We start from the raw sequence: 57,671 nt of genomic DNA on the forward strand, positions 1-57,671 counted from the left end.
TGCGCACGTTTCCCGATCTTCGGAACGCAGGAGGCCTTCTCTTTTGGAGGAGGCCGGTGGTCTCTCTGCTGCGAACCCTCGGTCGCCGCCTCGCTCCGCGTATTGCGACAACTAAAGCCTCTGCAATGCCGGCCGGAATAGATCTCCCAGCTACGTTGAGATCGCCGCTGATGCCTGGTGTCTCAGTAAAGTGTGGTGCCGGCGCGCCAGGGCGCTGACGCTGTTGCTCAGTGGCCTAGGATCTGCCCGAGGAAGGTGCGCGTGCGTTCCGACTGCGGCGCGCCGAAGAATGCCTTCGGTTCGTTCTGCTCCACGATCTGACCCTGATCCATGAAGATCACCCGATCCGCCACCGCTTGGGCAAAACCCATTTCGTGCGTGACGCACAGCATCGTCATGCCCTCTTCGGCCAGCGTAATCATCGTATCGAGCACTTCTTTGATCATCTCCGGATCGAGAGCCGAAGTCGGTTCATCGAACAGCATTATGCGTGGCTTCATGCACAGAGACCGCGCGATCGCCACGCGCTGCTGCTGACCACCCGAGAGCTGACCCGGATACTTATGCGCCTGATCCGGTATCCTGACCTTCTCGAGGAAATGCATGGCGATCTCTCGGGCTTGCCTTTCTGGCACCTTGCGGACCCAGATCGGGGCGAGGGTGCAGTTCTCGAGGATAGTCAGGTGTGGAAAGAGATTGAAGTGCTGGAACACCATCCCAACCTCGCGGCGGACTTCCTCGATCTTCTTCAGGTCGCTGGTCAATTCGATCCCATCGACGACGATCTTGCCTGACTGATGTTCCTCGAGCCTGTTGATGCAGCGGATCATGGTCGATTTGCCGGAGCCGGACGGCCCGCAAATGACGATCCGCTCTCCACGGAGCACGGTCAGGTCGATGTCTCGCAAGGCATGAAAATCACCGTACCACTTGTTCATGGATGTGATCTCGACAGCCGTTTCGGAAAGGCCGCTTTCGCGCGAAAGGGCGCCTAGGGTCTTGGTCATACGCATTTCTCCTAACGATGGTCCGTCTTCAGCCGGCGCTCGAGATACATCGAGTAGCGCGACATGCCGAAGCAGAAGATAAAGAACACAGCTGCGATGAAGATGAAGAGTTCCCAATAGATCCCTTGCCACTCCGTATTGGCGCGGATGGCCGCGGCAAGAGCGATTGGGTCGAGAAGACCGATGAACATGACAAGCGTCGTGTCCTTGAAGAGACCGATGAAAGTATTGACGATGCCCGGAATTGAGATCTTGAGAGCCTGCGGCAGGATGATGAGACGCTGGGCCTTCCAATAATCCAGGCCCAGAGCTTCCGCGGCCTCGTACTGGCCGCGCGGCAGGCCGGCCAAGCCGCCGCGGATGACCTCGGCCATGTAGGCGCTGGCAAAGAGCGTCACCATGATCACCACGCGCAGAACGAGATCGAAGTTGGTGCCGGGCGGCAGGAAATAGTTCAGGAGCAGCGATGCGGTGAACAGCAGTGTGATCAGCGGCACGCCACGAATGAATTCGATGAACACGACGCTGAGCATCTGGATGAGCGGCAGCCTGGAGCGACGGCCAAGCGCGAGCAAGATGCCGAGCGGCAATGACATTGCGATCCCGGTTACGCCGATGATGATCGACAGTAGAAACCCGCCGATCTCACGCGACGGTACGGCCTCGAGGGCGATCGGAAAGACGCTATTTACGCCTGACGAAAAAGGCTGGGCGGCATAAATCCACCAAACCGCCGCGCCGAGGATGGCAACGGTCAGGGCAAGCCCTCGACTGAAACGCGCTGTCGGCGCGAACAGGCCGGCGGCGACAGCGAAACCGAGGTAGACCGCAATCTGGAACCACGGGCTTCCGCCCCAGATCAGCCAACACGCAATGCCCGGATAGGCTGCGCTGAACCAGAGCGCGCGAGACGGCAGGAAACGGAACAGCACCGGCGCAAGTGCGGCGAACAGCAGCGCGAAGGCGAGAACCGGTCGCCAATAAAGCTGCGCAGGATAGAAGCCGAACAGCAGTTGCGGCCAGCGGTCGCGGATGACGCCCCAGCACGCGCCCGGCGCTCCGTTGAGGAGTTGCCGGCATTCGGCCAGTGAGTTGGCGTTCCAGATGGAATTGCCTAGCCACGGGGCGACGGCCATGGCGAGCCATCCGATCGCGGTCACCGACGCCACGGTGAGAAGGGTGCTCAGCCAGCCATCGAAAAGATTCTTCCTTATCCATTCGAGCGGACCATTTTGGCCTAAAGGCCTTGCCGATGGGAGAACCATCTCCTGGCGCACCCAGGATACGCTGTGCAGGTTCATCTTAGCGCTCCTGCAGCCTGACGCGGCTGTTGTAGACGTTCATGATGCCCGAGATGATCAGGCTGATGCTGACGTAGATCAGCATCATCAAAAGCATCGCCTCTAACTCTCGACCGGTCTGGTTGATGGTGATGCCGCCGAGCGTCGAGCGCAGATCCATGTAGCCGACCGCCAGTCCGAGCGACGTGTTCTTGGTGATGTCGAGGTATTGCGAAATGAGCGGAGGCACGATGATCCGCAGCGCCTGCGGCAGGATCACCAGCCGCATCGTACGACGTGGAGAAAGCCCAAGCGCATGAGCGGCTTCCGTCTGCCCCCGGGAAATAGCAAGAATTCCAGAGCGAACGTTTTCAGCAATGAAGGCGCCGCTATAAACACTGAGCCCTATCCAGAGCGCAATGAAGGAATTGCGCAGCAGCAGGCCACCAGTGAAGTTCAGCCCCCTTAGGGTCGGGTACTCAAGATGAAAACCCAGCGCGTAGAGCAGAGCGATCATCGGCAGCGCGAAAATGCAAAAGCTCTTCCACCAGGTCGCCGGACGTTGCCCACTCACGCCTTGAACCCGTTGAGAGCGTTTGACGAGGCTCCGATGAAGGAGAAGCGAAAGGGCAAGCGTGCCCAGGATTGCCGTGTAGTTGAGCTCAAGCGCGCCGAATGCGCTATTCAGCTGACCTAGGCTGCGGGAAAAATCAGGAACGGGCAGATAGATGCCGCGATTGGTGACAGCGACGCTGCCCCACAGGACCATGGAGGCCGTCGGATTCTCGCCGCGGAATGCGCTGGGTGTCGGCATGGCCTCCGACATGATCGCGGCGACAACAACGATCCAAAGCAGCGCCGGCACGTTGCGGAAGCTCTCCACATAGACGGTCATCAGGCGGGCGACGATCCAGTTGTTGGAAAGCCTGAGCACGCCCGCCAACACGCCAAGGACCGTTGCGGTCACGCCGGCCACTGCGGCAACAATCAGTGTGTTGAGTAACCCGACCAGAGTGGCATGGGCGTGGGTGCTCGTGCTCGAATACGCGATGGCGTGCGGCGAGATGTCATAGCCTGCCGTGTTCCAGAGGAATCCAAACGAGAAGTTCTTTCCAAGCGCAGCCAGATTGTGAATCGTGTTGTCGACCAGCCAGGCAGCCGCAAGGACGAGCAGGATGAACGCGATCACCTGGATCGTTCGGGCTCTATAGCGGGTGTCATTGAAGAGCATGCTCAGGTGAAAGGGCTCGCGGGAAGCCTCGCTTTTCATGGCCATGAGTGGTCTCCCTGAAGGTTCGCTGTGCTACCCTCGGCGTACGGCTAGTCGGTTGGCCTAGGGCTGCCGGAAAACGAAAGGCGCGGGACAAGCCCGCGCCTCGAGGCGTTTTTCAGCGGAAGGGCAGCGGATACATCAGGCCGCCTTGCGTCCATAGCGCGTTCTGTCCGCGGGCCAATCCGATCGGTGTCTTGTCGCCAACGTTCCGGGCGAAGATTTCACCGTAGTTGCCGACGGACGCGATTGCCCTTTTAGCCCAGGCCGGATCCAGCCCCAGCATTTCGCCAAGCTTGTCCTCTTTGCCCAGCAGGCGATTGACTTCCGGGTTGTCCGTGCCCGCGGAAAGCTTCTCCACGTTCTCGGATGTTATGCCGAGCTCCTCAGCCGCCAGAAGCGCATTCAAGGTCCAGCGCGCTACGTCCGCCCATTGATCGTCGCCCTGGCGGACAAGGGGACCCAACGGTTCCTTCGAAATCACTTCCGGAAGAATGATGTGATCCTGTGGGTCCTTGAAGCTCGAGCGGGTTGACGCAAGATCGGACCCGTCGCTCGTTATCACATCACAAGCACCGGCAAGATATTTCTGCTGGACGTCGCCGTTGTTCTCGACGGGAACCGGGTCATACTTCATGTTGTTCTTGCGGAAATATTCCGCAAGGTTCAGCTCGGTGGTGGTCCCGGTCTGAATGCAAACGGTGGCGCCGTTCAGATCCTTGGCGCTCTTCGCACCGAGAGATTTCGGCACCATGAAGGCCTGTCCGTCGTAGTAGTTCACGCCCGCGAAAGTGAACTTCAGGTCCACATCGCGCGAAAACGTCCAGGTCGTCGTGCGGGACAAAATGTCGATCTCGCCGGAGGCGAGCGCCGTGAACCGCGTTTGCCCCGTCGTGGGCACGAAGGTGACCGCATTGGGATCTTTCAGGACCGCAGCCGCCACAGCCTGGCAGTAATCCACGTCCATGCCGTGCCATGCTCCAGACGCGTCCGGAGCGGAGAAGCCGGCCTGGCCGCCGGTCACCCCACAGTTCAGCTTACCGCGCGCTTGAACGTCGGCCATCGTGCCGGCCGAAGCGATACCGGCTGTCAGCGTTGCCGCTGCAAGCGTGGCAAAAGCGATCGTCATTTTCATGTTTCATTCTCCCGGTTTGTGATCCGGCAGCGGTGGCTTTTTTGCCGAATTTTCCGCCACTCGGATCGGTTGAGTTCCCACTTCGTCGTTGTCATCGGCCAAGACCGAGGACGCCTATTGTTCTGGAGTGATCTCGATGATGGCTTCGATTTCGACGGGCGCGTTCATCGGAAGCGCCGCCACACCGACGGCGGAGCGGGCGTGCTTGCCCTTCTCGCCAAAGACCGCGACGAGAAGATCAGACGCGCCGTTGGCGACGAGATGTTGTTCCGTGAAATTGGCGGCCGAGGCCACGAAGACTGTGATCTTGACGATCCTGGCGATCCTCTCGAAGCTGCCGAGAGAGGCCTTTGCCTGGGCGAGGATGTTCAACGCACACTGTTTCGCGGCAAGCGCCCCCGCTCCAGTCTCAAGCTCGCTTCCGAGCCGGCCCGCTGCCAGCAATTTGCCTCCGGCGAGCGGCAACTGGCCCGACGTTAGAAGGAGGCTTCCGGCTTGCGCCACTGGGAGGTAATTCGCTACGGACTTTGCCGCTGCCGGCAATTCGATCCCGAGTTCAACCAGGCGACCTTCAATCGTTTGAGACATCGGCTCGCCCTCAACACTTGGCGATGGCGGTGGTGATACGCAGGATCGCCTCGTCGACGACCGCGCGCGGGCAGCCGAGGTTGACGCGCATGAACCCGTGCCCCTCAATCCCGAACTTCTGGCCCTTGTCGAGCCAGACGCGTGCCTTGGTCAGCATGAATCTGTTCAGGGCTTCAGCATCCATTCCGAGGCCGCGGCAATCCATCCACGCCAGGTAAAGGGAATCGGTCGGAAGGACCTTCAGGCGTGGATCCGCATCGTTGATCGCCTTGGCGAAGTGCGCGTGATTGGCCCGCAGATAGGCCAGCATGTTCTCCAGCCACGGCTCGCCGTGAGCATAGGCGGCTTCGGCGGCAACCATCCCCAAGACGTTGACCAGCTCGAAGACGTTACGCTCGTAGTGTCGGCGCAGCTCTTCCCGCAATCTCGTGTTCGGGACGAAGACATTGGCGCTCTGCAGACCGGGCAGGTTGAATGTCTTGCTCGGCGCCGTGCAGGTGATGCTGTTTTGGGCGAACTCTTCGCCGAGCGAGGCGAACGGGATGTGCTTTTTGGCCGGATCGAGAATGAGATCCTCGTGGATCTCATCGGAAATGACCAGGACTCCGTTGCGGGCGCAGATTTCGCCCATAGTCCGCAATTCACTTTCGGACCAGACGTTTCCGGTCGGATTATGTGGATGGCTCAGGATAAAGATCTTCGTGTTGCCGCGGATGGCAGCCTCGAAAGTCCTCTCGTCGAAGCGATAGCCATCGCCGGTGAATTCGAGCGGCGCATAGGCCAGGTGACGCCCGTTCAACAGGACATCGTTATGAAAATGCGCGTAGACCGGCGGCTGGATCAAAACGGTGTCGCCCGGCGCTGAGAAAGCCTGCACCGCAGTCTTCAGCGTGGTGATGATACCGGAGGTCTGGAGGATCCATTCCTTGGCGACGTCCCAGCCGAAACGTCGCTGCTGCCAGCCGACGACAGCGTCAACGTAGGACGCGGTCGCGCCGCCTGGATAGCCGAAGACGCCATGATCGATTGCCGCATGCAGCGCGTCGATGACCGCTTGAGGCGCCTTGAAGTCGGTGTCGGCCACCCACATCGGCAAGGGATCGGCCGCAGCTTCGTCCGGCGCCAGAAGCTTGCTGGCGCAGGCCCATTTCATGGAGTTGCTGTTCTTGCGGTCGACAACCTCGTCGAAAATCGACGCGGCCCGCGCCTGCTCCGGGCGGAGTTGATGGGCAAGTGCGAGCTTCGTCACAGCGGTTCCTTCCTTGGTCTTGGCCCGGTCCTGCAGGGCTGATTGACGGAAGGTTAACGGCATCGCATTATGAACGGAAATGGTATGATGTCATTTACTCATGAGAGTAGATCATAATGATTGATCGGCAGCACCTTGCGATCCTGAGGGAAGTAAGCCGTCGGGGCAGCGTCACCGCGGCAGCGGAAAAGCTGAACGTCACCCAGTCGGCCTTGAGCCACACAATCGCCAAGTTCGAAGAACGGCACGGCATCAAGATCTGGATGAAGACCGGACGGGGCCTGCGGTTAACGCAGGCGGGCGAGTACCTGCTGACCGTTGCCGAGCGCGTCTTGCCGCAGATGGAGCACGCGCAGCGGGTCCTGATGGACTTCGCGCTGGGGAGGAGGGGCGCGCTTCGCGTTGGCATGGAATGCCATCCCTGCCAGCGGTGGCTGACGAGAATTGCAACTCCTTATTTGACACAATGGCCCGACGTCGACTTCGACGTGCGAACCGCTTTCCGCTTCGACGGTGTTGAAGCGCTTCTTGGTTATGAGATCGATCTGCTGATAACGCCGGATCCGGTGGAAACGCCGGAGCTACTGTTCTCTCCCGTCTTTGATTACGAGCTGGTGCTGATGGTGCACGAGGCGCACCAACTGGCCGGCCGGAAACGCGTGCAGCCGCAGGACCTTCTGGACGAAGAGTTGATTACGGTGCCCGTCACGCTGGAGCGCCTGGACATCTACACCCGCTTCCTTGTCCCGGCGAACTGCAGACCCCGTCAGCATCGCACTGCCGAAACCATCGACCTGATGCTGCAACTTGTATGCGCGGGCAGGGGCGTGACAGTTCTTCCCGATTGGCTCCTGCAGGAGGATGCATCCGGCCTGCCGATATGCGCACTGCGCCTGGGAGATAGGGGCATCCAGAAGAGCATCAACCTGGGTGTGCGGCGCGGAGAGGAGACGACCTCCTATATCGACGGTTTCCTGAAGCTTGCCCGGGAAATGGGACGCTAATCCAGACCGGCGATTGCTCAAATTCGGTTCCGAAATGCAGCCGTAACCTCGGCCTTCCGGCACCTCGACCTTCCGGCGCATGAACAGCCCCGCCGCAGTGCATCAACCTGGCATCGGCAACACGTCGGCATGCTGAAGAGGGGCGTCCTTGATCCAGATCTGAGCGCCCTGCGGCCCTGTTATCGCCTCAAGAGGATTGCCCGCAGGCAAGCGACCCCAACTTTGCGGTTCCAGTTTCTCGCCTCCGACGGCGAGGCTGCCGGACAGCACCAGGAACTCGAGGCCACGGTGATTGTCGATCTTTAGGGCGGAGCCGGGCCGCCAGACCTCGGTTGAGACACGTTCCTCATCGTCGTCGAACAGGAGACGCGCTTCTTTGGCGCCCTCGCGCAGCAATGCGGCTTCGCCCTCGCCGGGCCGGCGGACGATCTGCAGGTCGTCACCCTTCCGGAATTGCCAGAGACGGACGAAGATCGTGCATCCCTCCTTCGATGCAGGCACATGCGAGGTGCCTGGCGGGTTGCGGAAATAGCTTCCCGCCGGATAGTCACCATGCTCGTCCTGGAAGGTTCCCTCAAGGACGAGAATTTCTTCGCCGCCGGCATGGACATGGCGCGGAAAGGCACTCCCGGGAGCGTAGCGAACGATGGAAGTCGCTCGAGCGACTTCGCCGCCAACGCGATAGAGCATGCGGCGCTCGACGCCCGCGGCTGGACTTTGTAGCCAGTCGAGCCTCCGCCCGATCCGGAGGCGACATGTAAAGACCGACGATGTCCTGCACCTTGTCAACAAGAGCGGATCAGAGGAAAGCTTGAATGTCTCGGCACGATCGCCTGCGTGTTCACGAGCACACGGTTGGCAAGTGGCGCCGCCGGTTCGTACGGGATGGTATTGAAGGGCTTACAGATGAAGATCGTGCGGGTCGACCGCGAACTGTCTGTCTCCTATACCCAGGTTGCCCAGGTCGTCGCGCACCGGTCTCATAAAACTCACGGCGTCGCGGCGCCATCTTTTCCATCCGGCGAGGCCTGACTGCGGCTCTGGCCAACCGCCTCCAAAGATGTCCATGCTGCACAAGGCCCTGGACAGCCCGCGGCGCAAGAGAGTCAGCATCTGGATGATGCCTTTAGGTATGAGGTCAAAGAGCTAGCTAAAGAAAGAGTTTCTCGATTCTCTTCTTCTCGATCTTGGCCGTCCCGAATGTTTTGACGAGGAAACTGGCTTCGCAACGCTGATCATCTGAGTGAACGACAGTTGAATAATCGCGTTGTCGAAGACATTCTGCGCAGGCAAAAGCGAGCTTCTCGCGTAAGATTCCCTAGGCAATCGCCAAGGCCGCGACGCCTGGCCACTGTGTGAGGTGAACATCGGCGCAGCGAGCCTTCGGTCCTGACCGAAAGTTTGATAAACCGACAGTTGCACCTGTCGCATACCACGACACCATCCTTCAGGTTTTCCGAATGGAAAGATCGCAGATCTTCTCTCGAAGACCGCTAGCTGCCTGTGTCGGCCATCATCGGCAATGCTGGCGAGAAAAGTCGTCCGGGGACTCGGTGGACGCAGGCTGCCATTGTCGGAAAGGTGACACAATTGCTGCGGAGTAAATTTGCTCGGGCAGGAAACTGATCCCTGGCCTGGCCACCGGTCACTCCGACAAACCGCTGTAAGAGCCAAACCAGCCCTCCCGGGACGCCCGAACACGCGAGGTCGATCTCGATGTAACTGGCACAAAAGCGCTATTGTTTGGCCGGATTCTGACTGTCGATTTGTCAGAAAGCGGACAATGCTTGTGTTCAGACTTCTTGATTAGGATCGGGTGGCATGGAGCAGGATCGGTATCGGATTGGGGTCGACGTCGGCGGGACATTCACCGATTTGTCTCTGACAGACGAAGTCGCGGGTAAGTTGTACCACTTCAAAACACCATCTACGCCTCATGACCCGTCAGAGGCAATTGGGAATGGTCTGGCGCAGATTATCGGCGCGGGCTTTTACCCCCAGGCGATCGTGCATTTCGGTCATGGGACCACGGTCGCAACGAACATGATTATTGAACGCAAAGGCACACTCACCGGTCTCGTTACCACGAAGGGTTTCCGGGATGTGCTCGAAATCGCGCGCCAGCAACGCCCGCATCTGTACGACTATTCCATTCATCGTCCAGCGCCACTCGTCGAGCGATGGTTGCGTATCGAGGTCGCGGGAAGGTACACGGCCGAGGGCGAGGAGCTCATACCCCTGGACGAGGCCGCTGTACGTTTAGCAGGGGCCCAGTTGCGTGCGGCCGGGGTCGCGGCCGTCGCAGTTTGCTTTGTCCACGCATACCGCTACGACTCCCACGAAAAACGCGCTGCGGAAATTCTGCGCGAGGAGCTTCCCGGCGTGCCGATCTCGCTCAGTTCGGACGTCCAGCCCGAATTCCGCGAGTTCGAGCGGTTCTCAACGACGGTGATGAACGCCTACCTGGCGCCCAGAATGGCTGGGTACCTGGACCGTCTCATGCGGCACTCAGAGCGGCTGGGAGTCCGGGCAGTGCCGCACACAGTGCATTCCAATGGAGGCCTGATGTCGATGGAAACGGCCAAGGCCTATCCGGTCCGGACCTGCCTTTCGGGACCAGCCGCCGGCGTGGTGGGAGCAGCACAGGTTGCCGCTGCAGCCGGATTTCCCAATGCGGTCACCTTCGACGTCGGGGGCACGTCGACAGATGTCTCGCTCGTCCTCAACGGGCGCGGCGCCTATACGCCACTGCGGGAGGTTGCTGGCTACCCGGTGCGCTGCCCAATGGTCGATGTGCATGTAATCGGCGCCGGTGGCGGTTCCATCGCCTGGGTCGACGACGCGGGCGCCCTCAAGGCAGGTCCTCACTCCGCCGGCGCGATTCCGGGACCCGTCGGCTATATGCGCGGCGGCACCGAACCAACGATTACCGACGCGAACCTCCATATGGGCCGGCTCAATCCAATAGCGCTCCTTGGCGGCGCGATGCCTGTTGACCGAGCGGCAGCCAGTGGCGCCGTAACCGCAATGGCCGCCAAGATCGGCGTTTCGTCCGACAACGCGGCCGACGGCATCATCCGAATTGCGGTCGCCAACATGGCGCGCGCAATCCGGTCCATCTCGATCGAGCGTGGCTGCGACGTTAAGGACTTCGCTTTGGTGGCATTCGGGGGCGCAGGGCCGCTGCATGCGACGTTCGTTGCCGACGAAGTGGGGATCCCGACCGTTCTGGTCCCGGAGGCGCCTGGAACTATGTGTGCGCGCGGAGTTCTGCTCTCTGACATCTCCCGGAGCTTCGTTAAGTCCCATGTGAGGGTGCTTTCCGATGCAAGCTGGCGCGAGGTCCTCGACCAGGCGCAGGCGATGGCCCTGGAAGCCGAGCAGTGGCTCGTAAGCGAAGGCGTTCCCGAAGCATTGCGTGGATACGTCCGGATGATCGAGGCGCGCTATATCGGCCAGAATTTCGAAGTCCGCGTCGAAGATGACCTAGCGGACAAAGAGGCCTTCATCCGCGCGTTCTACCAAGTCAACGACGAGGTCTATGGCTACCACGTCGAGGACCGCGAGATCGAGATCGTCAATGTGCGGATTGAGGCGATCGGCAGGATAGCGACGCCCTTGCAAAAACCACCCGCCGTCTTGGGTACGCTCGACCAGGCACACCTTGGGACGCGCACGGTGCATATGGGCGAGGAAAATGGCGGCTGGGCGGAAGCCGCCATTTATGACCGTGACCAGTTGCCGGCGGGCGCGACGATCATCGGACCTGCCGTCATCGAAGAACTGACCGCGACGACCGTTCTTCCCGAAAGTTGGACAGCCATGGTCGACCAATGGCGCAACCTTGTGCTCACCCGAAAGGCCGCTTGACCATGTGCCAGATCAACGCCATCGACATGGAAGTCTTCAACAATCGACTGCTGTCGATCACCGATGAGGTGATGAACACGCTGATCCGCTCCTCGTTTTCCACCAACATCAAGGAGCGAAAGGATGCCTCGGTCGCGATCTTCGACCGGGATGGCAGGCTGATATGTCAGGCGCTTTACATCCCAATGCTGCTTTCGGGCGTGATGGGTGGGGTCGAAACCCTGCTGAAGTCCCGCAATATCGAGAGCTTTCGTGAGGGAGACGTATTCATCTGCAACGATGTCTACCTAGCAGGCGGCTCGCACAGCAACGATATCGCGATCATCACACCCGTCTTCATCGATGGCAGGATCGAATATTTCATCGGCAATATCGGCCACCACTCCGACGTCGGCGGAGTCGTGCCCGGTTCAACGGATCACATCCTCACCAGCGTCTTTGCTGAGGGCATTCGCATTCCGCACATGCGCATCGTCCGCGAAGGAGTGCTGGACGAGGATCTGCTCGCGATGATCGCCCACAACACCCGCGATCCGATGGAGCGCATCCTCGATCTGAAGGTGCAAATCGCTGCGAACAGTCAGGGCGCGCGGAGCTTGCGCAGACTCTCGCGGGAGTACGGGCTTTCGCGCGTGCAAAAGAGCATGGCCGATCTGCTCACTTATACCGAGCGGAGAATGCGTCGGAGACTCGAGGAACTGCCGGACGGCGTGTACCGTTCGGAGGTTTATACCGATGACGAGGGCGTACCGGGTCCGCGCAAGAAAATCTGCCTCTCGGTGCGAATCCAAGAAGGCGATGTAAGGCTTGATTTCACCGGCACCGACCGGCAGGCGAGGGGTTCGATCAATATGGGTCGTTACCCGCTGCTGGCCGCCGTCTTCTGCGGCATCAACATGATGGTGGACCCGTCTATCCCAAGCAACTTCGGCATGTTCCGGCCGGTGCGCATTGAAGCGCCGGCAGGCACCATCGTCAATCCCGAGTTTCCAGCGGCCGTCGGTAACCGGGAATATACGGCTCAGCGGGTCGTCCGCGCTATCACGCTCGCCTTCGCCCAGGCGCTACCGCGCGAGCGCGCTGTTGCGCCGTCCGCGGATATCAACACAGGCATGGCGTTTTACGGCAAGCGCCGGTCCGGGGAGCCTTTCGTCTATGTCGAGGCGGTTGCCGGCGGGGTCGGCGCGACGCTCCATAAGGACGGCATGCACGGCACTCAGGTGGGAATCACCAACACGTCGAACACGCCTGCCGAACCCCTCGAGATCGAGTTTCCGCTTATCGTGCGGGAGTACGCTCTCGCTACCGATACGGCCGGGCCGGGCAGGACCCAAGGCGGAGCCGCCATCATCCGGGACATCGGGTCCCTCGTCGACGGCGTGTCGGTCTCGACCAAGGCGGACGGGAAGAAGAGCCCGGCCCCAGGCATCTTCGGCGGTGGCGAGGGCGGCCGCGCCTCGCTCGAATATCACCGCGCCGATGGCGCGGTCGAGGAGATCGAAATGTTCGTGGTCGATCGCATCATGGCCAAGGGGGACGCGGTGCGCCTTATATCTCCCGGTGGCGGCGGTTTCGGCAATCCGGCAGAGCGTGACTGCGTCGAGGTGGCCCGCAGTCTTCGCGACGGCTTCATATCATCAGAATTTACGGCTCAGCATTATCCACAGGTTGCGGCCAAGTCAGACCAATGAGTTCGCGCTTCGACACTGTGGTGATCGGCGGTGGCATTGTTGGAACGGCCGCTGCCTATTATCTCGCAAAGGCTGGTAAACGGGTTGCCCTCGTCGAGAAGGGTCGCATCAACGGTGAGCAGTCCAGCCGCAACTGGGGCGCGGTCCGCACACAAGGGCGCGATCCAAGCGAAATCCCGATGATGCTCGACTGCCTGAAGATCTGGCGCAGCATTGAGACGGAACTCGGCGAAAACATCGACTGGCGCCAGCAAGGCCAAATGCGGGTGATCTACGACGACGCCATGCGCGAGCGTTCCGAGTCGTTCATGCCGATTGCTCGCGAATTTGATCTGACCACCCGGCTATTAAGCTCGAGTGAGGTTGCGGATCTGCTCCCGCACTACAACGCCCAAGACTGTCGAGGCGCGCTGTTCACCGCGACCGACGGCAATGCCGAACCGGAGAAGGTCGCCCCGGCATTTGCCCGGGCAGCCAAGCGTCTCGGCGCCACGGTTATGGAATTCACGGCCGCTCTTTCGATCGACGTGTGGAATGGAGTCGTGGCCGGCGTGGCGTCGGAACAGGGCCGGTTGGGTTGCGAGACCGTCGTTCTCGCATCGGGCGCGTGGACCAGCCGGCTTCTGAAGCCGTTGGGGATCGAGCATCCCAGCCTGTGGGTGCGTGGGTCCGTTGGTCGGACCGGCGTGCTGCCGATCGATATGCGCAAGCTCGTGGTCTGGGGTAAGTGCGCTTACCGGCAGCGTCCCGACGGGCGCGTCAATATCGCCGTGGCAGAAGACGGCTTTCATGACCTGATGCTCGACAGCTTCGTGCATGGATTCAAATTCCTCCCCTTGGCGAGCCGGAACTGGCGGAACCTGAGGTTTAGCCTCGGCAAGCCGATGATGCGCGACCTGATGGGTGAGTTCGCCGATTTCACGACGCACCGGACGCTCGATCCGCAGCCCGACTGGAAGGGGCTCAAGCGGGCCGCGGGGAGGTTTGCTGAAGAATATCCCAGCGCTGGCTTGGTCCACTACGAACGGGCATGGGCCGGTTACATCGACTATATGCCTGACGAACTTCCGGTGATCGATGCCGTCGGCCGACCGAGCGGACTGTTCGTTGCGGCGGGCCTCAGCGGCCATGGGTTCGGCCTCGGACCAATCGTCGGCAAGACTATCGCTGATTTGATCGCAAAGGGCCGAAGCGACTATGACCTTGCGCCGTTCAGTTCGCAGCGTTTCAATCGCAGCTAGCATGGCAGACAAGCCCTCTCACTCGGATCCCAAGCCCGTCCTGATCGATGTCGTTCTGGCGGACGGCTTCTCGATGCTGACGACGACCTTGATTCTCGAAGCATTGCGCTTTGTGAACCTTGCCCATCGTCGCAAGGCATTCGACTGGGTGATCAAAGGTGTCCAATCAGATGCGCCGCGCGCCAGCAACGGCTTCACGCTCGCGACACAATACCATTTCGACAGTGACGCGCCCCCAGCCGAGATCATCTTTCTCAACGCCTCCTATTTCCCAGACGCGGCCGGGTCATTGCGGCTATCGAGCTGGCTTAGAGCGGCGGTGCGGCACGGCGCATGGATCCTCGCAGTTGACACCGCGCCTATTCTCTTGGCCCAGGCCGGCGTGCTTGATGGACGGATTGCGACGGTTCATTGGGAAGAGTTCGACAGCGCGCGGGAACGCTTCCCGAACGTCAACTTCCGCAGCTCCGGTATGGAGCAAAGTGGGCGCATCATTACGTGCAGCGGTGGAATGGCCGTCCTCGATATGATGTTGATCTGGCTGGCGCAGCACCAAGGCGAGGAGATTGCCCGATACGTACGAGAGTGCTTTTTCCTGAAGGATGCACACGCCAGCCTGATCATACGAGACAAGACGCTGTCTATGGCGATTGAAGCCATGCGTCAGGCGATCCCAAACCCACTGTCTCTTGAGAAGATTGCAGCGCGGTGCAACGTATCGCTTCGACAGTTGCACCGCCGCTTCGAAGCCGAGTTTGGCGTCGCTCCGGGCAGGGTTTACACTGCTTTGCGGCTCCAGAAGGGACAATCGCTGCTCGTCAATACGCGCTACCCGATCGCGAAGATTGCCTTCGCCTGTGGATATTCGTCAGCCTCTCATTTTGCTCACACATATCGATCCTTCTTCGGACTGCCACCGAATGAAGAACGCGCGCGTATAGCCGCCGGAAAAGCTCAATCTCAAAACAGGTTGGCGATTTTTTTCCAGCCGAGCTCGAGCCTGTTAGTCAACGTCCTTGGCCCAGGCGAGTCAGTCCCTAGTACTGTTTCCTCAATCGAAGGTCAAAGTAAATGAAGTCTATTGAGCATGTACCTGTTCGTATAATACGCATGCGAGCCGAAGGGGACCCAATCAGTGGCATGAGCCCGTGGGAGAAGCTGTCCCATACCGGTGTCATCGCTGGCGAACCGACGCAGCGACGGTGCCGTTTTTACATCGCCGATCGAAAGATCCCAGGTCAAGTGCGCGTGGGCATCTGGGAAGCGACGGCCTACACCGAAAAAATTGTAAACTATCCCAAAGACGAATTCATGCATGTTATTGAGGGCTCAGTCACAATAATCGAAGAGGACGGTCGCCGCGAGATTTTCGAAAAGGGCGACAGCTTCTTCATGCCCTGCGGCTTCACTGGATTGTGGCAGCAGGACGAGCCGATGAAGAAATATTTCATGGTTTTCGACGCTTATGACAGCGGCGACTAACAATTGGGTCGCCATTATTGAGCACGAGGGCAGGTTGCGTTGATGCACGTTCTTAAGGCCGCGGCACCGCCTCTCACGGTAGCCTCCCGATCACTCGGAAGGTAGCGAGGTGGCGGAGACGTACCGCGACATTCTCGGCATCCACGCTATAGCACCTTGAGAGTGTGGTCGAATGCGGTCATCTTTGCCGATGCCGGAAAGCGTCAGCCGGTCAAAATTGCCGTTGCCAAAATCGTCATTATCGGCGATCTAAGCACGGCCTTGCTGGGACGCGAAGCGAGACATCAAGGCTGACCAGCGCGCATCGTTTGGGCGCGGGTAGTCGAGATGCCTGTTGCCATCAATCCGACGTCTTGCGATCGACCAGCAAAAATCGCTTCAGGGGTCCCGGGCAGCACCATTAAACCCGAAACAGAGCGTTTCATCGTAAGACCGTATGTCCGCCTCTCCCTCCCGGCCCGCCTCCGCAGTCGCAATAGCGTTCTTCAGCTTCGCAACATCGATTCCGACAAATGCTTCTCTATAATCCGCCACCGCTCGTCCTCCTGTGGTGAGGATCCGCTCGGCCCGCCCGAGCAACCCTCGGACGCGCAGTGTAGGGCGAGCCACCTCACCGGCAGAGGCGGACATACGGTCTTACGTTTCATCGATAGTCCGCAAACGTACTCATGGTTTACATTCTGTCCTGGAGAGCCACCCTGTTGCAACACGACCGCCCATTTACGCAATCAACCCTCGGCCAAGTTCTCCTTTGCTATCCAAGTTGCGACGTCAACGAGCGCTTTCTCGAAGCGATCGAAGAGTTCCTCAAGCTCGTCCTCAGAAATGATCATTGGCGGACAGAAAGCGATGGTATCGCCGAGCGCCCGCAGGATTGCGCCATGTCGCTCGGCGGATTTCGCGATCTGCGGACCGATACCATGTCTCGGATCGAAGGACCGTTTGGTCCGTTTGTCGGCCACGATTTCGGCGCCGCCGATCAGCCCGCAATAGCGGGCTTCGCCGATGAGCGGGTGCTCGGCGAGTTTTTTCATGCGTCTCGCGAAGATCGGTGCCACCTGCCTGACGTGGCCTGGAATGTCACGTTCTTGATAAATCTCGATTGCCTTGATCCCCAGTGCGCAACTCAGCGGATGGCCTCCAAAAGTAAAGCCATGGTCGAAGGAGCGAATCTGTTCCGAATGAGAAAAAGCTTGATAGATGTCATCAGGGATAAGAACGGCCCCGAGGGGAGCGTAAGCCGAAGTGAGCTGTTTTGCTACGGATATCGTAGTCGGTCGCATACCAAGCGTCTCGCAGCCCCACCAATTACCTGTCCGGCCGAACCCCGTTATAACCTCATCGTCAATTAGAATTATGTTGTGCTCGTCCAAGATCTCATTGATGGTCTCGTAGTATCCCTTCGGCGGCACGATAACTCCGCCTGCGCCCATTATGGGTTCGGCGACGAAGGCGGCGATCGTGTCGGGCTCCTCTCGCTCAATCAGGTTGCGCAGCGACTGCGCCATCCGTTGTACGAACTCTTCCTCTCTCTCTCCCTCGATCGCAAAGCGATAGTAATGCGGGCACTCCGCGTGAAGCACGCGCCCGATAGGCAGATCCCACCCGGCATGGTTGCCCGGCAGTCCGGTAAGCGATGCAGCCATGACCGTCACTCCGTGATAGGCATTGATGCGGGAGATGATCTTCTTCTTGTGTGGCCGACCCAACGCGTTATTCATGTACCAAGCCAGTTTGACCTGGGTGTCGTTCGCCTCTGAGCCTGAGGATGTATAGAACACTTTCGAGATTGGAATCGGCGCGATCTCCTTGAGCTTTTCGGCGAGCTTAATGGCAGGTTCTGTGCTCTTCGCGCCGAACAGATGATAATATGAAAGTGCCTGGAGTTGTTCTTTCGCCGCTTCAATCATCTCCTCGTCGCCAAAGCCTAAGCCAGCGCACCAAAGACCGGATAAGCCCTCAATGTAGGCACGACCCTGTTTGTCGTAGACGAAGACCCCTTTGCCTCCCTCGATGATAAGCGCGGCCGTCGTTTTCAGTTGATGGGTTGGTGTATAGGGATGTAACAGAGCTTCTATATCGCGAGTCTGCAGATTGGAAAGATGCGGCGACTTCAGCATAACTCTCTCCGCGAATGTGCTTGTAGAAGGAAAGATCTGAAGAGATTTGGGTTGGACTTTGGGAAATGACGGTTCGCGGCCGCTGCGCTACAGCTGCATCACAAGGTAGCCGAAATCGCCATTCCTGACATGCTCGTAGTGACAGCAGCTCGAGATCACAGGACGCAAGCGCAGCTGATCTAGATAGCCGGTCTCAAGATAAATTCGTGGGTGCCACCCTCGATTCTGGATCGAGCTTACTAACTCAACAAGCGGTGCGATAACGCCCTCTGAGTCGCAAATTGCAATCGGCGGCATCTGTAATCTCTCCTCAAGTTCACGCGCGGAGTATTCGGCGTCACCACCATACGGAACATTGGCGACAATACAGTCGGGTTCGTGACCGCGTACATCGTCAACGAAAAAGCTTTCATAAAAGGTGATGTCAGCGCGGTGCCGCTTGGCGTTCTCCATTGCTAGGCACAGTACGTTGGGATCTATGTCACACGCCGTGACTTCAAGATCAGGCCTTTCGCACTTCAAGGAAATTGAAAGCCATCCGCAACCAGTTCCAACCTCCAAAATTCTTCCGTCGTAAGGTGCATCAAGGATCACACGTTCAGCGAGTTCATGGGCATAATCATCTGGAATGTAGCAGCGGCGATCGATGTGGAACTCGCGGCCAAGGAAACGAACACATCCACGGAGATATGCGTTCGGCTCGCCGAATCGCTTTCTAGTAGCTAATCGATAGAGCTTCGCGTGGTCTTCTCCGGCTAACCGGCGTATCTCGTCCACTTCCACATCGGAAATATTGCTCTTTCTTAGTAGTTCCAGCGAGTCCTCGCCTTTTCTGATTTTCATTGTTCGGTACTCACCGCTAATTGGCTCGGCAATTGACGATATCTTGGTGTTGCCAAGCATCCGCCGGTTCAGAAAAACTGGTCTTTTGGCATCTATACCCTGTCGCCTCAGATTGCAGCTGTGCTTTTTGCGAATGAGCTTCGACATTTTAGAATCTGGCTTCGCACTTTGTGGATGTATCAAGGGTGACCCGCATTGCATGGCCTTGAGGAGGTGACTCAAGTGAGATTCTGACCTATGGCCCGGCTGCCGCCCTCACAGATGCTTCTCGAAGCGAAAAAAAAGACGCTGACTCAAAACTGGCTCGTTTCGGCGTTCAAGGCAGGCTTGGTCCTATCGCGCAACGTGCTGGCGGCGGCTTGGGCTTGCGCCCCCGTGAGTCGCGCCTCTGTCGCTGTGTATTGATTCGCGAGCCGGGCCTACGGTCTGTCAACGGCCTTTTGGGCGTTCGCAACCGATCGATGAATGGCGGCGCGACTTTGGGCAGGGGCTGAGTACGTTGCCAATCTGACAAGTGCCAGATTGACTAACCTGAGGAAACCGGAATGAGCGGCACCCAAAAAAAGACGCCTGATTATACCGTAGTGAATCTGCCTGTCAGCCAGCTCCGACCGAGCGAGGAGATCGACATTGGCCGTGCGCTGACGCTTGCCAAAATGATCGCCAAAGAAAGGTGCTGGACCCGGCCGTTTTTCGTCGAACGGAGCCATTCAGTAATTATGGATGGGCACCATCGGCGTTTCTGTGCCATCGAGCTGGGTCTGTCATTTGCGCCATGCCTCTTGCTCTCCTACGACGATCCGAACTTGCATGTGACTTCATGGTATGACCAAACCCCTTTTGCCGTGGATCAGATCATTCAGGCTGGCCTTTCCGGAAAGCTGATGAGCTTCAAGACGACTCGACACAAGTTGGAGGTGATGCTGCCACGCTGTTCCGTCGATCTCCAGGACCTGAAGTGACGAGCCTTTGATGATCCAGGGATATTCGATCGATGAACCGGAGCCGCTACTCAGCGGGTGGGTGATCGATTTGCTCAACAGCCGATCCGAACTCGCAGCTTGGGTCGATGGATTCGGATCACCATTGCACGTCGTGTTTCCGGAACAGGCCAAGAACAATTACTTTGGATGGCTGAAAGAGCTGCGTACTGTCTATGGCGATTGCCGAATCCAGTTCGCGCTGAAGGCATGTAAGTCCGCCTCGCTCCTGCGGGCGTTCGCTTTGGCCGGCGCTGGTGCGGACGTTTCTTCGGCTCAGGAGATGAGTTCGGCGTTCTTGAACTTAGTTCCAGTGGAGCGCATGTCGATGACGGGCCCGGCTAAGTCTGAGTTCGAAATACGTTTGTGCATCCGGCATAGGGTGGCAATTCATGTCGACAGCGTTGAGGAGTTGAAGCGCGTTCTCGCGCTGGGTCAGACTGGAGGAGGTATCGACCGTCTGTTCCTTCGGGTCCGCCCTATAAGCGAACCGGGCTCACGATTTGGAATGACGGACGATCAGCTGCTCGCATGCCTCCCGTTGCTTAAACAGGGCAAAGTAGGGCGTGTCGGTCTGTCTTTTCATATCAACGACTACACAGTTCAGAATCGCGCGGAACAAATGCGATCCTCGGTCGCCTTCCTTAGGCATGTCCGCGCCACTTGCCTGGCGCCCGGCGGCATCGATATTGGCGGTGGGTATCCGATGCGCTATCTTCGAACGTTCGATCCGGTTGCGTACGGTCGTGGCGATCATTGGGCTAGCTCGGCAAAACAGGGGAATTATCCTTACGCCTCAGAGGTTGCCGGTCCCCAACACGCCGTAGCGGTCATCCAAACCGCTCTTGCCGATATCGCAGACCGAAGCTTTCTAGAGCGTAACCGAATTCCGATCCTGTTGCAGCCAGGTCGTGCGCTCCTCGACCAATGTGGGATCAGCATATTTGCTGTGATCGACGTCAAGAACCTTGGAAGCAACCGATTTGCCGTGGTCCTTGACGGTATGTCGTTTTCACTTTCCGAGACTTGGTTTGGCGCTGACTTCGTTCCAGCTCCAGCGATCGTACATCGAGAGAGATGCACGGCGCCTCAAAACGATGCACGTTATTTCCTGGTCGGACGCAGCTGCCTTGAATCCGATATCATCCGCTGGCGCGGCTTGGCAGTTGAGAGTGGTGTTTGCCCAGGAGATCTCGTTGTATTTGCCAATACCGCCGGTTACCAAATGGACTCTAATGAAAGCTCATTCCATCAAATTCCCTTGCCCAAAAAGATAGCCGCTGTCAGGTATCCGTGCGGATGGAAAATCTTATCGGATGAGACTCCTTCGCAGGGAGGAATGCCTAGTGATTGTTAATAGCATTCTTGAAACTATTGGGCGCACGCCCATGCTGCACATTTCTTTACGAAGGGGCGAGGTCGACCTCTACATCAAACTTGAAATGTTTAATCCTACAGGCTCGATGAAGGACCGTATGGCATTGAACATGATCGAGAGCACACATAGCGAGGTCGCTATTGGTATTGTCGAATCCTCTTCAGGGAACACAGCCAGTTCGCTAGCCATGATCTCCGCTGTGCGTAGGCTCGAATTTACTGCCCTAATGGACTCGCATGCAAGCCTCGACAAAATCCTTACTGTTCGTGCTTTTGGCAGCCATGTCCAGATCGTTGGTAATGACGATGGAGCCCTCGCTACAGATGAGCGTGACGAGCAAGCGAGACGGTTTGCTATCCAAAACTGCTACTACTGGACGGAGCAGCACAACAATCCAGCCAACGCAGCTGGCTATGCCGGACTGGCCACTGAATTGCTGGATGATCTGGGCCCGACAATCACTCATTTTGTGTCTGCGATCGGCACCGGCGGGTCACTTTGCGGGACTGCCCGTCAGCTCAGAATGCATGTTCCTGGCGTCCAAGTGATTGGCGTAGAACCTGTGGGAAGCATCATCTTTGGCGGCCAGGGGGGGCACTATCACCAATCGGGGACTGGTACTCCCCAAGGTGCAAATGTCGGTATGGTGATCGATTACGACGTAATAGATTGGGGTCGAAAAGTAGGCGACGACGAAGCTTTCTCGACATGCCACTATTTGGCCCGGCGGCATGGCGTGCTCGTCGGCGGTTCGACCGGCGGGGCAATCTACGAGGCCCTTAGCTTGGCCCGTGAGGCACCGGTTAGTTCGCGCATTGTTGCGTTGGCCTGCGACAGCGGCACAAAATACCTGGACACAATTTTCAACGAGGAGTGGCTGTCAAAGCATAATATTCGAGTAATTGACGTCGAGGCGCAGTTTGCCGATCTCTTCGCGAGCTGATCGGCTCGCAGATGTGCATTCGTTCGTGCGATTCCGGAGCCGAAGCGAGCCACCCCCAGTAAGTGCACGCTGAACCCATCGCCGAATTTCCTTCGGCATCAGGGAAACACGGTCCACTTGCGACACAAGTCACGAAGGAGTCAGCGCCCGAGACCGTTGGTAGTAGACTCAGACAGGCTTCTTGCCGCCCGCTGCGACGATCAGATCCCAAACGGTACGCCCCCCGCAACCGGTAGCGCTATCCCTGTGACATAAGTGGCATGTGGCCCGGCAAGGTATGCGACAGCATCGGCCACCTCTTCCGGGGCTCCCGCCCTTCGAAGAGCTACGCGCAAATACCTACGCGTCGCGACCTCGGAAACGGACAACTGAGCTTCGCGCGCCAAACGTTCGTTCGCCGCTGCATGCATATCTGTCATAATGTAGCCTGGACAGACTGCGTTGCAGCGAATCTTATCTACTCCGAACTCAGCGGCAATAGTTTTGGTCAATCCGATTAGCCCGTGCTTCATAGAGGTATATGCTCCAAAACCGGCTTCTGCGCCCAAGCTGCCGGTGGAACCAATATTGATGATCGACCCGCCCCCAATATTTTTCATCACAGGTATTGCTGCCCGGCTAAAAATCATCGGGCCAAGCAGGTTAACCCTAAAACTCAATTCCCATTCATCGGGAGTGGTCTCGAGAAAATCAGACGCGCCCGATAGTGAACCCGCATTGTTTACGAGGATGTCCAATCTACCAAAGCTGCGTTCCACTAACTCGATGCATCCTGCAATTTCCTCTTGCTTGCTAACATCAACTGGAACGGCAATGGCTTGTCCGCCCTCCAACTCTATCATGGCAACAGTTTCGGCCAGTAGTGGCTTAGTTTCGCAATTCACACCGTCTATTTCTATTGAGCCATCCAAATCCGTCACCACGATGGTGGCTCCCTCCTGAGCGAGACGTAAGGCGATAGCTCGCCCTATCCCGCGCGGGGCCGAGGAACCCGTCACAATTGCGATCCTGCCGGCTAACGGTTTCATATGGTTACTCCCATTGTGGCGCATCTAGCCAACCCGAGTTGGTATCCGAGTTGCCGAGCACTCGTGATCAGTTGGGGGATTGTGCTAGACAAGCATAGCTGACAATCCGCAGAGGACGCCTCAAACAGCCTCCTAATCCGACACACAGGTTCTCCAGCTCTGCGCCGCCTCTGCGACCTACCATGGTCAAAGTTGATTCCGGTCCGCAAGAGAGAACATGTAGCGCGGTCGCTTCTCGGAAGAGCCTGGTCCACAGCCAAGCGCTGTTCTTCACCCACGGCTGGGATACGGTGGCGTTGATGGCGGCCGCGACATCGTGCATTCGTGTCGACCGGCCACATCGATCGGCAAACAGCATAGCCAGTCGCACCCGTCTCGTATATGCCCGAGAAAGGTGGATAGTGGTCTATGCACCGGCAAGGGCGGTGCTTTAAACAACAACGCGACCGACCTTCGCTTCCAGCGATGGCCCGAAGCGCGCAGCTTACCATTCTGACCTCACGTTCCACCGAGTGATGAACAGCGTGACACTATAGCAGAGGCGCGGACTGTGTAGCGCGTCACCTCGCCGGATTCAGTGGCCAAGTAGATGGCTACTCGGCCTGTACCTACGTAAGCAAGTTGCGGACCAAAACCAGCAGCAACGAAAACGGCCAGACTCGCAGGATGTTGGGCGCATCTGCGGTGCAATTTTGCGAGCCGCATGTCAGTGCCGCCTCGCAAGCCGCGAGGAAATCGGTCACGACCGTGAGGCAAACTGTGGAAGGCGGAGGACGAGGTCCGCATGCCGATAGCTGCGCTGCGCTCCGCCAGGAAAACCTACGGGCATTGTCGCGAGCGCGACACGGAACTGCGCAAGGTGTCAAGCCAAGTGAGGACTTGACCCCTCCTATTTCTCATTTCGCCCGACACAAGGCCTCCGGAAAATGCAAACCGCTGAGGCAATCCGCTATGCGCTCACCCGTCGGGGGGCTAGAATGATTCTGACCGACGGTCGCATCGAAATGACTCCAACATCGTAGATCGCGCCGTCAGGCTCCAGACAATTACTCGCAAAACCGCCAATTTGCCGGCAGCGAGGGCGCTGGACGAACCATCGCTCAACACTGGCACTGCCTTCCAAATCGAAATGCTCATGCCCTGGAACTTCAAGCCAGACGCCATCAGCTAACCGCTTACGATCAGATGAGAAACTGCGATGATTCGAGGAGAGCTACTCGGCTCCGCGGGCAGGCATTCGGGACAGCGCGACTCACAGCATTTCCAACCCACCGCTGTTTGCTTCGCATAAAGACGAGGTAACGTATGTTGTTTCGATCTTTCGAGCAGCGGAATGCGACACATCCTGTCGGTACTTGCCGATCCGTGACACGGTCTCTTTCAGTCGATACGTTTTTCCACAGGCTAAACAATTGATTAGCAATGGGAATTCTCTTCTTCAGGTTTGATCAGTCAAGTTGGCACAATTTTTGTGCCTGCATTGCTGACGGGCGGCGGAACCGCTGGCTGGCCACGTAGCGGTTATCTGTGATGCAAACACGTCAACTCAGTGTTCAGACCACATTCAGCAGAAAAGAAGCATGCTCGAGAGGCGGAGAGGGGGCACGATACCATATTGGCCCACGTTTCCCCTGGCCAAGCGTTTATCGGCGCGAATCTGTTCCTACCAGGCAATTGATCACGAGAACCTATGGAATGAGTCTGATGGCATGGAATGAGAAAGAACTGGAAAGACTCCGTGAGCGCTACAGCTCCGGCCATGGCGGCGAAATCACTGATCCGCGGTTCCGCAAAGTGGCGGACCGGATATTCTCGGAGCAAGGTCGCTGTGCCGCACCGTATGCGGGCATCCCGACGTTTCTGGACGCGCCCTATCTCCTCGTGGGCGACGAGAGCACCGGTTTATGTGACCTGCAACTGGCGCTGATCGGCATCCCCACTGACCTGGGAGTGTCGAACCGTCCGGGTTCTCGTTTCGGGCCACGAGCGGTGCGTTCCGTCGAGCGGATCGGTCCCTATAATTACGTGCTCGACTGCGCGCCGACCTACGATCTGAACGTTGCGGATATTGGAGATGTTTCCTTCACCAGCCGCTACCGATTAGAGCAAAGCCACGAAGACATAGAGAGGAGAATCGGCCAAATCGTGGCTGCCGGTGTTGTCCCGCTTTCGGTCGGCGGCGACCACTCCATCACCCATCCCATCCTACGCGCAGTCGGCAAAGAGAGGCCCGTCGGCCTGATCCATATTGATGCGCATTGCGACACGGGTGGCCTGTTCGACCAGACAAAATTTCATCATGCAGGGCCTTTGCGTAACGCCGTACTCGACGGCGTTCTCGATCCCACGCGCACCGTTCAGATCGGCATTCGTGGCTCCTCCGAATATCTGTGGGAGTTCTCCTACGATTCGGGCATGACAGTGATTCATGCGGAAGATATCTCGGAAATTGGGATCGATGCCGTAATAGCGAAGGCGAGGGCAGTTGTCGGTGGTGGTCCAGTCTATCTCTCCTTCGATATCGATAGTCTTGACCCAGCTTTCGCACCTGGCACCGGGACGCCCGAGGTCGGCGGCCTCACCACTCGCGAGGCGCAGGCGATCCTCCAAGGCATGAAGGGTGTCAACCTTGTCGGTGGCGATGTGGTCGAGGTCGCACCACAATACGACGCCACTGCTAACACGGCCCATGCCGGCGCTCAGATGCTGTTCGAAATCTTGAGTTTGATGGTTTTCAGCCCAGCAGTGATGAACAAGCGCTCCGCAATAGGACGGAGAGCATAAAGAATACCACAGTCCCAGGCAGCCAAGGCTCGTTCGATGGGTTTGAAATCGGGCAATACCGCTAGTGTCCGCAGCATTTGGCAACTTCCAACCCCGCAAATGGATTGTCCATGGTCGATCACCGATTTGAAATGACGTCAGGTAAAATGCAGCGCATGCGAACTTTAACCTGCGCCACTTAGCGAGATTCGGCGGGTTACGAGCGAGGCGGTAAGGTTACACAGCCCAAATGATCGATATGAAGTGTAATGTGGACCATTCTGCAGGTGACGCGGAATGGAATCGCCTGGGTGATGGTCCGTCCTCTGGACACTGGTCACCGCGTCGGCTATCGCATGGAGCATAGCCTGACTTTACGTGTGTTATCCCGTAGGACGAGGGACCCTGCGCATGGTGCAAAGTGCACGGCGCGTGGTCATAATCGCCATAAATCGGGTGGTGCGGTGTCCATCATGGGCTTCGTCCAGTGAATCGGCACGCGTGGGTAATCGCCATAGGAGACGAAGCAACATGTCTGGCGGCGCCCCAAAATTGCCTCCCCTAAATTCGCTCAAAGCATTTGATGCGGTCGCACGGCATGGAAGCATGTCAAGAGCTTCAGCAGCGCTGAATATCACTCCGTCCTCTATGGCCCGACATGTGCGTAAACTGGAAGAGTACGTTGGAGTAAACCTGCTGGCTCGAAACGCGAACTCGATCACCCTAACTGGGGAAGGAAAGTATTACTCGGCCGCCGTTCGCCCGGCATTCGACATTCTGGCAGCGGCAACCGATTCTTTGCTGACTCAAGAGGACGATGAACCGCTACGCATCAGTTGCGTGCCGACGCTCGGCAATCCCTGGTTTGCAACACAACTGGCGGCCCTGCAGGAACGTATGCCCGGAATATCGATTCAGTGTGATTTTTCGCCAGTTCCGGTCAATTTCGATCGCGATCACGTCGATTTCGCAATTCGGTATGGGCCAGGGAGCTATCCTGATGCCGATTCTGAATTACTGTTTGTTGATAAGGTGGCGCCAGTTTGCACGCCTTTGGTCGCACGCCTCATTCGTACAGCAGACGATCTAACGAAGGTAGCGCGGATTTCAAGCCAAGAAAGGACAACCGAGGGTCATTCTGTTTGGTATTATTGGGCAAATGTCTGCTACGGTCCAAAGTTCGCACAAGTAGTTGATGCCGCGAAGGGACCTGTTTTGAAGTGCGCACGTTTCATGATCGAGGCCCTAAAGGTTGGAGAAAACGTAGCGATAGTTGATTATACGACCGCGAGGATGGACCTACAGCGCGGGCTGTTGGTGACACCCCTTGGCCAATGGATTGACGCGCCCTACGGATATCACCTCCTGACGCCCAAGCGACGGGCACCACGGGTTGCGACTAAGCGGCTCAAGGCCTTGCTGAAGAACACCGTAGAATCGCTAGCAATCGCCTCAGTACATCGAACTGCAAAAACATCGACCGAGGGTGGGTCGCGACAACGCTCCGTCCACAAACTCAAATGAATGCGGGTTCCCTTTGCAGGTAAATCCCTGTTCACTGGCTCGTAGAGGACGTCGCCGACAAGCAACGACTACATTCGGCGTCGGCTGGGTAATGGCCTCGCAGTCCCGACAGCTCAGTTTCGGCCGCACATGCACGAGGACTTTTAAGTGTGACGGTACATATTCAGCACCTCGCGTTCATCGCAGCTGATCTTGCGCAGCCGCTCAGGACCGCAGGCTGGGCAGTCACAGACCCCGGCGTGGGTCATGACCTCGCGCGGGGGTGATCAGGCAGCGGCTGGCGATTGCCCACGCGCTAGAAGCCTGGTCGGCACCGGCATCGCACCTGGCATCGCCGCAGTCGCATCCTGTTGGGCTTCGCTGACGGCCTCGGCCGCCTCCAGGTCGCCGATGATCGGCTCGAGCAGATCGATCCGGCGATCGAGCTTCTCGCGCAAGGCGACGGGTGCCGAACCAGACGATGTGGACGCACTCGGCGTGATCATGAGGTGTCATTCCAGAAGGGGGTCGGCGCCTGCCCCGCATCGCCAAGCGGCGAGCGTGACCATCGCCCCTCCGCAGCATGGGCAGCGATGCGTCAACGCCAGGCGCTCGGCGGCGACAGCGGCGCTTTCGGCATCTGCTGTTGGCTGGCCAGCAGTCGAGCTTGGCGGCGCGATGACCGCTGGCGAGGAAGCCGTAATGACGGATGCGATGGAAACCGTCGACGCAGCCGGCGCGACCGGCACCGGACAGCATCGTAACGCCACTCAAACCGAGCGGGCGATTGCCACGCTTTATGCGCTTACTGGATCCTTCGATGTAGAGGGGGGGAATGTCCAGATAACTCCACTGCCGACGCCGGTCCTGCACAGCATGGCTTTGATGCCGGAAGAGCAACGCGCCAAGGCGCTGGGATTGGCCGATCGGCCGTTAGGACCGCCGCATAATGGTTGGATCACTTCCACGGACCTCTATGATGCCATCATCGATCACCGGCCTTATGGAGTAGAAGCGCTCGTAACATTCGGAACCAATCTTCTTGTCTCGCATCCCGCGCCCGGACGCGGCAAGCAAGCGTTGCAAGACCTGGACTTCTACGTTCATTGCGATTTGTTCCACAATCCAACCTCGGATTATGCCGATATCCTGCTTCCCGTCTCAACGCCCTGGGAATACGAGGCGCTTCGAATAGGCTTCGAAATATCCTTCGAGGCACAGGAACTTGTTCAGTTGCGGCAACAAATGGTCCCTCGCCAAGGTGACACCAGATCAGACGTCTGGATCATTTTCGAGTTGGCGAAAAGGCTCGGACTGGGCGAGCTCTTCTTTGATGGAGACATCGAAGCTGCCTGGAAATATCAGCTCGCCCCGCTCAATTTGGACCTCGAGACGCTGCGCGCCAACCCGCAAGGGGTGAGGGTCCCGATCGCGCGACGCTATCAAAAATACTGTGAGGAAGGGTTCCCGACTGAAACGGGCCGTGCCGAACTCTATTCAGAGAAATTGTTGCGTCACGGCTATCGCGCGGTTCCTGAATTCGTGCCCTCTCCAGAAAGCGGTGATCAGTCATTTCCCCTGGTGCTGATGGCCGCCAGCAACGGCTACTTCCGCCACAGCCAGGATCGCGGCATGTCGTCCCTGAGACGGAAACGGCCGGAGCCACTGGTGGAAATGCATCCCGATCTGGCCGCAGCTTACGGCATTGATCAGGGAGATCAGGTGCGCGTTTCGACGCGCATTGGATCGATCATTCTGAAGGCGTCTCTGGATGACGGCCTTGCTCCAGATGTCGTGGTCGGCGATTATGGCTGGTGGCAGTCTGCGCCGGATCTCGGGTTGCCTGGATATGGTCTAGAAGCAGACGGTGAAGGTGCGAACTACAACGCGTTGGTGCCGGAGCGTGACCGGGACCCAATCAGCGGTTCGCTGCCAATGCGCTCGCTTGCCTGCAGCATTCAGCTTGTCCGGAGTTCCTCCGAGCGGGCGATGCGCGATTTCCAGGTTGTTGGCCGGCGAGCCGAGGCAAACGAGATCGTTTCGCTCGAGTTCAAACCTGTCGACGGACTGCCCCTGTCCGGGTTCAAACCTGGCCAGCATGTGGCAATCAGGCTCGATGGCAACGAGCGCTGCTATTCCTTGATCGGCGGCAGCAGCGAGAGTCCGCATTCTTACTCTATCGCGGTCAAGCGAATCTTGGACGGCCCAGTTTCTGACTACCTCACATCCGTCGTCAAAGAGGGCGACGTGATCTCTCTGAAGCCTCCGGCTGGCAACTTTATCTTGCCGCTCATCAACGAATTCCCCGTGGTTTTGATCGCGGCAGGCATCGGCATAACGCCTTTTCTGTCGTTCCTGGAAAACCTGACCGGTGCGCCCGGCGAGCCCGAAGTTACCCTCTACTATACCTGCCGCGATGCCCAATCTCGGCCCTTCCACGCACGTCTTTGCCATCATGCGCGCCGCCTGGGCAATCTCCATGTCGTGAATTATCTAAGTCGGCCCGCGGAGCCTGTTGGAGATTTTCGAAGAGGTAGGTTCACCGTCGACGATATACCTGAAAGCTTGCTCCAGCGCAGGCCGCGGTTCTATCTGTGCGCGGGCAATGAGATGATAGATGAGGTCACCAGAGACCTGTTAGCTCGCAAGGTGCCCAAGTTCGATCCGAGCGGTTCCGCGCGCCGACCAGGCCGCTGACCATTGAGTCCGTTGCGTGCGACATCCGATTTTCCCGATCTGGCCGAACATTGCGATGGCAACCGGACTCAGGTGTGCTTTTGGACTTTGCGGAGAAGAAGGGCGAGCAACTGCCCAGCGGCTGCCGCGTCGGTCAATGTGAAAGCTGTGCAGTCAAAGTCTTGCAGGGCCGTGTCCGGCATCTGATCGAGGAACCGGAATTGGAGGAGGGGATGTGTCTGGCATGCCAGGCTGTGCCGCTATCCGACCTCGTTCTTGAGGCCTGATGCCCCGCAGTGCCGGGCGCGGTACCTCGCTGCCTGGGTTCGAGCTGCGGGCATCTTGCGGTCCTGTTTCCTCGCCATTTCTATTGTGCGTCCGGCAGGTTGCTCCTGGCGCCCCGAATGCGTCTTAATTCCCAATCTGATGGAGTGCTACGCCCACCGCCCCGAGCGCTGAGGCATCGTCACCAAAGCTGACCATCAACAACTCTGTCGTAGGGCCCATTTCCGATCCGTCGAGGCGAATTAGCGTGTGGCGTGAGATCGCTTCACGAAGCGGCTGCACGAAGAGTTCGCCCGCTGGAAGGAAGTCGCCGGCCACCGCTATGACCTCTGGGTCAACAATATTACATGCACCCGCGATCGCTCGACCGAGAATGCCGGCCACATCCGCAAGGACATGGCGGCAGCCTATGTCCCCCTCATTTCGCGCGCGCGATGAAATTGTCGATCGTAAAATCCCCGCCATAAGCCGGACGCAAAAGACGCAAGACGCTTCGCCTGGAAGACGCGCTAACGCCCGAATGCCGAAGCCGGATTGCCGACCCGCGAATCCTCGCACTGTCCCTGCGCCAGTATGAACTGGATCAGGTTCAACGGGTCGCTGCGCGCGATAGCAGTATCTCCTTGCCGGGACGAGCTAAGGCGCTTGAAGCGGAAAGTGGGGCGCGGACGGCCCGCATGCCCGAGCTGCTGCCGCAGATGAATAGCCTTCAGGAGGACATTCTTCGCGACGTGCCCGCGGTTCAGACCATTCGCCCGCGCGCCAGTGCCGTCATCGCGCGCAAGCTAAACGTGCGGCTCGTGCGCCGGCGCGATGCGCTTGTCGCATAGCGCACCGAACTCGGTGTTAGTCCAGGTTATGACAGCAGCACTAGCGGTAGCCGGCGAGCTCTCAGGTTTGCAAGCCGTCGGTCGCCTTACGGCCCCAAACAGGACGCTGACCTCCTCGATGTTGAGCGACGCCATGGCAGACTTCCGCTCCTCCAACTCCGGAGTTGGCCTGCCAACCGACTTGAGGGCGGGCGTGTCGAGCGTTCGCTTCTCCCGTTGTGTTTGCCGGTCGTGCGCACTTTTTGGCACGGCTGCAGGGCCTAGCTGGTCTCGGCGACGGGTCCGTGGCGAATTGGGCCGCCACAAGGTCGGCAGATGACTGCCCTCGCGCAGCCCACCCACCCTGGCGACGGGAGATCGAACACGTCCTCGCCGCCGCCTGTCCCGCGAAAAGGCAGACAAACACCCGAGCCACAGAGAAAATAGTTTTTAATGCGGCTATGTCGCATGTCCGACATCGTCGGACATGCGACATAGCCGAAAGGGGGATACCCGTGAAGTTGGCCTTCCCCGCGAAGGAATTGGCGGTCGTTTCCGCAAAATTTCGGCCAACCGACCAGTATTGCCCGATTTGCGGAGCCGCCTCGGCTCGATGTTCGGGCCAACTGCCCGAGGCATTCTGGCGAGGCCTCGGATCACATGCCCAAACTAGATTCTTCGAGCGATTTTGGAAGTTGGCATGGCCCTTGATGCTCTTCACTAGAGCAGCAGCTGCCGGCCAGCATTGTCGATGCGAGCGACATTGCATCGACGCAGCTGAGAAACGGAGAACAAAATGTCAGGCCTATGTCAGATATCGATTTTCGGTTCTTTGCGCTCGAGCCGGGTTTCGTTTCAGCCTTCTCGGTACTGAGTATGCCAGCGCGCTTGCGTACACTCCCGAAGCGTTTCCATCTCGATCTGCGCGACGGCGCTTTTCGCGACGTTGTCCTCTTCACGGTTCGTCACTGGAGCAGCCAGCCGGCGCGGCTGGCGCTCATCATGACAGCCATACTGACCGCAACGTTGGCCGACATGCTGACGCCACTCTATTCGGGTCGACTCGTAGACATCGTTGCTCGCCGTGATGCAATGGAAGCGATGGCCTGGAATGCTGCCCTTGCAGCGTTCTCCACGTTGGTTGCGCTCGGGCTCGTCGCCCTCGCCATGCGTTACTTCGTCTCGATCACCAATGCCGAGCTGACGCTGCAGATGATGAGCGATGTCACCAGCGACGGCTTCCATCGCGTGCAGCGCTTTTCCGCCGATTGGCACGCCAATAGCTTCACTGGCTCGACTGTGCGCAAGATCTCGCGCGGGATGCGGGCACTTGAGCTTCTGAATTACACGATCCTGGACGCGTTGTTCCCGTCGCTCATCATACTGGTCGGTTCGACGGTGCTGCTCGGTTGGCACTGGCCGATGATGGGTCTGATCGTTGCCGGCGGTTCACTTGTCTACCTGGCGGTCACCGGTATCATGTCGCTCCGCTATGTCGCGGCCGCGGCAAGCCTTGCCAATAGGTGGGACACAAAGCTTGGCGGTGCGCTAGCGGACGCAATCAGCTGCAACACAGTGGTGAAGGCTTTCGGTGCCGAAGCTCGGGAAGACCAGCGTCTCGCCAAGATCATCGCCAAGTGGCGGCACCGCACACGGCGAACCTGGGTACGTGCCACCATCAACGGCACAGCCCAAAGCATCATGCTGGTCATTCTTAAAGCTGCTGTAATCGGCTATGCGCTGCGTCTGTGGTCTCGCGGTCGGGTAAGCGCGGGTGACATTGCCTATGTGCTTACTTCCTTGTCCGTTCTCTACGGGTATCTGCGCGATGTTGGCTTTCATCTGCGCAATGTGCAACGATCCGTCAGCGACATGGAGGATCTGGTCGACATCCAGGATCAGCCCCTCGGCGTCGCCGACCATCCTGAAGCCGCAGCGATCGGAACTATGAAAGGCCGACTCGAATTCGAGAAAGTTCATTTCTACTACGACAAGAATGAGCTGCCGCTTTACAGTGAACTTTCAGTGTCTATCAAGGCCGGCGAAAGGGTCGGGTTGGTCGGACGCTCCGGCTCCGGCAAGACCACGTTCGTGAAGCTCATCCAACGGCTTCACGACCTGAACGGTGGTCGGATCCTGATTGATGGGCAAGACATCTCGAAAGTGACGCAGGCCTCGCTCCGCTCCCAGATCGCGATCGTGCAGCAGGAGCCGATCCTTTTTCATAGATCGCTTGCCGAGAACATCGCTTATAGCCGACCCGGCGCCGACCAGGCTGAGATCGAGCAAGCGGCCCGGCTCGCCAATGCGCATCAGTTCATCCTGAATTTGCCGAAGGGCTACAGCACGCTTGTCGGCGAGCGCGGGGTGAAACTTTCCGGCGGCGAGCGCCAGCGCGTTGCAATTGCTCGCGCCTTCTTGGCCAATGCGCCAATTTTGATCCTCGACGAGGCGACATCCAGCCTCGATTCAGAGTCGGAGATCTTGATCCAGGACGCGATGAATCGGCTGACACTCGGACGCACCACGCTCGTCATCGCTCACCGGCTGTCGACCGTGCGCACGCTCGACAGGCTGCTCGTGTTCGATCGTGGTCGGATCGTCGAGGAAGGAGACCACGACGCACTCATGCGTCTCGATGGCGGCGTATATCGCCGCTTGTTCGAAAGGCAGACGCTGGAGCTGAGGAAGAATCTGATCCAAGAGCAACTCCATGCGGACCACACCGGCCGCGCCCGTTGGTCCCGATCGCAATCAGGCTGACGCGCGCATTTGACGGCGGCGATTTACCGAGGAGGAATGTTCATCGCTTCGCGATATTTCGTGACAGTGCGACGCGCAAATATCGATGCCGATTTCCTTTAGCCTAAAGGCAATGTCGTCGTCGGAGAGTAACCCTCATTCGGCGATTCCGCCGATAGCATTGCCTTCATCTGGTGGCGAACGGCTTCAGCGGAATGCGCCGTGCCGCCTTGGGAGGAGCGATCGCGGCGGTGAAGAAATACTTCAGTTCGAATACACCACGCGGCGTAAGCATATACTTGTTCGACGTCACCCGGCTTACGGTCGACGCATGCATGTTGATCGCCTCGGCGACGGCTCTGAGATTGAGTGGCTGCAGGTGGGCAACGCCGCGTCTTGCTGACGGACTATTTTAGCCGCTACTTTGAGGATCGTGTTGGCACGCTGATCGAGGCTACGGATCAGCCAGTTCGCGTTGTTGAAGCATTCATTGAGGAATGCTTTGTGGGTCGCGTTGTTGGCGGTGAGACGTGAGACTTTGACAAAATAGGTTTGGTTGATCAGGGGCTAGACAGCGTTTCCGGATTGAGTTCGATTTGCCACTCGCAGCCGGGCGAGGGCTGGATAAAAACATTGGGTATGATGGCTCCGCCCCCCGGAGTGGAATTGGTTTCCAGTCTCGGATCGAGCGCGCAAATTTCGCGCAATATATCGCGAAGGTCGTCCGCGTCGACCCCACAGCGGCGCTTCAACTCGCCTCCTTTTGCGATCGTACAGGCGATGGGACCGGCCGACATACTTGGCCGACATCCCTTTCAGGCGATCCGCGGCCCGTATATGTATCACGTAGAAGTCACGGAGCAGTTCTTGAAGTTGAAGTTCGCTCCCCCGGGAGACCCGGTAATCTCGACACCGTATTGAATGCTTCCGACATTTATGTCGCCAAAGTAACCCTTAGATTTGAGCCATTCCAGGACACCCTTGATGTCCACCGTCCCGCTGTCGGTCTTCGAAGTGCGCACCAGCGAGATTACCCTTTGGCCATTGGAGCCTTCAAACACGTTCCAATTCGCGCCGCCTACATTGACATTGCGGAAGACCGGGATCGCCGCACCGGAAGGGCCATATTGACTTGAGATCGGCTTAACATTGCCGCTGCCGTCTGGATTTCCGGTGTGGTTTGTCCAGAGCATTATCTCATTTTGATGTGAACTGTCCCAGATGTCGTACGCGGTGTCCCAGGCGCCGCCAGAAGGAACATCCTGATTGAAGCTCCCAGTCAGAGTATTAATTGAACTGAGCGGTTTCCCGACATTGAAAGCCTGGTGGGGATAGCTCTTGATACCTCCAGTATTAGGCTGGTTCGACCACACGCTCCACCGGTTGTCTGCATACACCGAAATTGTCTGAGGCCCTGCGCCCTTTCCTCCCCAGATATCATTGTTCCAGGAATAGCCGCCATGTGAAAAGTCTTCGTATGGAGCGCTCGACCTCCAGATCGGTGCGTTTGCCGAGACAAGTGCGACAGTCGATGACCTGGCTTGGGTCAAAGCTTGCCTAAATAGATAATAATCGTGTCTGTCGACGTACCCCGGCGGGGAGGGCAGCGATCCGGTGCCGTTTATCCGAGTAGAATCCATGAAGCTCTCCTTCTGTTCAGGGAACAACGATCTCGTACCGATCCGTCTGGCGAGTACCTGGGTCCGTCACCAGTTGAGGCATCCGCATCTGGAGACCAAGTTCGAATGCTAGGGAGCGCAACTTTCGAGAAGCTGACGAGTCTGCTACCGAACCCGTCCGCCGTTCAGCATTCGGCTCAATGGTATGCTATGCTCATCAGAAGAACGACACGACGCGGTCGTTCAACAGCTTTCCGCCGCGATCGGCGCTTTGCGGCCAGCTTGGCGGGATCCTTTCAGCTAATCTGCGGCATGCGCTGGAACCTGGCCGCCAAGCTCGCCGGCGCGATCTCGATGAGATGATGGCCGAGCCCGGCATTGCGGTCGATCAACCACCCATCGCTTGAGCGATGGTTGCTCTGAGACGTGCGAAACAGTGGGATGAAAGATTTCCACTACATGTGGATACTCAGCCGCTCATTCAGCTTTGATGATGACAGGCTGGCGCTTGCAGTCGCAGCAACCTCGCGCGGCGTGAGACATAGAGTCATGAAAGCCTGCCCGATACCCAACACCTTTTCCGCCGACGAACATGAGGCAGCGGCTACGGCGCGTCCTCGAGAAGTCGCGGATAATCGCGGCGATCTCACAAACGCCATTGGTGGTCGTGTCCCGACAGGCGGTATAGCTCGGCGGCAAAGCCGATCATCTCGCGCAGCAGATCGGCATCCAGGGTCTCCTCCACGAGCATGCGCAGGTTCATCATGTCGTCGGTCATCAGTGGTCCTTCCGAAATGGGTTGGCGTCAATAACCAAACCCTACCGCAAAGCCCCGATGACCACCGACACGCCGCGCACTCGCTACAGCGCTACTAACGGCGCGATCGCGAGCGGCTTTGCCGTCGAGCTATACCGCCTGACGGGACACGACCGAAATCAGTGTCGCAGAATCCGCAGAATGCTCTTTCCCGTTCGCCTTCACGTCCCGACCAAAGGTTACAGCGGGCGAAACGATACGGCAGCCCGCCCGGCATTTCGTCCTTCACCTTGAAGGGTGTAGAAAATTTCCTTAACCACATTTGACATTGCTTAAGCAGCCAAGGGAACATCGCTGCCGGCTTATGAGACGCGGCAAAAGGTGGGAAATGTCCCACTGCACGTTTTGCAGCTCGTTCCACCATCGTGGCCCGATGCCGAAAACCTACCCGCCCGAACTCCACGCGGAATCAGGTTTCAGCGGGCGGAGGCTGCGGGGAAGGGTCTCTGGTCACCACGAGAAACGCGGCTATCAAGTCACTCATGGCGACGACGCCTTGACGAGGACGAGGTGTGAGAATCCTGGTGTCTGCTCGGAAGCCTGCCTCACAGTACGGAAGAACTCGCTCATCAGCCGCAAGCCGCGCTCCAGGATGAGGCGGTCGAGCGATGAGTATGTCGTGTGCGGCGGCAGGGCGGCGAGAAAATTCGCCATGTCCTGATCGGTGATCTGAAGGGCTTCATCGATCATCTTGCCGACGATGAATTCGGTAAATGTCGAGGATGCGGTTATGGCCGAGCCGCGGCCGAACGTCTGGAATGTTGCGGCGGTGATCGTCTGCCTCTTGCGATCGAAACCATCGTCAATTTAAGCCCATCGCCGCAGACGACGGCGCCGACCTCGCTGGCCGCATTTGGGGTTACCAAAGCGCCGACAATGTTCGGGTTGATGAAATAGACCTTGTCGCTGAAGTGGTAGACGTTGTCGGTGTCATACCGCATGGCGCCGATCCTTATCATGGTGGCGGTTAGCCGAAGCACTTGCCGCAAGCGCATTGGTCCCGCGTGTTGGGATTGTCGAAGACAAAGCCGGAGCACTCCAGGTCCGTGACGAAGTCAACGGTCATGCCGGCCAGATGCGCTGGGAGCTTGCGTCGACCGACACCATTGATCCGGTCGGTCTCCATGACGGCATCCCCTCGCGCGAGACGCTTTCCAGACCCCTCGGGTATTTGAGGCCGGCGCAGCTGCTTGCCTCGACCATGATGCAAAGCCTTCCGTCGGTTCCTCGGCGCGGGAAAGCGCGGCCTTGACGGCGGCGACGGCGTTTTCAGTGACTGTGATCATGGGACTATTTTCTTGCTGATGCGGTCGCAAGCAACGTGCACAGAGCGTGCCAGAGAAGAAAAAATGGATTAAAATAAGGGATTGGCGGATTGACGCCCGTCGAACATGCAACAATTGTCGGATGTCGGACAGAGTGAAACCTGGCGCACAAAGCGGCATCGGACAAATCGCCGGTTGTCGCGCGTCATGGAAAATTGCCCCCTCGGCGCCACGAGGAATTGCCCCCTCAGTGGATAGCTGAGGAGAGAGCAAATGAACGAACAACGAATCACGGAAAGCCCGTCGTGGAGTGATCCACAGGGGCAGGTGATGAAGACGCCGGACGATGTGGCGGAGATGTTGCGCCTGAAGGCGTGCGGGTGGGGATTGAAGCGGATCGCGCGGCAATTGGGCTGCAGCCATCACACGGTGAAGGTCTACGTGGCGGCGGACGGCGTGAAGCCGTTCAAGTCGCCGGAGCGGCCGAAACGGCTCGACGGCCTTGAGGGTTGGCTACGCGAGCGGTTCATTCGGCATCGCGGCAATGCGGATGTGGTGCGCCAGGATCTGCTGGCCGAGAAAGGCTTGGCGGTCAGCCGGCGAACACGGCAACGCGCCGTGCAGCCCTATCGTCAGGCGCTGAGGGCCGAGGCGCTGGCGACAACGCGGTTCGAGACGCCGCCGGGGCGACAGCTGCAGATCGACTTCGGCGAGCGTCTGGTCGAGATCGGCGGCGCGAAGATCAAGGCATTCGTGTTCGTGGCGACGCTCGGGCATTCGCGACGGCTGCATGTGCGTGCCTTCCGGGCCGAGAAGCAGGAGCACTGGTTCGCCGGGATCGAGAGCGCGTTCACGAGCTTCGGCGGCGTGCCGGAGGAAGTTCTGATGGACAATCCGCGCGCGCTCGTCGTGCGCCACGACGCGGCGAGCCGGTCGGTTGAGTTCAACGACAAGCTCATCGCGTTCGCAAAGCATTGGGGCTTCCGTCCTCGCGCCTGCGCGCCGTATCGGGCGCGCACGAAGGGCAAGACCGAGAGCGGCGTCGGCTATGTGAAGAAGAACGCGATCGCGGGTCATTCCTTCACGAACTGGGAGGCATTCGAGGCGCATCTCGCCAGGTGGGAGCGCGAGGTGGCGAACGCGCGTATCCACGGCACGACCGGCGAGGCGCCAATGGCCCGCTTCGAGCGTGACGAGGCGCACCGTCTGAAGCCGCTCAGCGGGCGGCCGTCGTTCGGATTGTTGCGCGAACTGAGCCACATCGTCGGCAACGATTGCGCCGTCGAGGTCGATACCAACAGCTACTCGGTGCCGTGGCGGTTGATCGGCGAGCGCGTCGCAGTGACGGTCGCGGCTGGCGAGGTGCGCATCCGTCATGGCATGCGTGAGGTTGCGGTCCACAGGCAATCGCAGGGCCGCCGTCTGCGGATCGTCGATTCCACCCACCTCGACGGGGTTGCCGGTCGCAATGGCGCTGTCTGCCGAGCGGAGATTGCGGCATCGGTGGTGCCGGCGTCGTCGCAAGCGCCCTCGTTGTTGCGCAGCGATCGGAGGGGCTTCTGATGGCGCGCGCAAACAAAGCAACCGAAGCACCGATCGATCCGCTCGACGCTATGCTGATGCGATTGCAGCTCTTCGGCATCCGCGACCAGCTCGACAGCTTGCTCGACGAGGCGGCGCGCGCGAACCTATCGATGCGCGAGACGCTGATGCTGCTGTGCGAGCGTGAGATCGCGCGCAAGGATCACCGCCGCATCGAGATGGCGCTGAAGCTCGCACACTTCCCGGCCGTGAAGGAGCTTGCGGGCTTCGACTTCGAGGCACAGCCGTCGATCGATCCCAAGCAGATCCGCGACCTGGCCGCGTCCCGCTGGATCGCCAACGGGGAGAACGTGCTGCTGCTTGGCCCGACGGGCGTCGGCAAGACGCACTTGGCGATCGCGCTCGGGCGAGAGGCGATCCTGGCCGGATATACAGCGCAGTTCACGACGGCGACGACGCTGGTCGCTGGCCTCGCCAAGGCGCACGGCGAGCGGCGCCTGGACGAGAAACTGCTGGCGCTGTCGAAACCAAAGCTGCTGATCGTCGACGAGCTCGGCTACCTGCCGCTGGAGCCCGACGCGGCGCACCTGTTCTTTCAGCTGGTCAGCCGGCGCTATGAAACCGGCGCCATGCTGATCACGTCGAACCGCAGCGTTGCCGAATGGGGCACCGTGTTCGCCGATCCGGTGGTCGCGACCGCGATCCTCGACCGGCTCTTGAACACAGCCACGTGCTGACCATCCGCGGCGACAGCTACCGGCTCCGCGCCAAGCGAAACAGCGGCCTCATCAGGCCGCCCGTCGGTGACAGGCCTCCGGTCGGCTCCGCCTCCCTCCGGCCCGTCACCGACGGAACTAACCTTCAACCGACATCATGAACCCGAAGGTGGGGGCAGTTCTTCATGACGCAAAGGGGGCAGTTCCGGATGGCGTTTGACAGCCGGTGTCGTCGCCTAAGCCAGCATTTTCGATCATATGAATGCAGACCCGGTGGGAACTCTTAGTCGCGCTGCGCTCCAAAAGCCGCGCCGTCGTCACCACATGGTGCGATGGCGAACACCGGGCTTGTCGATAACCGCTTCGATCGCGCCTTCTCGAAGCAGGCGCCGTCTGCGTCAGCTCGTGGGTGCCGAATACAACTCGCCTGCTCAGGGGGTGGCCTACAGTGCGGCCGTCACCTCGCGAGGACCTATTGAGGCATTGTAAATGCCGTGAAGCCAGGGGGTTATGCGCCGCCAGCTAACAGCGCAATCACCGCCACGGCCCGATTAGAAGCCGCGGTCAGTTACAGCCGGTCGTCCCCGCCAACAACGCCGCCGATAGCATTGCCGCAAAGGCGGGTACTGATTCTCACGCTATCGATACCAAAGCGCTGCAACAGATTCGTCAAACAAATTTACAGAGTCTTTGCGAATGCAAGTCGCTGACAATGATACGTTCGCTTTAAGCCGAGATTGGCCGTAGCTAGTTGTCTGGCTCAATGGTTTGGAATGCGTGAACATAGAACCTGCAGCGTTGATCGCAAGCCGTATACAGAGAGGCCCTTTCATGGACATCGACATTTTCGAAGCTTACGAGTCGAACGTTCGTCGCTATGGGCGATCGTTTCCAACAGTCTTTACTAAGTCTCTGGGAGCGACAACCTGGGACGAGGCGGGCAAATCTTTTATTGATTTCATTGTTGGTTCCGGTGCGCTCAACTACGGCCACAATAATCCAGATATTATGGCGCCGGCAATTAAATACCTCGCCGATAAAAATATAGTTTTGTCGCTTGATATGTATACGGCCGCAAAGCGTGATTTTATCGAAGTGTTTGTCGAGTCGATCCTGAAGCCCCGGGGCCTTTCTTATAAGATACAGTTTCCTGGGCCGACCGGGACAAACGCCAACGAAGCGGCGTTGGCTCTGGCGCGAAAATATACCGGCCGCTCGAGTGTCATGGCCTTCACAAATTCGTTCCATGGCATGTCGCTCGGCTCCTTAGCGGTGTCGGGTTCAGCGTCAACCAGACAGCTTGGCGGCGTTGCTCGCCACGATGTGATCCGTGTCCCGTACGAGAACTATCCAAACCAAACTTTCGATTCCGCGAGTTACATCGATCACGTGTTGGGCGACCCAGGCAGCGGGATAGAAAAGCCGGCCGCAATCATCCTGGAGCCCATCCAGGCAGAAGGTGGCATGAACACCGCATCCGCACCTTGGCTCTCAGAAATTCAGCGCATTTGCCGTAAGCACGACGTTGTTTTCATCGTGGATGACATTCAGGCAGGTTCGGGACGAACGGGCGATTTCTTCTCGTTTGAGTTCGCGAAAATCGAACCCGACATTGTGACCCTTTCCAAATCCCTAAGCGGTTCAGGTAATCCGCTGTCCATAGTTCTGATTCGCCCCGACATGGACATATGGAATCCGGGAGAACATAGTGGGACCTTCAGAGGCAATAATCTCGCCTTCGTGACTTCCGCGGCCATGTGCAAAATGTGGTCCGATAGGCAGTTTACTACAGCCGTCGAGCGAACGGCCGTCAAGCTTCAAGAACACCTTGATCGCCTCGTTGCGAAATTCCCCAAGTGCATCGAGCAAAAGCGCGGCCGTGGTCTGATGGCCGGCCTCAAGTGCCGTTCACAGGCCGATGTTGGCCGTGTGCACGATGTCGCGTTCGAAAACGGCTTGCTGATCGAATCCTCGGGGCCAAATCGCGACGTTGTCAAAGTCCTTCCGCCAATAACCATCTCAGATGACGAACTCGATCACGGCATTGCCATCCTCGATCATGCACTACAGGAGAAAACCAATGGCGACTAACCAAGTAGCTCAAACGCCGGCCATCTCGCCTCTTACAATCAAAGAACGAACCGGCTCGATTAGCACTGCGGAGATCATCTCGGTGATGAAGGGTGAGATCACGGCACTGCACATCAAGCGAGCTTTCAGCACCGAAGTAGCAGAGGAGGTCACCACGAACTTTGTTGGCAGTCCCGGGCTCAAGGAGCGTAAAGACGGCGTCCCCGGACAATATGTGGGCGCATCCCACTACAGGAAGGATGCAGCCACCTATTTCAAGGAGGCGGAAAATGCGCGGCCGTACGTTGACGCCCTTTTTGGCAACTTAGTCGACCCGGTCAGAGCCATATTCGACGCGTTAAAGCGCGAGCTTCACAAACAGGGCGTTGAATTGCGGCTGGCCTGTTCAGAACATGGCAAGGCCAATGTTTGTCGCGGTCTCAGCTGGTCTGGCAGCGGCACGTATTCTTTGGACCCTCACGACGATGTCGCTCAAGTGCTACGTGCCGGGAACGATTACGAGCTTTCTGCGGTGGCGCACAACATCGTCGCAGCACTAAACTTTTATCCCAGCGTGCCTGATGAAGGTGGAAACTTGAGGCTCTGGAGTCACAAGCCGACGGTCGCGGATCGAAGGTCGCAGGGCGTGGAGAACACCGGATATCCCTACTCCGCAGCTTATCTCGATGCGGTGCCTAGTCGCGAAATCCAGCTCAAAGCCGGGGATATCGCCCTACTTGATGGCGGTTTCGTTCATGGGGTCACCGGTCAATCAGGCAACGGAAAGCGTCGCCTGGTGCTGAACAGCTTTTTCGGATTTGCGCGGCCGGATCTTGTTGTCTGGTGGACCTGACGTCGGATGTCGCGGTGACTGACCGGATTTCGACAGCTGCGCAGCACGCAGAGGAGGGTCAAAGACAATGTCAAAAAGGGCGCTCATCCTGGTAGAGGGCACAAGGAGCAACGGCCTTCTCTACGTGAAAGCAGCCCAATGTCTTGGGCTTTACCCAATTACTCTAGCGGCTGATCCCGCTCGGCACGACTATCTCGCGGCGGGCGGGTGTGAGGAAATCCGTGTCGATACAAGCAATTTCGACGCGCTGATCCGCGAATGTTCCCGGCTAAATGCGACCTATACCATTGCTGGTATTACGAGCGCTGATGAGTTGGTTTACGGAACCGTTGGCAAGCTTTGCCGATATTTCGATCTTCCGGGACCGAACCCAACATCGATCGAGCAATGTTGTGACAAATTTGTTCAACGTCAGCTCCTTGAGCACGCCAACGTTCCAATCCCTGTTTTTCGCTTGGGGACCAATGCGACGGAGATCGAAAGCGCTGTCGCGGAGATCGGCCTTCCCGTCGTTCTCAAGCCAACCGTGGGCCATGGTAGCATCGGGGTTCGATTGTGCCGCGACGCCAATGAGCTGGCCGAGCATACAACCTATTTATTGGGCGAGAACCACATGTGGCCCTCCTCCTCGCCGCGGATACTGGTCGAAGAATTCGCACAAGGACCACACTTTAGCGCGGACATAATGGGAGCTCAAATCGTTGGGATTTGTGCCGTGGAAGACGGCCCCCCACCGCATTTCGTTTGTCGTGGGTACACTCACCCGGCCTCGCTGACTGATGAGGAGTATAAACGGATCTCCCGTGTTTCGCTCAGCTGTATGCAAGCTCTCAACCTTGGCTGGGGGCCTTCATTCGTTGAGTTAGCGTGGACCGCGCGTGGGCCAGTAGTTATTGAAGTCAATCCGCGTCTTGCGGGCGGAGCCAACCCTCGACTGGTTCAGCGGAGTTGCGGTATTGATCTCGTCGCCGAACACCTCAAGCTTGTCATCGGTGAAGGATTGAATTTGCGGAGAACGCATTCACAAGCGGCGGGCGTGCGGTTCCTGATCGCTGATCGCAATGGCACCCTAGATCGCATTCGTGGTGACCTTCGTGCAGCTGAAATACCAGGTGTCGTAGAGGTCGATTTGTATGTTGGACCCAAGACCCCGATTGTGAGGAAAGGCGATTACCGAGACCGAATGGGACATGTCATCGCCGTTTCACCGAGCCAAACTCGGACTGCCGCGATACTTCAATCTGCCGTCGACTTAATTAGTTGGTCGATCTCACCATTTCCGACACGTGGGGAACAATGACAATCAACAGCCCCCACCTCCGCACCGCCGCAGTTGCCACCAGCCTGGAGATGATCGCGCAGAAGAACTGGAGAGGGCAGTCTTTTGGGGGGTCACCTGGATAAGATAGAGCGTTGACGCTCATCTCACGTCGCGCGGCTATACTTAGCGGCGCTTGTCGGGGCTGACGTCCTAGTTGGCACTCACTGAAAAACTAGTCATGTCGAAACCCATGTTTGAAAACATCGCCTTGGTGGGCATCGGCCTGATCGGCTCTTCGCTGGCCCGCGTCATCCGCCGCGAAGGCCTTGCTCGCCACATCGCGGTTGCAAGTCGTAGCGCCGAGACTCTAAAGCGCGCGAAGGAGCTGAAGCTCGGCGATGACTATACGACCGACGCGAGAAAAGCGGCGCGCGGGGCTGACCTTATCATCGTCTCAGTCCCCGTCGGAGCCTGCGGCGCCGTGGCTGAGGAAATCCAACCAGCGCTCATGAACGGCGCTATCCTCACCGATGTCTGCTCCGCTAAGTCATCGGTGATCGCTCAGATGCAGCCGCATGTGCCCGAAGGCGTGCATTTCATCCCCGGCCATCCTTTAGCCGACACTGAGAAATCCGGACCGGACGCCGGTTTCGCCGACCTCTTCGACAATCGCTGGTGCATCTTCACGCCGGTTCCCGACACCGATCCGGACGCGCTGGAACGGCTGTCGGAATTCTGGCGCCGCTGCGGCGCCAACATCGACACCATGGATCCGCAGCATCACGACATGACGCTGGCCATCGTCTCGCATCTACCGCACATCATCGCCTACAACATCGTCGGCACCGCCGACGATCTGCAGTCGGCGACCAAGTCCGAAGTGATCAAGTATTCTGCTTCCGGCTTTCGCGACTTCACCCGTCTTGCCGCCTCCGACCCGACCATGTGGCGCGACGTCTGCCTGGACAACAAGGACGCCATCGTCGAAATGCTTGTACGGTTCTCGGAAAATCTGTCGTTCCTGCAGCGAGCGATCCGCTGGGGCGAAGGGGGCAAGCTCTTCGATCTGTTCACCCGCACGCGCGCCGTGCGCCGGTCGGTTGTTGGACAGGACGTTGGCCTGGCCGATTTCGGCCGCTAGGCAGTTGACCATCCGCAGGGCGCGCACGAGCAGCACTACCGGGTGGTCTGGAGAGTTAACGGCGATTGCTCTGAGGCGAGAGCGGCCATGGCACGCTGGTGAAGTTGCAATCACTGATTCCAGTGGAAGGGGAAGTGCCAATCGAGAAATCAGAGTGAGGAGAGGTGAGTGAACGCGTCGCTGTTGTCGGATGAGGATGGCTTTCGCAAGGTATTGCAGACTGCAGCGCTGGAGGGTCTGCAGCCCGAGATGACGGAGGCAATCGAGACGAAGGCGAGCGGACGGCGAGGCGGGTTCGTTACCGCTCGGACGGCTCCGGACCTTCACTTCACGGCAATGTGCCGACTACTCGAAAGCCGCAAGATATGAACAGCACAGGATATGCTCTAGCCGAGCACCAGATGCCGTCACGGATCGACTGTCGCAGGGTGCTGCTCCAACGATGTGCAGAAGGGCCCCTTCTCACGTATCATGGCGCGCCTCCTGCCGTTGAACTGCGAGCTAGCGCCGACGCGGTCAAGAAATCAGGCGCACCACCAGCTTTGCCAGCATTGGGCCCTTCGATTCGGCAGCATCCGCGGGGGCATCGTGTTGTTCATACGCACGGCTGCATTACTCGCTTCCTCGTTCGCCTTTCAGCCCCCCGCAGCCATTACGGGAGAGATTCTAGACCAGGCTAAGAGCTGGCATGCTTTGTGCGCCATCGACAATATTCGGTGCAAAAGGCTGCGGAGCAGAGACTATGGAACGCCCTCCGATCGAAGAAATTCCCGATCTTTCCACTAGAGAGCGAGAGTGCATACTGTGGACCGCCAGAGGTAAATCGTCGTGGGAAATCGGAAAGATTCTCAGTATATCTGAAAACACTGTGAATTTTCATGTGAAGAACGTGATGAGGAAATTGGGAACGGGTAGCAGGACGGTCGCTGCTATCAAGGCAATAAGCTACGGAATTATTGAAACCGAGGAGGCGGCGACAGCCAATGAACTTCCAACCGGCGACGACTAGTTTAGTCTTACTGGGTCATAAGTTGCGAGTCTGACGCGGGCTGTTCATGGCCCTTATGCTATCGACATTGTTGCAGGCGGTTGGCCAGGGCCACAGTCGGGCGTCGCCGGATGGTCGGGATCGAGGTCGGGACGTGCCGCTCTGGTCGGGTCGGAGGATCCGCGGGGTCGATGGCCGTCGGGAAGACCAGATGTTTGGCGGCCCTGGGAGCGAGCTGGAGTTGAGGGGGGAATCGTCTGTCTCAGAGAGACCAGGAAGCCATAGGCGGCGATACAGAGACTGGCGTGGTGGTGGAAGCCCCGCCAACCTCGGCCTTCGTAGTGGCCTAGTCCCAGCTCCTGCTTGAGTTCCTGATAGTCTCGCTCGATCCGCCAACGCAGCTTGGCGGCGTTCGACCAACTGGGTGTTGTCCATCATAATTCGGCTAACGCCACAGTACTCTCATCAAGCGCTCGCAATGCGGAAGTACGAAACCTATTCAAGAGCTCGTGTCGCGTCAGCCAAACGAGCCAATCGTCATCAACTATCCCGTGCGCCGGCAAGTGCAGGACTGATCCGTGTGGCTCCTGATGTAGATACCCATACTGATGGACTACGCGTCTTTCTATGTGCCAGTCGGCAACCAGCGCATAGATGAAGTCGGGCGCCCATTTGGCCCAAGCCAGTCCAAATGCAATGCGACCGATAAAGGTGGCGAGACCGCGGCCTCTATAGTCCTCGCGCAACCAGATGTCGCCATGATAGGCGACCAGCCCGCTTATGCTGCGTGCGGTGGGCGCGTCGCAGCGAGACGAGGAACCGGGGCCGGCTTTTAGGATAGGATCCGTGAACCATGCTCTCAACGACTCAAGGTGTTCAGCAACGTCCGTCTTTGACAGATGATCTAAACGCATTGCTTGGACGTGAGCTACACTTCCCTCCCGGTCCCGTCCGACGATCCAAAAGGCCTTTCCAGGCGGAAGATCAGAGCAGTCGGGACGGAAGCTTGGGTACGTAGGTGATTTCCCGGGAAGTCTGCTGGTTATCCCAACGTACTCCTCAAAATCGTCGCCCATCGTAATATGAAGGCCCACCTTGCGTGCTAACTCGTCTGCCGCACAGATGCATCTGGAAAGCTCTAAGGTCGTGACGTTGCTCTGCATGTCGATGCACCCGGATCACTGCGCTGAACACACCATGTCTTCTACAGTTTGCGGGAAGGCACCGACACCACCGCATCTGGTAGTTGACGCCCGCTTTTGTCGGGCGAAATGAGAAATTGAACCCCGAACGAAACGAAGAACTGACCCCTCTCTTTTGAGAGGAAGAATCGATGACGAGAGAGTTTTCATCGCAACCTGCATTGTCTGGAACGATGCGGGTTGAGGAGATGCGGTCGGGGGAAGAAGTTTTGCCCATGTTAGGCCTGCACGAACGAGGCTGGGGAGTGAAACGAATTTCGCAGGAGTTTGGATACGCGCGCAACACGGTTCGCCGATAACTGCGTGAAGGTGGCGTTGTAGCGTATCGCCAGCCCGTGCTTCGGACAGCATTTGATGGTCTGGACGATTGGCTTCGGGAGCGTTTCTTTCGCCACCACGGGAATGCGGACGTCATTCGGCAGGAGTTGGAGAGCGAGCATGGCATCGTCAACAGGCTGCGCTCGGTAGAACTTCGGGTTCGACAATGGCGGCGCGAGTAGGAAGCGCAGAAGCTGACGACGGTGCGCTTCGAGACGGCGCCGGGTCATCAGATGCAGATCCACTTCGGCGACACGCGGGTAAGGATCGGCGGCGAGCGGGTGCGGATCCATGTGTTTGTCGGGACGCTTGGCTATTCGCGCCGAATGCACATCCGGGCCTCGCTGAGGCAACGCCAGGCCGACTGATTCGAAGGCATGGAAGGCGCTTTCCTGCGGTTTCGGAGCGTACCGGCGCGCGGCGACACGCTCTTGTTCCTCGGCCTACCCGGCACGGGCAAGACCCATCTGGCCGTGGCGCTCGGCCGCGAGGCGATCCGCCAGAATTACAACGTGCAGTTCATCACGGCTGCTACGTTGGTGGCGACGCTGGCCAAGGCCCACAGCGACGGCTCGCTCGACAAGCAGTTGCGATCCTGTCGCGGCCGAAACTGCTCATCATCGACGAACTGGGCTATCTGCCCTTCGAGGCCAATGCCGCCCACCTGTTCTTCCAACTCGTGTCACGGCGCTACGAGAAGGGATCGATCCTGATCACCTCCAACCTTTTAGCGGAGCAACAGTAAGTGCATTAAACATAGGAATCCGCTCCCAGGATCGTCGCTTGTCCGAGTGTCACGCGGTAAAACAACCGCGATCGCACACAGTCCCGTTCAGCGGTGGCACAACGTGCCCGGCGCGAGCAGGGGACTGTGAGAACATCCGCAGGTCGCATGCGGACCGCTGCGTGTTGATCGTGGGTCGGTAGACGGCTCGTTGCTGCCTACGGGAATTTCCCTATCTGAGCGTCTGAATTGGAATGAGTGCCGAGATTTTAAAGTCTTGCGAGCCTACGGGAGAGGCTGATATTTACGATGAAGACCCATGCCTCGGCGGAAGCAATGTACGCTCGAGTCCTTCGCCAGCCTTTCTGCATCGCCCGAGCGAGGCGAATGTGCGTTCCACCACCCAGCGGCGGGGCAGAAGCTTAAGCCTCTGGCCTTGTCGGAGCGCTTGATGATTTCCAGCGTGAGCTTGCCGAGCTTTTGGCACCGTGATCTCAGTCGAATGTCGGCAATCCGACCGAACCACAACCCGCTGAAATCACTCACCTCTTTTTGGAACGGACACTGACAGGTCGAATGAAATCACGATCTCTCGGAGAGAAGTTCCGCTACTCGATCTACTGGATTTCGTCCGTCACGCAGCTGTAGCGACGTTCATTCCATGCTTGTCCATCCTAGCTGATTCTCGGCCTCTCACCAACTACTAGAGTGTGGTGTGGATTTTCGGCGGCACCAGCAAGTATTTTGCTGGATGACGAGTGATCGCTTTGCTGAGGAGCGCCGATAGCGCCCCTTGTCTCTCGTCTAAGCATCATACAACGGTGGAGGCTTGTGTTGGTTTTCGATTATATCGTGATCGGTGGCGGTTCCTCTGGATCCGTCATGGCGAGTAGGCTATCCACCGATGGACGCCGCGTACTGCTTATCGAGGCCGGTCCCGATACGCCCCCGAATGCGGTCCCTAACGACATCCTGGACGGCAATCCAACACGTGCTTACTTTAATCCTGATTATCAATGGCCTTCACTCGACGCGACCACGGTTCGGGATGGCCGCAAGCCCATCCATTACGAGCAGGCCCGGGTCATGGGGGGCGGCTCCAGCATCAATGCCCAGGTGGCCAACCGCGGTGGTCCCGAGGACTACGATGACTGGGCCGCAAGCGGTGCAGCGGGCTGGAGTTGGGATGAGGTTCTACCATATTTCCGTCGTCTCGAATGTGATCTGGATTTTGGCGGTGAATTTCACGGCAGGGCTGGTCCTCTACCAATCAGACGAGTGCGGCAATCAGACTGGTCCGGCTTTATCCGAGCAGTGTCAAAAGCGTATGAAAATGAGGGTCTTCATTTCAGGCCAGACTTCAACGGTGAATTTGGTGATGGATACTCGGTTGTTCCCTTGACGAATCGAAATGGGCATCGCGTTTCCGCCGCGATGGCTTACTTGTCCGAGAGTGTTCGTCGTCGACGCAATTTGATAATCCTGCCCGAAACGACGGTTGTGCGGCTGGCCTTTTCAGGATGCGCCATAACTGGCGTCGAGACGGAAAACAAGTTCGGGCGGCCGTCGTTTCGCGCCTCGACGGTGATCCTCTGCGCCGGAGCCATCCACTCGCCCGCGATATTGTTGCGCTCCGGGATCGGCCCGGCCGAGCAACTGACAAAGCTCGGTATTCCGGTGGTTGCAGATGTAAGAGGTGTGGGCCAGAACCTTCAAGAACATCCAGGGATCGCCGTTTCGGCGTATTTGAAACGGCGCGATCGCATGGCATCCAATGTTAGCGGGCACATTCAGATGCATGCCCGTTACTCGTCAGGCTACAATGGGTGTCCTTCGACAGACATGGCGGTATCGGCGGTTGCCAAGTCGGCCTGGCACCCGCTCGGCAAGCGCCTCGGCTCCCTTTACGTGTGGGTCAACCGTACTTATTCAGCAGGAACCATCGTCCTCAAGGATCGCTCTCATGCCGTTGAGCCGGAGGTAGATTTCAACTGGTTGAGCGACCAGCGGGATGCCGAGCGACTGAAGCAGGGATTCCGTTTCGTGGGCCGCCTTCTGCTGCAAGATTCCCTTTCGGGGGTGGGGCTCGACCCGTTCCCGTCAGCTTGGAATGCGCGAGCGAAGCAGGTTAGCAAGGTAAATTGCATTAATTACGGGCTTACGTCGGTGCTGGCTCTGCTCATGGACAGTTCTCCGCGCTTGCGCCGCGCCCTCATTAGGCATGTCATCACCAATGGACGGAGCATTTCAGATCTGATCGACAACGAGGAGCATCTGGATCGGTTTGTCCGACAGAACGTGACCGGCAATTGGCATCCGACGTCGAGTTGCAGGATAGGGCCAGCCTCGGACCCTGTTGCGGTGACCGATCCGTCGGGCCGGGTTCGTGGCGTTTCGGGTTTGAGGATTGCCGACGCTTCTGTGATGCCATTCTGCCCCCGCGCCAATACAAACATTCCAACAATCATGGTGGCTGAGAAGATGGCTGATGCCATTTTGAAAGAAGGCGGGGAATGGTCAGCAAAGAGGTGATCAAACTTCATCGATGAGGGCTTGGCGGGATGCGTCTTTCGCCAAGTTGGTCGGGACTGACGAACTGCCAAATGCCAAACAATTCCCGAAGAGGTGGAAATTGGCGCCGCTTTCACTCCCGTCCCTATAACATACATACTTATGCTTGGTGTTCCGCATTGCTAACCCACTGAAGCATGGCGGTCATGGCGGGCACTCGTCTGCGTCGAGACCGCAAAGCGATACGCTGCGTCCGCGACGTCCAGACGCGGCCAGCGTGAACGTTGGGCGATCTTCGCGTAGAACAGCCTTTGCCACTGCCGGAAAGTGCTGTTGTCCATTTGTAGTCGATAGGCCATAGACTTGTATGTTATGGATATTAAATGAATATTAAATAAATGCGACAGTAAGGCTGAACAATATTAATATATTTCCTGTTGTCGGCTCCGGTAGTCTATGAGATATTCGCTGCGATAGAGAATAAATTCGTGTATGCAGATTTGTCTTAAACATCCCCACATGGGCACGGGCCGACAAAGGAGCGACTATGGCTACGCTACCGCGAATCTCATTGGCGAAACTGTCATCCGATGCAACTCGACGGGAAGAGCAACAGCGATTACGCACGGCCTGCGAGGAGTACGGGTTCTTCTACCTTATCGAGCACGGAATCCCGAAGGAACAGATCGCAGAAGCGATCGACGCCTCCCGGCGTTTCTTCGCGTTGCCACTGGCTACCAAGGAACGCTATGGTCACGCCTTCCAAAACGTCCACCCCACCACCGCCCGTGGATACAGTCCGTTGCACGGTGAAATGCTACATCCCGAGGCCGGCCCGGATCCAAAGGAAATGTTCGACCTCGGAATCGAGAATGAAAACGACCGGCGTCCGTTCGCCGGACGCACATGCCTTCCGGATGATGCCTTGGCTCCTGGTTTCGCTCGAAGCTTGCTTGCTTTGCAGGCTACCGTGCTCAATGGGGTTGTGCCGCAGCTCGGGAACGCGCTGGCCGACCTGCTCGATATGGAAAAAGGCTGGTTCCGACGTCATTTCAGCCCGCCGACGGTTCTGCAACGCGTGATCCGGTACCCGTCTACTGGCGGGGCGGCCGCTAAGCATACCGATAATGGTTTCTTCACGCTCCTGCTCCAGGAGGAACTCCCTATTCGCTCCTTGCAGGTATGGTTCCACGGGCGTTGGATACCGGCGCCTAGCCTCCCCGACAGTCTGGTGGTCAATCTGGGCGACATGCTTCAGGTCTTGAGCGATAACCGGTTCAAGAGTACGCCGCATCAAGTGGTGCACAGTGGCCCGACCGAACGAATTTCTCTTCCCTTCTTTATATATCCAGACATCGACGCTCGCCTGGCTTCGCGGCAAGGCAATCACACCTTTGGTGTCGCGGAGATGATGCTGCGAAACTACGAGTCAATATGGGAAAAGGGGAATGGGGCCGGGCGCGCGCGTGAGTTGCAGTAGGCGTTCGGCTTGATGAAGCGTGAACAAACTGCGGCCACGACGTAGCACACGCTGACGTGAACCCCTAAAAGAACTCTGTGAGTAGGGCCGTCGCGTATGACCGGCCTCCTATAGGCTCTTGGAATGAGGCACGCTAGGACTGCCAATTGTTTAGATTGCGCCAAACGAGATCCTAGCGCTGCGCTGAGGCGAGGATTTCTGAGGGCGGAAACTGAGCGATTAATCTGGATGAACTCCAGCTTTCCTCTGGGACTACTTCGCTACCGGAAGGCCGCTTTTCCAAGGGGGCCATATGTCATGCATCGCTCGCTCGCTGCGGATGAAGCCGATTTTTATAGTCCTCTTCTTCGCAGCGCTAGTCGCTGACCAGGTCAACCTCACGGCCGATGAGGCTCATTCCGAGATCCTGACAACCTTCAAGGACATGAGAAAAGCTAATGTACGCGAGGCATGATTTCAACAACGCATTAGAAGCAACTCAGAATTGGATCAGCGATCTGATGTGGCGACTTCGCTGGCACGATCGCGAACGGGTCTACCAAGCCCTGATTGCGACGCTGCACGCTCTGCGCGACTGCCTGGATCGCGAGCACGCCGTTTATATGGGCGCTCGCTTGCCAGCCTTGCTTCGCGGCTTTTACTACGAGGGTTGGCATCCCGGCGGCCGCGCCAAAGCCAGAAACCGGAATTCATTTCTCGATCGGATCCGCCTCGGGGTCCAGGGAGACCCGGCGGTCGATCCGGAAGTGGTTGCCCGCTTAGTGCTGGCTCAATTTGTCGACCGTTTACCCAGAGCAGAGGTCGAGCGTGCCAAGGCTGCCACTCCAAGAAAGCTGCACAACCTTTGGCCTTGAAGCAGAGGTCTACCTAGGAGCGCTAGCTGTCGACGTGGCACTAGGTTCCTTAACGCTGGCCTTGGTTTTGGCACCGGATTGAGTTTGGCTCCGGAGGTATAGGCGGTGGCCGCAAGGTTGGAACGCGTCGCGGGCATCCCCTGATCCTAGTGGATTGAATCAACATTTGGCGCCCACGTTTGAAGACGGCGATGATTTTGTTGGGGTCGGCGGTCCAGGTGAAGGGTTTGGGCTGTCGATTGTGCTCGGCGAGGAAGCGGTCGATAGCCGACTGCAGCGACGACAGAATGAAGGCCCCCCAGTTTGGCGAAGAAGCCCTCGGCGGCGTTGACGCAGGAGCAAGACGTGGGGGTGAAGTGGAAGGTGAAGCGCTGATGGCGGTTGAGCCAGGCACGCACCTTAGGGTGCTCATGGGCGGCGTAGTTGTCGAGGATGACGTGAACCGCCTTGTCGGCTGGCACTTCGGCATCGACCGGTGTTGAGAAAGCGAATGAACTCCTGATGGCCGGTGGCGCTGCATGTTCCTGCCGATGACGGTGCCGTCGAGCACCTCGGGGCGGCGAACAGCGTGATCGTGCCATTGCGCTTGTAGTCGTGGGTCATGGTGCCGAGCCTGCCTGTCTTCATGGGGCAGGCCGGGCTGGGTGCGGTCGAGGGCCAGGCGCTGGCGATCAATCGAAGAAACGGTGAGCGAGATTCCTGCGCGCATCCGGCAGACGCCGCCGAAGGGAATCCCAAATGGGACTCTTCTGTTAGGTGGAAACCAAAGGATCATGCGACGAAAGGCAAAGCAATGACCACGACAACCAGCTTGATGACAGGCGAGCACGCGTATATCTATGTCGACGGCGAGCTCCGGCCGGCCCATTCGTCGGCTCGGATTCCGGTCGTGAACCCGGCGGATGAGCTGGAATTTGCGACAATCCCCAATGGCGACAAGCACGACGTTTCTGCGGCAGTGGATGCCGCACGTGCGGCGTTCCGGAACTCCGGGTGGCCGCAGCTGCCGCCGTCGCAGCGAGCCCATTATTTACGTCGGCTCGCGCGTGCAATCGAGGATCGCGCCGAGCATCTGGGCGCGGTTGTCACGGCGCAGATCGGGATGCCCCTGGTAAGCTCCGTGCAATCGAGTGGGAGTGGCACATCGAGATTTTATCGCTACTATGCCAAGCTAGCTGATCAACTAGAAGTTGAATACGAGCGCATAGGACATGAGTTGCGAACTGTCATTCGGAGAGAGCCGATAGGTGTTGCCGGATTGATCGTACCGTGGAACGGTCCTCAGGGCGCAATCGCATGGAAGCTCGCACCAGCATTGGCCGGAGGTTGCACGACGGTCGTTAAGCCCTCACCGGAAGCATCACTGGACTCATACCTACTCGCCGAAGCCCTAGACGAGGCAGGCATTCCCCCCGGCGTCGTGAATATCGTATTCGGCGGGCGCGAAACAGGAGCATTGGTTGCATCTCATCCGGGTGTCGACAAAGTGTCATTTACGGGTTCAACGCACGCTGGTCGCCAGGTTGCACTGGCCTGCGCCAAGCGCTTTGCGCGCGTTACGCTCGAGCTTGGCGGCAAGTCGGCTGCCTTGCTGCTCGAGGATGTCAATCTTGACACGTTTCTCCCCTTAGTTGCGCCGGCGTGCATCCCGTTCAGTGGTCAGATCTGTCACGCCCTGACCCGCGTCCTTGCTCCACGCGCAAGGTACGACGAAGTCGTCGCAGGAATTGCGAACAAGGTGGCAGAGCTAGTCGTGGGCCACCCGCTCAATCCAGCGACGCAGGTCGGGCCACTGGTGGCGAAGCGGCAACGTGTTCGCGTAGAGGAGTACATTGCATCTGGATGCGTACAGGGCGCGAAGGTCGTTATCGGCGGTCGGCGTCCGCAGGGTCTCGACGTTGGTTATTACCTCGAGCCAACGGTCTTCCGTGACGTCGATCCATCTATGCGGATCGCGCAGGAGGAGATCTTCGGGCCGGTAGTGTCTGTGATCCCGTACCACAACGAGGAAGAGGCGATCGCGATTTGCAACGGCACTACATATGGCCTGGGTAGTGCGGTGTTCACGTCCGACCCCGAGCGGGGCATGGCGATTGCGCGCCGAGTGGAGGCTGGTGTTGTCGGCATCAACCGTTACGCACTTCACATCGACGCGCCATTCGGCGGTGTCAAGGGAAGCGGAGTTGGTCGGGAACTCGGACCTGAGGGTTTGGCAGCATTCCTCGAGATTAAGTCGATCTTTCCGGCTCAAGGGTCGAGTGCAGTGTAATGCGGCATGCCCAATTGCGCGGGATTGGTGAGGTATTGACGTGCAGGCATTGGCATTGGACGCGAGGACCAGAACCTGACCTCAAAAATTCCAGGTTCGCGTGTTTGCTTATTGGCTTCGCCTGTCCGTGCGCCGCTTCGGCCCGCGTGGCCGGCAATGCCCAACCATCAGCTCGTCGGCACGCTCGGCCGCGGCTTTCTCGCTGTTTCGTAACTCCTTGACGTTGGAGGCGTAAGCCGAACCGCGGCGACCGACACCGCGCTCGCCCGGCGCGCCAACCTTGAGAGCGAGCTGCCTCCGCTATGCCGCCACAATTCGCCGGGCGAGCCCAGAAGTAGTCCTGCTCCTTTGTCAGCAGATGCCAGAAACACCGCGAGCTTGCGGGCGAGCGCCACGGCTGCGACCTGATGGCCACACTTGTTGCGGATGCGCAGGAAGAAGGCCCTGAACCGTCCGGGCGCCGCCGCCCAGGCGGCCTCGACCAGCATGGCGCGGGCATGGGAACGCCCATGTTTGCTGATCCGGCCATATTGTGCCAAGGGATTTGCCCCGGACTGACGCACACGCGGATTGAGGCCGAAGTAGCTCACCAGCTTCTACGGTTCGCGGACCGCCGGATGCGCGGCGACGGGGGCGATAATACGGCTCGCGTGACCTTGACGCCGATGATTGTCTGAAGGCGCTGCGCATTTCGCAAAAGACGGACAGGGGTTCCGATAATTCCCAGCCAGTACACCACCATCACTGTCCGGGATTTACCGAAACACGCAGCCGCCGGACTTGCCCATCATCAACCGCTTCCAGGGCGATCTCCCGATCGAGGTCGACAATATCCTCGGCCAATCGGTCTCGCGGATGTGGCGTAAGCGGTGTTTCCGGGCCACCTTTCGGGGGTGATCACAATCTGTGAGGTTGCCGATCCTGTATTGGGATCGGAGATAGGCCTGTGTCTGGACTTGACCTTACGCTTGACCCGGAGCGGCAGCCCCGGCGTTTCGAGGTGATCAACGGTGCTGGCGGCCGGCGTCACTGGTCGATGGATGATAAGGCGCGGATCGTCGCGGAGACGCTGGAACCGAACGCAATTATTTCCGAAGTCGCCCGGCGTTATGGTCTCAGGCCGCAGCAGGTGTTCGCCTGGCGGCGCGAAGCGCGCAAACAGGCTTCGGTGCAGCAGGAATCCCCGGCCTTCGTGCCGGCGGTGGTGACGGCGCCGCCTCCGGAACCCGCGCCGAAGCGTCCAGCACAGCCGCGGAAGCGGAAGACGGCCCGAGATGCTGGCGTCATCGAGCTTGAGATCGACGGCATCGCCATGCGGGTTGGCCGCGGCGCCGACGCCAAGACGGTTGCGGCGGTGATCCGTGCGCTGAAGGCAACGTCGTGATCGGGCCGACAGGCGCCGTCAAGGTCATGGTGGCGACGAAGCCGGTGGACTTCCGCAAGGGGGCGGAGGGGCTGGCTGCGTTGGTGCGCGAGACGATGGGTGCCGATCCGTTCAGCGGTGCAGTCTATGTCTTCCGCGCGAAACGGACGGATCGGATCAAGCTGATCTTCTGGGACGGCACCGGCGTCTGCCTCTATGCGAAGCGTCTGGAGGATGGCGAGTTCCGCTGGCCGAAAGTGCAGGATGGCGTGATGCGGCTGACGGCCGCTCAGTTGTCGGCGCTGCTTGAGGGGCTTGATTGGCGGCGCGTCCATGAAGCCCGCCGGACGCGCGCTCCGGCGCAGGCGGGTTGATCCGCGACCAAGTGAATCAGCCTGGATTCCGCTGTCGCCCGGAACTGGCGAATATGGTCTGATCCGATCATGGCGATGACGGCGGACCAGCTTCCCGACGATCCGGATGTGCTGAAGGCGATGGTCCTGGCGCGCGATGTCGAGAATGCTCGCCTGACCCAGATCATCAAGGAATTGCAGCGTCACCGCTTCGGCCGCCGGGCCGAGAGCCTGCCCGAAGATCAACTGCTCCTCGGCCTCGAGGAGGCCGAACAGATCGAAGCGGCAGGCGAGGAAGAGGCCGAACGTGCCGATCCTGCCGCGCGCAGGGAGCGTACCGCAAAGCGGCGGGCGAACCGAGGTGCGCTGCCGCCGCATCTGCCGCGCATCGAGATGGTCGTCGACATCGAGGACCATGCCTGCCCATGCTGTCGCAAC

The 57,671-nt window shown here is 58.6% G+C and carries 45 protein-coding genes and 14 pseudogenes (1 of these 59 only partly in view); 34 read left to right on the forward strand and 25 right to left on the reverse strand.

The features are described 5' to 3' along the window. Positions 1-227: 227 nt before the first annotated feature. From RFM40_RS18140 to RFM40_RS18165, 6 genes are all read right to left on the reverse strand, one after another. Positions 228-1,007 (reverse strand): amino acid ABC transporter ATP-binding protein, encoded by a 780-nt coding sequence (locus RFM40_RS18140; RefSeq protein WP_320277915.1) that lies wholly within the window; start codon positions 1,005-1,007, stop codon positions 228-230. An 11-nt stretch (positions 1,008-1,018) separates the two neighbouring features. Continuing rightward, positions 1,019-2,308: an amino acid ABC transporter permease gene (locus RFM40_RS18145; RefSeq protein WP_320277916.1), complete on the reverse strand. Its 1,290-nt coding sequence runs from the start codon at positions 2,306-2,308 to the stop codon at positions 1,019-1,021. A 1-nt stretch (position 2,309) separates the two neighbouring features. Next, positions 2,310-3,563 (reverse strand): amino acid ABC transporter permease, encoded by a 1,254-nt coding sequence (locus RFM40_RS18150; RefSeq protein WP_320277917.1) that lies wholly within the window; start codon positions 3,561-3,563, stop codon positions 2,310-2,312. A 112-nt stretch (positions 3,564-3,675) separates the two neighbouring features. Beyond that, on the reverse strand, positions 3,676-4,692 hold the full coding sequence (locus RFM40_RS18155; protein WP_320277918.1) for an amino acid ABC transporter substrate-binding protein: 1,017 nt from the start codon (positions 4,690-4,692) through the stop codon (positions 3,676-3,678). A gap of 114 nt (positions 4,693-4,806) precedes the next feature. Next, positions 4,807-5,280: a RidA family protein gene (locus tag RFM40_RS18160; protein ID WP_320277919.1), complete on the reverse strand. Its 474-nt coding sequence runs from the start codon at positions 5,278-5,280 to the stop codon at positions 4,807-4,809. 10 nt (positions 5,281-5,290) lie between these two features. Then, positions 5,291-6,592, reverse strand: a complete 1,302-nt coding sequence (locus RFM40_RS18165; protein WP_320277920.1) for a MalY/PatB family protein — start codon at positions 6,590-6,592, stop codon at positions 5,291-5,293. Positions 6,593-6,645: 53 nt separating this feature from the next. Between RFM40_RS18165 and RFM40_RS18170 the strand changes: the two genes are divergently transcribed. Beyond that, positions 6,646-7,533: a LysR family transcriptional regulator gene (locus RFM40_RS18170; protein ID WP_320277921.1), complete on the forward strand. Its 888-nt coding sequence runs from the start codon at positions 6,646-6,648 to the stop codon at positions 7,531-7,533. A gap of 102 nt (positions 7,534-7,635) precedes the next feature. Here the strand turns inward: RFM40_RS18170 and RFM40_RS18175 are convergent, their stop codons facing one another. Continuing rightward, entirely contained in the window at positions 7,636-8,277 is a 642-nt protein-coding gene (locus RFM40_RS18175; protein WP_320277962.1) for a cupin domain-containing protein, read from the reverse strand. A gap of 89 nt (positions 8,278-8,366) precedes the next feature. Between RFM40_RS18175 and RFM40_RS18180 the strand changes: the two are divergent. The 6 genes and pseudogenes from RFM40_RS18180 to RFM40_RS18205 all read left to right on the forward strand — a co-directional run. Continuing rightward, a pseudogene (locus tag RFM40_RS18180) lies at positions 8,367-8,471 on the forward strand (helix-turn-helix domain-containing protein); the annotation flags it as partial. Positions 8,472-9,354: 883 nt separating this feature from the next. After that, on the forward strand, positions 9,355-11,403 hold the full coding sequence (locus tag RFM40_RS18185) for a hydantoinase/oxoprolinase family protein (RefSeq protein ID WP_320277922.1): 2,049 nt from the start codon (positions 9,355-9,357) through the stop codon (positions 11,401-11,403). Between the two features lie 2 nt (positions 11,404-11,405). Beyond that, a complete protein-coding gene (locus tag RFM40_RS18190; protein ID WP_320277923.1) occupies positions 11,406-13,094 on the forward strand; it encodes a hydantoinase B/oxoprolinase family protein in 1,689 nt (562 codons plus the stop codon). Then, on the forward strand, positions 13,091-14,335 hold the full coding sequence (locus RFM40_RS18195; RefSeq protein ID WP_320277924.1) for an NAD(P)/FAD-dependent oxidoreductase: 1,245 nt from the start codon (positions 13,091-13,093) through the stop codon (positions 14,333-14,335). Before RFM40_RS18190 ends, RFM40_RS18195 begins: the two co-directional genes overlap by 4 nt. 1 nt (position 14,336) lies before the next feature. Continuing rightward, positions 14,337-15,410: a GlxA family transcriptional regulator gene (locus tag RFM40_RS18200; protein ID WP_320277925.1), complete on the forward strand. Its 1,074-nt coding sequence runs from the start codon at positions 14,337-14,339 to the stop codon at positions 15,408-15,410. Then, positions 15,407-15,817, forward strand: coding sequence for a cupin domain-containing protein (locus tag RFM40_RS18205; protein ID WP_320277926.1), 411 nt, complete (start codon positions 15,407-15,409; stop codon positions 15,815-15,817). Before RFM40_RS18200 ends, RFM40_RS18205 begins: the two co-directional genes overlap by 4 nt. 728 nt (positions 15,818-16,545) lie before the next feature. On the opposite strand, the gene RFM40_RS18215 is transcribed toward RFM40_RS18205, so the two are convergent. Both RFM40_RS18215 and RFM40_RS18220 read right to left on the reverse strand, forming a co-directional pair. After that, a complete protein-coding gene (locus RFM40_RS18215; RefSeq protein ID WP_320277927.1) occupies positions 16,546-17,937 on the reverse strand; it encodes an aminotransferase in 1,392 nt (463 codons plus the stop codon). An 87-nt stretch (positions 17,938-18,024) separates the two neighbouring features. Beyond that, positions 18,025-18,927, reverse strand: coding sequence for a class I SAM-dependent methyltransferase (locus RFM40_RS18220; protein WP_320277928.1), 903 nt, complete (start codon positions 18,925-18,927; stop codon positions 18,025-18,027). Positions 18,928-19,325: 398 nt separating this feature from the next. Here RFM40_RS18220 and RFM40_RS18225 point away from each other — a divergent pair, with 398 nt between their 5' ends. Genes RFM40_RS18225 through RFM40_RS18235 form a run of 3 tightly spaced genes read left to right on the forward strand, consistent with a single transcriptional unit; the run spans position 19,326 to position 22,081 of the window. Next, positions 19,326-19,742, forward strand: coding sequence for a ParB N-terminal domain-containing protein (locus RFM40_RS18225; RefSeq protein WP_320277929.1), 417 nt, complete (start codon positions 19,326-19,328; stop codon positions 19,740-19,742). Between the two features lie 10 nt (positions 19,743-19,752). Beyond that, a complete protein-coding gene (locus tag RFM40_RS18230) occupies positions 19,753-21,117 on the forward strand; it encodes a type III PLP-dependent enzyme domain-containing protein (RefSeq protein ID WP_320277930.1) in 1,365 nt (454 codons plus the stop codon). Continuing rightward, positions 21,107-22,081: a PLP-dependent cysteine synthase family protein gene (locus RFM40_RS18235; RefSeq protein WP_320277931.1), complete on the forward strand. Its 975-nt coding sequence runs from the start codon at positions 21,107-21,109 to the stop codon at positions 22,079-22,081. The genes RFM40_RS18230 and RFM40_RS18235 overlap by 11 nt, the downstream gene beginning before the upstream one ends. A 200-nt stretch (positions 22,082-22,281) precedes the next feature. On the opposite strand, the gene RFM40_RS18240 is transcribed toward RFM40_RS18235, so the two are convergent. After that, positions 22,282-23,109: an SDR family NAD(P)-dependent oxidoreductase gene (locus RFM40_RS18240; RefSeq protein ID WP_320277932.1), complete on the reverse strand. Its 828-nt coding sequence runs from the start codon at positions 23,107-23,109 to the stop codon at positions 22,282-22,284. Positions 23,110-23,643: 534 nt separating this feature from the next. On the opposite strand from RFM40_RS18240, the pseudogene RFM40_RS18245 reads away from it, so the two are divergent. The 3 genes and pseudogenes from RFM40_RS18245 to RFM40_RS18255 form a co-directional block, all read left to right on the forward strand. Further along, a pseudogene (locus RFM40_RS18245) lies at positions 23,644-24,280 on the forward strand (IS66 family transposase); the annotation flags it as partial. Positions 24,281-24,813: 533 nt separating this feature from the next. Next, positions 24,814-25,893 (forward strand): agmatinase, encoded by a 1,080-nt coding sequence (gene speB, locus RFM40_RS18250; protein WP_320277933.1) that lies wholly within the window; start codon positions 24,814-24,816, stop codon positions 25,891-25,893. Positions 25,894-26,403: 510 nt separating this feature from the next. Continuing rightward, positions 26,404-27,396 carry a LysR family transcriptional regulator gene (locus RFM40_RS18255; RefSeq protein ID WP_320277934.1) on the forward strand — a complete coding sequence of 331 codons (993 nt, stop codon included), beginning with the start codon at positions 26,404-26,406 and terminating at the stop codon, positions 27,394-27,396. Here RFM40_RS18255 and RFM40_RS33840 read toward each other — a convergent pair. From RFM40_RS33840 to RFM40_RS33715, 3 genes and pseudogenes are all read right to left on the reverse strand, one after another. Then, positions 27,325-27,555: pseudogene (locus RFM40_RS33840) on the reverse strand (hypothetical protein); the annotation flags it as partial. The gene RFM40_RS18255 and the pseudogene RFM40_RS33840 sit on opposite strands and share 72 nt — an antisense overlap. A gap of 107 nt (positions 27,556-27,662) precedes the next feature. After that, positions 27,663-27,881 (reverse strand): hypothetical protein, encoded by a 219-nt coding sequence (locus tag RFM40_RS18260; protein ID WP_320277935.1) that lies wholly within the window; start codon positions 27,879-27,881, stop codon positions 27,663-27,665. Continuing rightward, a pseudogene (locus RFM40_RS33715) lies at positions 27,878-28,101 on the reverse strand (IS91 family transposase); the annotation flags it as partial. The gene RFM40_RS18260 and the pseudogene RFM40_RS33715, both read right to left, overlap by 4 nt. On the opposite strand from RFM40_RS33715, the gene RFM40_RS18265 reads away from it, so the two are divergent. Further along, positions 28,090-30,072: a molybdopterin dinucleotide binding domain-containing protein gene (locus RFM40_RS18265; RefSeq protein ID WP_430691695.1), complete on the forward strand. Its 1,983-nt coding sequence runs from the start codon at positions 28,090-28,092 to the stop codon at positions 30,070-30,072. The pseudogene RFM40_RS33715 and the gene RFM40_RS18265 overlap by 12 nt on opposite strands. 23 nt (positions 30,073-30,095) lie before the next feature. Continuing rightward, positions 30,096-30,338: a 2Fe-2S iron-sulfur cluster-binding protein gene (locus RFM40_RS33720; RefSeq protein ID WP_430691700.1), complete on the forward strand. Its 243-nt coding sequence runs from the start codon at positions 30,096-30,098 to the stop codon at positions 30,336-30,338. Positions 30,339-30,462: 124 nt separating this feature from the next. On the opposite strand, the gene RFM40_RS33725 is transcribed toward RFM40_RS33720, so the two are convergent. Then, positions 30,463-30,801: an ROK family protein gene (locus RFM40_RS33725; RefSeq protein ID WP_430691696.1), complete on the reverse strand. Its 339-nt coding sequence runs from the start codon at positions 30,799-30,801 to the stop codon at positions 30,463-30,465. Positions 30,802-31,013: 212 nt separating this feature from the next. Here RFM40_RS33725 and RFM40_RS18270 point away from each other — a divergent pair, with 212 nt between their 5' ends. After that, on the forward strand, positions 31,014-31,166 hold the full coding sequence (locus tag RFM40_RS18270; RefSeq protein ID WP_320277937.1) for a hypothetical protein: 153 nt from the start codon (positions 31,014-31,016) through the stop codon (positions 31,164-31,166). An 855-nt stretch (positions 31,167-32,021) separates the two neighbouring features. Continuing rightward, entirely contained in the window at positions 32,022-33,908 is a 1,887-nt protein-coding gene (locus RFM40_RS18275; RefSeq protein WP_320277963.1) for an ABC transporter ATP-binding protein, read from the forward strand. Here the strand turns inward: RFM40_RS18275 and RFM40_RS33845 are convergent. The 7 genes and pseudogenes from RFM40_RS33845 to RFM40_RS18310 form a co-directional block, all read right to left on the reverse strand. Beyond that, a pseudogene (locus RFM40_RS33845) lies at positions 33,900-34,639 on the reverse strand (RNA polymerase factor sigma-54); the annotation flags it as partial. The gene RFM40_RS18275 and the pseudogene RFM40_RS33845 overlap by 9 nt on opposite strands. Before the next feature lie 90 nt (positions 34,640-34,729). Then, positions 34,730-35,527 (reverse strand): glycoside hydrolase family 12 protein, encoded by a 798-nt coding sequence (locus RFM40_RS18285; RefSeq protein ID WP_320277938.1) that lies wholly within the window; start codon positions 35,525-35,527, stop codon positions 34,730-34,732. Positions 35,528-36,152: 625 nt separating this feature from the next. Next, positions 36,153-36,284, reverse strand: a complete 132-nt coding sequence (locus tag RFM40_RS18290; protein WP_320277966.1) for a hypothetical protein — start codon at positions 36,282-36,284, stop codon at positions 36,153-36,155. 154 nt (positions 36,285-36,438) lie between these two features. Next, positions 36,439-36,592: pseudogene (locus RFM40_RS18295) on the reverse strand (7-carboxy-7-deazaguanine synthase); the annotation flags it as partial. A 211-nt stretch (positions 36,593-36,803) separates the two neighbouring features. Continuing rightward, positions 36,804-37,130 carry an iron-sulfur cluster assembly scaffold protein gene (locus tag RFM40_RS18300; RefSeq protein ID WP_320277964.1) on the reverse strand — a complete coding sequence of 109 codons (327 nt, stop codon included), beginning with the start codon at positions 37,128-37,130 and terminating at the stop codon, positions 36,804-36,806. After that, complete coding sequence (locus RFM40_RS18305) at positions 37,052-37,264, reverse strand: hypothetical protein (protein WP_320277939.1); 213 nt, start codon at positions 37,262-37,264, stop codon at positions 37,052-37,054. Before RFM40_RS18305 ends, RFM40_RS18300 begins: the two co-directional genes overlap by 79 nt. A gap of 26 nt (positions 37,265-37,290) precedes the next feature. After that, positions 37,291-37,609, reverse strand: a pseudogene (locus tag RFM40_RS18310) (iron-sulfur cluster assembly accessory protein). A 252-nt stretch (positions 37,610-37,861) separates the two neighbouring features. On the opposite strand from RFM40_RS18310, the gene istA reads away from it, so the two are divergent. The 8 genes and pseudogenes from istA to RFM40_RS18350 all read left to right on the forward strand — a co-directional run. Next, positions 37,862-39,151, forward strand: a complete 1,290-nt coding sequence (gene istA / locus RFM40_RS18315) for an IS21 family transposase (protein WP_320277940.1) — start codon at positions 37,862-37,864, stop codon at positions 39,149-39,151. Continuing rightward, a pseudogene (istB, locus tag RFM40_RS18320) lies at positions 39,151-40,007 on the forward strand (IS21-like element helper ATPase IstB). The gene istA and the pseudogene istB overlap by 1 nt, the downstream one beginning before the upstream one ends. A gap of 670 nt (positions 40,008-40,677) precedes the next feature. Then, positions 40,678-41,937, forward strand: a complete 1,260-nt coding sequence (ectB, locus tag RFM40_RS18325; RefSeq protein WP_320277941.1) for a diaminobutyrate--2-oxoglutarate transaminase — start codon at positions 40,678-40,680, stop codon at positions 41,935-41,937. Further along, positions 41,927-42,769 (forward strand): 2OG-Fe(II)-dependent halogenase WelO5 family protein, encoded by an 843-nt coding sequence (locus tag RFM40_RS18330; RefSeq protein ID WP_320277942.1) that lies wholly within the window; start codon positions 41,927-41,929, stop codon positions 42,767-42,769. Before ectB ends, RFM40_RS18330 begins: the two co-directional genes overlap by 11 nt. Positions 42,770-42,836: 67 nt before the next feature. Continuing rightward, on the forward strand, positions 42,837-44,069 hold the full coding sequence (locus tag RFM40_RS18335; RefSeq protein WP_320277943.1) for an ATP-grasp domain-containing protein: 1,233 nt from the start codon (positions 42,837-42,839) through the stop codon (positions 44,067-44,069). 199 nt (positions 44,070-44,268) lie between these two features. Then, on the forward strand, positions 44,269-45,171 hold the full coding sequence (locus tag RFM40_RS18340) for a prephenate/arogenate dehydrogenase family protein (protein ID WP_320277944.1): 903 nt from the start codon (positions 44,269-44,271) through the stop codon (positions 45,169-45,171). 168 nt (positions 45,172-45,339) lie between these two features. Next, entirely contained in the window at positions 45,340-45,540 is a 201-nt protein-coding gene (locus RFM40_RS18345; RefSeq protein ID WP_320277945.1) for a hypothetical protein, read from the forward strand. Between the two features lie 400 nt (positions 45,541-45,940). Next, positions 45,941-46,180, forward strand: a pseudogene (locus RFM40_RS18350) (helix-turn-helix domain-containing protein); the annotation flags it as partial. Between the two features lie 53 nt (positions 46,181-46,233). On the opposite strand, the pseudogene RFM40_RS18355 reads toward RFM40_RS18350, so the two are convergent. Then, positions 46,234-46,566: pseudogene (locus RFM40_RS18355) on the reverse strand (IS701 family transposase); the annotation flags it as partial. Positions 46,567-47,492: 926 nt separating this feature from the next. On the opposite strand from RFM40_RS18355, the pseudogene RFM40_RS18360 reads away from it, so the two are divergent. Both RFM40_RS18360 and RFM40_RS18365 read left to right on the forward strand, forming a co-directional pair. Then, positions 47,493-48,044, forward strand: a pseudogene (locus RFM40_RS18360) (IS21 family transposase); the annotation flags it as partial. Positions 48,045-48,056: 12 nt separating this feature from the next. Then, positions 48,057-48,424 (forward strand): annotated as a pseudogene (locus tag RFM40_RS18365) (ATP-binding protein). A 248-nt stretch (positions 48,425-48,672) separates the two neighbouring features. Here the strand turns inward: RFM40_RS18365 and RFM40_RS18370 are convergent. Next, positions 48,673-48,922: pseudogene (locus RFM40_RS18370) on the reverse strand (transposase); the annotation flags it as partial. Positions 48,923-49,237: 315 nt separating this feature from the next. On the opposite strand from RFM40_RS18370, the gene RFM40_RS18375 reads away from it, so the two are divergent. The 3 genes from RFM40_RS18375 to RFM40_RS18385 all read left to right on the forward strand — a co-directional run bounded on the left by RFM40_RS18375 (position 49,238) and on the right by RFM40_RS18385 (position 53,248). After that, a complete protein-coding gene (locus RFM40_RS18375; protein ID WP_430691698.1) occupies positions 49,238-50,935 on the forward strand; it encodes a GMC family oxidoreductase in 1,698 nt (565 codons plus the stop codon). 526 nt (positions 50,936-51,461) lie between these two features. Further along, the gene (locus RFM40_RS18380) at positions 51,462-52,394 is read left to right on the forward strand and encodes an isopenicillin N synthase family dioxygenase (protein ID WP_320277947.1); all 933 of its coding nucleotides are present in this window, start codon (positions 51,462-51,464) and stop codon (positions 52,392-52,394) included. Positions 52,395-52,831: 437 nt separating this feature from the next. Beyond that, positions 52,832-53,248, forward strand: coding sequence for a DUF2267 domain-containing protein (locus RFM40_RS18385; protein ID WP_320277948.1), 417 nt, complete (start codon positions 52,832-52,834; stop codon positions 53,246-53,248). A gap of 49 nt (positions 53,249-53,297) precedes the next feature. On the opposite strand, the pseudogene RFM40_RS18390 reads toward RFM40_RS18385, so the two are convergent. Then, a pseudogene (locus RFM40_RS18390) lies at positions 53,298-53,915 on the reverse strand (IS630 family transposase); the annotation flags it as partial. Positions 53,916-54,062: 147 nt separating this feature from the next. Here RFM40_RS18390 and RFM40_RS18395 point away from each other — a divergent pair. Beyond that, a complete protein-coding gene (locus tag RFM40_RS18395) occupies positions 54,063-55,517 on the forward strand; it encodes an aldehyde dehydrogenase (protein ID WP_320277965.1) in 1,455 nt (484 codons plus the stop codon). A gap of 167 nt (positions 55,518-55,684) precedes the next feature. On the opposite strand, the gene RFM40_RS18400 is transcribed toward RFM40_RS18395, so the two are convergent. Then, a complete protein-coding gene (locus tag RFM40_RS18400; RefSeq protein WP_320277949.1) occupies positions 55,685-56,107 on the reverse strand; it encodes a transposase in 423 nt (140 codons plus the stop codon). Positions 56,108-56,463: 356 nt separating this feature from the next. Here RFM40_RS18400 and tnpA point away from each other — a divergent pair, with 356 nt between their 5' ends. The 3 genes from tnpA to tnpC all read left to right on the forward strand — a co-directional run. Beyond that, on the forward strand, positions 56,464-56,901 hold the full coding sequence (gene tnpA, locus RFM40_RS18405) for an IS66-like element accessory protein TnpA (protein ID WP_320277950.1): 438 nt from the start codon (positions 56,464-56,466) through the stop codon (positions 56,899-56,901). Beyond that, the gene (gene tnpB, locus RFM40_RS18410) at positions 56,898-57,254 is read left to right on the forward strand and encodes an IS66 family insertion sequence element accessory protein TnpB (RefSeq protein WP_127242249.1); all 357 of its coding nucleotides are present in this window, start codon (positions 56,898-56,900) and stop codon (positions 57,252-57,254) included. The genes tnpA and tnpB overlap by 4 nt, the downstream gene beginning before the upstream one ends. A gap of 69 nt (positions 57,255-57,323) precedes the next feature. Then, positions 57,324-57,671: the 5' end (the start) of an IS66 family transposase gene (gene tnpC / locus RFM40_RS18415; protein WP_320277951.1), read on the forward strand. Its footprint extends 1,185 nt past the window's final position; only the first 348 of its 1,533 coding nucleotides appear in the window; it begins with the start codon at positions 57,324-57,326; the stop codon falls past the right edge of the window.

The organism is Mesorhizobium captivum, from assembly GCF_033977165.1.
Lineage (GTDB): Bacteria > Pseudomonadota > Alphaproteobacteria > Rhizobiales > Rhizobiaceae > Mesorhizobium > Mesorhizobium captivum.

What these genes read in the sequence shown, in the direction of transcription:
- RFM40_RS18195 (WP_320277924.1), top strand. Translation starts at nt 13,091, where the DNA reads ATGAGTTCGCGCTTCGACACTGTGGTGATCGGCGGTGGCATTGTTGGA.
- RFM40_RS18395 (WP_320277965.1), top strand. Translation starts at nt 54,063, where the DNA reads ATGACAGGCGAGCACGCGTATATCTATGTCGACGGCGAGCTCCGGCCG.
- RFM40_RS18230 (WP_320277930.1), top strand. Translation starts at nt 19,753, where the DNA reads ATGATCCAGGGATATTCGATCGATGAACCGGAGCCGCTACTCAGCGGG.
- RFM40_RS18155 (WP_320277918.1), bottom strand. Translation starts at nt 4,692, where the DNA reads ATGAAAATGACGATCGCTTTTGCCACGCTTGCAGCGGCAACGCTGACA.
- RFM40_RS18305 (WP_320277939.1), bottom strand. Translation starts at nt 37,264, where the DNA reads ATGCGGTATGACACCGACAACGTCTACCACTTCAGCGACAAGGTCTAT.
- RFM40_RS18290 (WP_320277966.1), bottom strand. Translation starts at nt 36,284, where the DNA reads ATGACCGACGACATGATGAACCTGCGCATGCTCGTGGAGGAGACCCTG.
- speB (WP_320277933.1), top strand. Translation starts at nt 24,814, where the DNA reads ATGGCATGGAATGAGAAAGAACTGGAAAGACTCCGTGAGCGCTACAGC.
- RFM40_RS18380 (WP_320277947.1), top strand. Translation starts at nt 51,462, where the DNA reads ATGGCTACGCTACCGCGAATCTCATTGGCGAAACTGTCATCCGATGCA.
- RFM40_RS18385 (WP_320277948.1), top strand. Translation starts at nt 52,832, where the DNA reads ATGTACGCGAGGCATGATTTCAACAACGCATTAGAAGCAACTCAGAAT.
- RFM40_RS18270 (WP_320277937.1), top strand. Translation starts at nt 31,014, where the DNA reads ATGCCCGAGCTGCTGCCGCAGATGAATAGCCTTCAGGAGGACATTCTT.
- RFM40_RS18285 (WP_320277938.1), bottom strand. Translation starts at nt 35,527, where the DNA reads ATGGATTCTACTCGGATAAACGGCACCGGATCGCTGCCCTCCCCGCCG.
- RFM40_RS18165 (WP_320277920.1), bottom strand. Translation starts at nt 6,592, where the DNA reads ATGCCGTTAACCTTCCGTCAATCAGCCCTGCAGGACCGGGCCAAGACC.
- ectB (WP_320277941.1), top strand. Translation starts at nt 40,678, where the DNA reads ATGGACATCGACATTTTCGAAGCTTACGAGTCGAACGTTCGTCGCTAT.
- RFM40_RS18225 (WP_320277929.1), top strand. Translation starts at nt 19,326, where the DNA reads ATGAGCGGCACCCAAAAAAAGACGCCTGATTATACCGTAGTGAATCTG.
- RFM40_RS18255 (WP_320277934.1), top strand. Translation starts at nt 26,404, where the DNA reads ATGTCTGGCGGCGCCCCAAAATTGCCTCCCCTAAATTCGCTCAAAGCA.
- RFM40_RS18205 (WP_320277926.1), top strand. Translation starts at nt 15,407, where the DNA reads ATGAAGTCTATTGAGCATGTACCTGTTCGTATAATACGCATGCGAGCC.
- RFM40_RS18240 (WP_320277932.1), bottom strand. Translation starts at nt 23,109, where the DNA reads ATGAAACCGTTAGCCGGCAGGATCGCAATTGTGACGGGTTCCTCGGCC.
- RFM40_RS18330 (WP_320277942.1), top strand. Translation starts at nt 41,927, where the DNA reads ATGGCGACTAACCAAGTAGCTCAAACGCCGGCCATCTCGCCTCTTACA.
- RFM40_RS18200 (WP_320277925.1), top strand. Translation starts at nt 14,337, where the DNA reads ATGGCAGACAAGCCCTCTCACTCGGATCCCAAGCCCGTCCTGATCGAT.
- RFM40_RS18215 (WP_320277927.1), bottom strand. Translation starts at nt 17,937, where the DNA reads ATGCTGAAGTCGCCGCATCTTTCCAATCTGCAGACTCGCGATATAGAA.
- RFM40_RS33725 (WP_430691696.1), bottom strand. Translation starts at nt 30,801, where the DNA reads ATGGCGGGGATTTTACGATCGACAATTTCATCGCGCGCGCGAAATGAG.
- RFM40_RS18160 (WP_320277919.1), bottom strand. Translation starts at nt 5,280, where the DNA reads ATGTCTCAAACGATTGAAGGTCGCCTGGTTGAACTCGGGATCGAATTG.
- RFM40_RS18265 (WP_430691695.1), top strand. Translation starts at nt 28,090, where the DNA reads ATGGAAACCGTCGACGCAGCCGGCGCGACCGGCACCGGACAGCATCGT.
- RFM40_RS18170 (WP_320277921.1), top strand. Translation starts at nt 6,646, where the DNA reads ATGATTGATCGGCAGCACCTTGCGATCCTGAGGGAAGTAAGCCGTCGG.
- RFM40_RS18335 (WP_320277943.1), top strand. Translation starts at nt 42,837, where the DNA reads ATGTCAAAAAGGGCGCTCATCCTGGTAGAGGGCACAAGGAGCAACGGC.
- istA (WP_320277940.1), top strand. Translation starts at nt 37,862, where the DNA reads ATGAACGAACAACGAATCACGGAAAGCCCGTCGTGGAGTGATCCACAG.
- RFM40_RS18140 (WP_320277915.1), bottom strand. Translation starts at nt 1,007, where the DNA reads ATGACCAAGACCCTAGGCGCCCTTTCGCGCGAAAGCGGCCTTTCCGAA.
- RFM40_RS18185 (WP_320277922.1), top strand. Translation starts at nt 9,355, where the DNA reads ATGGAGCAGGATCGGTATCGGATTGGGGTCGACGTCGGCGGGACATTC.
- RFM40_RS18190 (WP_320277923.1), top strand. Translation starts at nt 11,406, where the DNA reads ATGTGCCAGATCAACGCCATCGACATGGAAGTCTTCAACAATCGACTG.
- RFM40_RS18150 (WP_320277917.1), bottom strand. Translation starts at nt 3,563, where the DNA reads ATGGCCATGAAAAGCGAGGCTTCCCGCGAGCCCTTTCACCTGAGCATG.
- RFM40_RS18275 (WP_320277963.1), top strand. Translation starts at nt 32,022, where the DNA reads ATGCCAGCGCGCTTGCGTACACTCCCGAAGCGTTTCCATCTCGATCTG.
- RFM40_RS18340 (WP_320277944.1), top strand. Translation starts at nt 44,269, where the DNA reads ATGTCGAAACCCATGTTTGAAAACATCGCCTTGGTGGGCATCGGCCTG.
- RFM40_RS18260 (WP_320277935.1), bottom strand. Translation starts at nt 27,881, where the DNA reads ATGATCACGCCGAGTGCGTCCACATCGTCTGGTTCGGCACCCGTCGCC.
- RFM40_RS18220 (WP_320277928.1), bottom strand. Translation starts at nt 18,927, where the DNA reads ATGTCGAAGCTCATTCGCAAAAAGCACAGCTGCAATCTGAGGCGACAG.
- RFM40_RS18145 (WP_320277916.1), bottom strand. Translation starts at nt 2,308, where the DNA reads ATGAACCTGCACAGCGTATCCTGGGTGCGCCAGGAGATGGTTCTCCCA.